The following is a 57,671-nucleotide window of genomic DNA, read 5'->3' as shown; positions in this document are numbered from 1 at the left end:
CCGGGTAGGCGATCCCGTCCGTGACCCGCTCGCCGTGCGGGGCGCCGTCGTGCAGCACCACCTCGCCCCAGCGGCGGCCGGAGGACGGCAGCGGGATGGACAGCACCTCGATGCGGGCCGGGTCCAGCCGCCGGCCCCACACCACCTCGGACTCGCCGTCCGGGGACAGCCGCACCGGCGTCGTCCCGAGGTCCAGGGCGACCGGGCCGTCCTGCTGCGCGCCCGGGCCGCCGGGCAGCTTCAGCCCGTACGCCTGCCAGGCGCGGCGGGCCAGCGGCCAGTCCTGGAGGGCGGTCGCGGTGATGCCGAGGTTCCACCAGTCGGGGGCGCCCTGTTCGCGGTCCAGCAGCGCGACGGCCCGCAGGCCGGCCGAACGGGCCTGCTCCCAGTCCCGGCGGAACTTGTGCAGCAGGGCGAGGTTGAACCAGGAGTCGGAGAGCCACGGCTCCAGGTCGGCGGCCATCACGAGCAGCGCGCCGGCGTCCTCGTAGCGGCCGTCGCCGATCAGCGTGAAGGCCCGGTCGGTCGTCTGCCGCCAGGTGGCGGACGGCCGGTGCCGTGCCCGGTGGAAGATCCTCACGTTCGTCCCTGCCGTCGTCGTCCGCTCAAGTCCCGTACCGCCGCTCCCGCGCCCCGAGTTCGTGAAAACGATGGCGCGATTTCCGGGATGCGGGCCCGGTGCCCCGGGTCGGTGTTCCACGCTACGACCGCATCCAACCACGCCCGCCCCCGGGCGCGCTCCCCACCGCCGGGGTCGGGGACGCCCCTACCCAGCCTGCCCGCCCCGCCGCCGCACCTCAACCCCGGGGCGCGGAGCCCGCACCGGGGCCGCGCTCCGCTTCCGGCCGCCCCCGCCGTACCGGGGGTGCGCCGGGTGTCCGCCCCCCGGCCGCGGGCGGCGGGCGGTCAGGCCCTGGCCTGGCCCCCGACCCTGGCCAGGGCGTCGACGACCCGGGCGTCGTACACCCGTCCGCGGCCCAGGCGCAGGACCTCCAGCGCCTCCAGGTGCCCGACCGCCTCGCCGACGCCGCGCCCCCGGGCGGCCGTCAGCAGGTCGTCGTGGGCGTTGGCCACCCGGATGATGCGGGCCGCGAGCGGCACCGAGCCGTCGCCGCCGGCCGGTCCCGGGTAGGGGTCGGCCAGCCGGGCTACCTGCTCGGCCACCTGCCGGGGCACGCCGGTGCGGCTGATCACCTCGCTGCCGAGGCGGGCGATGCGCTGCTGCTCGGCGCAGGGCAGCAGGGCGGTGGCGCCGTCGGGCACCGGCTCGACCAGCGACAGCTGGCCGACGTCGTGCATCAGCGCCGCGTACTCCAGCAGGGCGAGTTCGCGGGTGCCGAGCCCCAGGTCGCGGCCGAGGGCGCAGGCCGTGTCGGCGACCCGCCGGGCGTGCCCGTGCGGGGTGTAGCCGGCCACCTCGGTGGCGCGGGCCAGGCTGGCGATGGTCTGCCCGGTGGTGGCCCGGACGGCCGCGGCGCGACGGAACGACACCTGGGCGAGCAGCAGCGGGGCGCAGAACAGCGGCAGCGCCCACAGCCCGACCTCGCCGGCCGCCAGGCTGACCAGCATCCCGGTGGCGACGATCGCCGAGCCGATGCCGAACAGCGCGTGCAGCTCGTCCTCCAGCGCGGCCGAGAACCGCAGCCCGGTCCTCGGGCCGGCCTTCGGGCCCGGGCCGCGGGTCCAGTCGCGGCGCAGCAGGGCCGCGAGGGTGGCGTCGCAGAGGGCGGCGAGCGCGGCGACGGCGGTCAGGAACACGCCGTAGGCGGGGCCGTCGGGCGAGAAGCGGTCGACCAGGCCGCTGTTGTAGAGCGGCTGGAAGACGGCGGCGGCGAACCCGACGCCGAGCAGCCGGCGGGCGGCGCTGTCGCGCCGGACGGGGTCGGCCCAGGGCGGGCGCCGGTGCGGACGCCCGGGGTGGGGCAGGGCGAGCCCGGGCAGCCAGGCGAGCAGCAGGCCGACGCCGGTGACGGCGACCACCTGCAGCGTGCCGTGCGCGGTCGGCAGCCCGCGCAGCGGCCCGAGCAGCGCGTACGCCAGCGCGCCGGCCGCGCCGATGGGCGCCTGCTCGCGATCGCCCGGAAGGGTGATCCGGACGCACTCGCCGAGCGCGATCAGCCCGGTGAAGGCGAGCGCGACCCGGGGCTGCTCGACCCCGCGCGCCGCGACCGCCACGAGCGCGGCGGCCAGCAGCCCGGCCGCCGCCACCCGCATCGCGTGCGCCGCCCACCGGCCGCCCCGCGGCCGGGCCCGCTCCCGTGGGCGCGGCCCGCTCACGGCTGCCCGGCCGAGGGGACGCTCCCGCCCCGGGCGGGCACCCGGCCCGGGGCGGCCCGGACGGGCTCCGGCACGCCGAGCGGGATGTCCGGGACGGCCCGCAGGCACTCCCCGGTCGGGGCGGGCAGCACCGGCTGCCAGTCGTGGACGGCGAGCGCGCCGATCAGCGCGCGGACCATCACCGGGTCGAACTGGCTGCCCGAGCACCGCTCCAGCTCGGCGACGGCCTCGGCCACCGGCCGCCCGCGGCGGTAGGAGCGGGTGGAGGTCATCGAGTCGAAGGCGTCGGCGACCGAGATGATCCGGGCGAACTCGGGGATCTGCTCGCCGGCCAGCCCGCTGGGGTAGCCGCGCCCGTCCATCCGCTCGTGGTGGTGCAGGATCCCGGCGTGCGCCTCGCCGAGGAAGGCGATGCCGCGCACCAGCTCGTACCCGTACACCGGGTGGACCTCGACGGCCCGGCGCTCGGCGTCGGTGAGGGGACCGTTTCTGCGGAGCAGCTCGGTGGCCACGCCGAGCTTGCCGACGTCGTGCAGGATCGCGGCGAAGCGCAGGGTGCGCAGCCGCTCGGCCTCCATGCCGAGCTGACCGGCGATCAGGACGGCGGCCCGGCCCACCCGCTCGCTGTGCCCGCGGGTGTAGGCGTCCTTGATCTCGACGGCCTGCACGAGCGCCTGGACGGTCGCCTGGTGGGCGTCGCGCTCGCGGTGCCCCTGGGCGAACACCCACGCCGAGATCGACAGCGGCAGCAGCGCGAGCAGCGCCGCGAACGTGCCGTACGGGCCCTGCCACAGGACGGCGACCATGAGCCCGCCGGCGGCGTGGACCAGGACCGGCAGCCCGCACACCGTGCACGCCCCGCGCAGCAGGACGTCGGCCCGGCTCCCCTCGCTGAGCATCAGCATGACGCCCACCAGGACGCCGTTGACCAGGCAGAACGCGACGAGGGCGGCGAGGCCGGGCAGCAGGGCGGCCGGGAAGCGGGAGCCGAGGAGCAGTTGCGGGCCGCGCAGCAGGTGGAAGGCGACGGCGCCGGCGAAGGCGCTCAGCGCGAGCTGGGAGCCGTTCCACAGCTGCCGCTGCCGGTAGTGGCGCCCGCCCGGGCCGCCGAGCAGCGCCGCCGGCACGGCGACGAACGCGGCGGCGGCCGGCGGGAGCATCAGCACGCCGGCGAACAGCACCGGGAAGAACGCGTTCACCCCGGGCCGCACGGGCGCCCGCTCGGCCGGCACCGGGCGGCGCAGCAGCCGGCGCACCAGCCGCTGGCAGGGGGTGGGCAGGCCCTGGGCGAGCGACTCCCAGCAGCCGTGGAGGAAGCCGAGCAGCCCGACCTTGGGCCAGTCGACCGGGGAGCCGAGCCAGCGCGGCACCCCGGGCAGCGCCACGGTGGGCAGCAGCGGCAGCAGGCAGCAGAGCGCCGCCACCGGAACGGCCACGAGGTAGCGCGTCGCGCCCTCCGGCAGGGCCGCCCCTCCACTGTCGCTAGCGATCTCGACCTCCCTGCCGTCCTGGCCCGCTCTCCGCGCTCAGCGCGCCGGGCGGACCGGCGGTGAGTGTCCGTCAGGAGGATAGGCCGCGCATCGGGCGCGGGGACGCATGATCGCGCAATGCCGCAGTTGGCACACCGCCAACTCACTCGAACGAGTGAGGGGCGCATGCAAGCAGAACGGGAGCGGCCCCGGGAGCACACGCTCCCGGGGCCGCTGAACTCCGTGTCCGGACCGTCCGGACCGCCCTCGCCGGCGGGCCCGGCCGGTTACTCCGCCTGGGCGCCGGCCTCGACCGGCGCACCGGGGCGCACGCCCGGCTGCGGCGCGTCGCCCACCTCGGGGACCGGCCGCGCCGTCTCCGCGTGGATCTCGACCGTGGCCTCGACGGCCACCACGACCTGCTCGCCCGAGCGCTGCCCGGCGCGGATCGAGTCGATCCTGGCCAGCACCTTGCTGCGCAGGTCGGCCGGGGTGTCGTCGCAGCCGCAGGAACGCTTGATCAGCGCCTTGATCGCCTGCTCCAGGCCGTACTGGCGCAGGCACGGCGAGCACTCCTCGAAGTGCACGCGCAGCTTGGCGCAGTCGCCCTCGGCCATCTCGTTGTCGAGGAATTCGTAGAGGTGGTCGAGGACCTCGCCACACTCGGTGTCGTGCGGATCGCCGCAGCTCATGAGCCCGAGCCCTTCGCTTCCTGCCCTGCCCCGCTGCCGGCCGGGACGAGCCCGCGCTCACGGGCGTAGTCCTCCAGCATGCCGCGCAGCTGACGACGGCCGCGGTGCAGCCGGGACATCACCGTACCGATGGGAGTACCCATGATGTCCGCGATCTCCTTGTACGCAAAGCCTTCGACGTCCGCGAGGTACACGGCGATCCGGAATTCCTCCGGGATGGCCTGGAGGGCGTCCTTCACGTCGCTGTCGGGGAGGTGGTCCAGGGCCTGGGTCTCGGCCGAGCGCAGCCCCGTCGACATGTGCGACTCGGCGCGCGCCAGCTGCCAGTCCTCGATCTCCTCGGCGGCGGTGCGCTGGGGCTCCCGCTGCTTCTTGCGGTACGAGTTGATGAAGGTGTTGGTGAGGATGCGGTACAGCCAGGCCTTGAGGTTCGTGCCCTCGCGGAACTGGTGGAACGACGCGTACGCCTTGGCGAACGCCTCCTGGAGCAGGTCCTCCGCGTCCGCCGGGTTGCGCGTCATGCGCAGCGCGGCCGAGTACATCGGATCCAGGTAGCCCAGGGCGTCGCGCTCGAAGCGCTCCCGCCGGGCCTCCTCGGTCTCCTCGGCCGACACCCGGAAGGTGTCCTCACCGATCGCCTCGGCCAGTTCCTCACCGGTGAGCGCCTCGCCCTCGGGCCGGCCCTCATCCGGGCCACGGCCGGGTTCGGCCTCGTGCTCGGTCCCGACGACCGGACCCACCTCCTCGGCATGGCGCGCACGGCCCACGGCGGGCCGCCCCGAAATGGAGGATATCGGGCTGACGGGCTTCTCGCCCGCGACTATCCAGTCGGACCAGGCGGGAGCGAACGCCGTGGCGGCCTCTCGCTCCTCCGGCCGCTCCGGGCACGCGATCGAACCCATCTGCCCTGCCTCTCACCCGTTAATCTGCTGACGAGGGTGTCAACCACAGGGCCCCCGCCCGCATTCCCGGCCCCGCGCGGCTTTCACCCGCACGGGTGAGCGAACGGTGCGCCCGGGGAAAACCGCAGCTCACCGCCGGTCCCGCGCTCACAGCAGCCCGAGCACCCAGTCCCCGACCGCCCCGCAGATCAGCTCCAGCACCTCGTCCTGCCCCACCGGGGCCCGCTTCGGCACCTCGAAGCCGTGGCTGCCGTACGGCACCTCCACCAGCGCGTGGCCCCGCGGCAGCTCCGGGAACTCGGCCGGCCCGCCGAACGGGTCCGCCGCGCTCTGCACCACCAGCGTCGGCAGCCCCGACTCCAGCAGCTCCTGCGCCCGGCTCTTCTCCGGCTTGCCCGGCGGGTGCAGCGGGAACGCCAGCGCCACCACGCCCACCGCCCCGCTCGCCGCGCCCGTGCGGCACGCCACCCGCGCCCCGGCGCTGCGCCCGCCGACCACCAGCGGCAGGCCCTGCCCGGCCAGCCGCTCGGCCACCGGCCGCCAGCCGAGGTCCAGCGTCCGCGGCGCCGGGCCGAGCTTCTTCCCGGCCACCCGCCACGGCTGCTCCACCAGCGCCACGGTGATCCCGCGCGGCGGCAGCGCCGCGGCCAGCGCGACGAGGTCCCGCGCGCCGGTCCCGCCGCCCGCGCCGTGCCCGAGGGCCAGCAGCGCCTTCGGCGCGGCCGCCCGGTGGTAGGTGATCCGAGCGTCCCCGGCCTCGGTGGGGACGAGTTCGGTGGTCGTCAACGGTGGCTCCCTCTCGGAACGGCACGGATCCGCAACTCGGTTGGTCAGAACAGCGCGGACGGTCGGGACGAACGGCCGGCACGGACGGTCAGAACAGCGTGGTCTCGTACTCGACCTCGGTCCACGGTTCCTTGAGCTCCGGGCCGTTGTTGCGGATGCTGCCCACCGCCGGCGACACCGGGGTGGCCCGCAGCGCGCCGGGCGGCGGGGGTATCAGCAGCCGGCGCAGCCCGTCCGGGTCGCTCTGCCCCGGGTCCAGCCACTCGTCGAACGAGGACGGGTCGAGGAACAGCGGCATCCGCTCGTGGATCGGCGCGAGCAGCGGCTCCGCGTCCGTCGTCACGATCGTGAACGTCACCAGCCAGGCCGCCGGGTGCCCGGCCGGCACCGTCCGGTCGCGCCAGAACTCGTACAGCCCGGCCAGCGCCAGCGGGGCGCCGTCCGTCCGGGAGACGAAGAACGGCTTCTTGCGCGGCTTGCCGCGCTCGGCGGGCACCGTCTGCCACTCGTAGTAGCCGTCCACCGGCAGGATGCACCGCCGGGAGGCGAACGCCTGCCGGTAGGAGGGCTTCTCGTGCACGGTGTCCGACCTGGCGTTGATCATCTTCACCGCCGTCTCGGCCGAGTTCGACCACTGCGGGACCAGGCCCCAGCGCAGCACCCGCAGCTGGCGCACCGCGCCCGGCCGCTCCTTCGACATCCGCTCCAGCACCACGAACGCGCTGTTCGTCGGCGCCACGTTCCAGTTCGGCGCGAGGGTCTCCTCCGGATCCCACTGCTCGACCCCGAAGAGGTCGAGGAGGTCCTCGGGCTTGCTGCTGGAGGCGAAGCGACCGCACATGCGGGCCACTCTGCCACGGCCCCGGGTCTCACCACTTCTTCATCCCGAACAGCGAACCACCGCCTCCCGCCCTCCCGTCCCCGCATGGGAGGCTGCTCCGAACGGCCCAGCACAGCGAACGGAGGCGAGACCCCGCCATGACCCCCAGCCCGACGACCGGACACGACCTCGGCGACCTGTGGGACCGGGTGACCGGCACCCAGGCCGCCCCGCCCGGCTGGCTGGTCCTCGCCACCGGCGCGCTCGCCCTGCTCGCCGTCCTCGCCCGCCCGCTGTGGCACGTCACCCGCAACGCGGTGACCATCGCCCACGAGGGCGGCCACGGCCTCGCCGCCCTCGCCACCGGCCGCAAGCTCGCCGGGATCCGGCTGCACTCCGACACCTCCGGCCTCACCCTCTCCTACGGCCGCCCCACCGGCCCCGGCATGGTCCTCACCGCCGCCGCCGGCTACACCGCCCCCGCCCTGCTCGGCCTCGGCTGCGCCGCCCTGCTCGCCGCCGACCGCATCACGCTGCTGCTGTGGCTGGCGATCGTGCTGCTCCTCGCCCTGCTGGTGCGCATCCGCAACGCCTACGGCCTGTTCACCGTCCTCGTCGCCGGCGCCGCCTTCTTCCTCGTCTCCTGGTTCGGCAGCGCCCAGGTCCAGGCCGGTTTCGCCTACCTCGGCTGCTGGTTCCTCCTGTTCGGCGCCGTCCGCCCGGTCCTGGAGCTCCAGCACCAGCGCCGCACCGGCTGGGCCCGCGACTCCGACGCCGACCAGCTCGCCCGCCTCACCCACGTCCCGGGCCTCGCCTGGGTCACCGTCTTCCTGCTGGTCGCCCTCGCCTCGCTCGCCCTCGGCGCGAGCTGGCTGCTCCAGCCCTTGCACTGAACCCCCACAGTCCCGGCATGCGGCCGCAGCGGGGGCCGTTCCGGTACGGCCCCTAAACTGGCCCCCATGACCGAGACCCTGTGGCCCGCCCCCGTCGCGACCACCCCCGTTGACGCCACCGTCACCATCCCCGGCTCCAAGTCGGTCACCAACCGGGCCCTGGTGCTGGCGGCACTGGCCGACGAGCCCGGCTGGGTCCGCCGCCCGCTGCGCAGCCGCGACTCCCAGCTGATGGCCGACGGCCTGCGCGCCCTCGGCGTCGGCATCGAGGAGAAGGTCAACAACGACTCCGGCGGCACCGGCGGCGGCGAGGCGTGGCGCGTCATCCCCGCCCCCGCCCTGCTCGGCCCGGCGTCCATCGACGTCGGCAACGCCGGCACCGTCATGCGCTTCCTGCCGCCGCTCGCCGTCCTCGCCGACGGCCCGGTCCACTTCGACGGCGACCCGCGCAGCTACGAGCGCCCCCAGCACGGCGTGATCAACGCCCTGCGCGCCCTCGGCGCCCGCATCGACGACGAGGGCCGCGGCGCCTTCCCGCTCACCGTGCACGGCACCGGCGCCCTCGACGGCGGCCCGGTCGAGCTCGACGCCTCCTCGTCCTCCCAGTTCGTCTCCGCCCTGCTCCTGTCCGGCGCCCGCTACAACCACGGCGTCGAGGTCCGGCACGTCGGCGGCCCCGTCCCGTCGCTGCCCCACATCCGGATGACGGTCGAGATGCTGCGCCTGGCCGGCGCCCAGGTCGACGCCCCCGAGGACGGCGGCGAGAAGGACGTCTGGCGGGTCACCCCCGGCGCCCTGATCGGCCGCGACCTGGTCGTCGAGCCCGACCTGTCCAACGCCGCACCGTTCTTCGCCGCCGCGCTCGTCACCGGCGGCCGGGTCACCGTCCGCGACTGGCCCAAGCACACCACCCAGCCCGGCGACCAGCTGCGCGAGATCTACTCCCGCATGGGCGGCGCCTGCGAGTTCACCGACGAGGGCCTGCAGTTCACCGGCACCGGCCGCATCCACGGCATCGAGGCCGACCTGCACGACGTCGGCGAGCTCACCCCGGTGATCGCCGCCGTCGCCGCGCTCGCCGACTCCGAGTCCCACCTCTACGGCATCGCCCACCTGCGCCTGCACGAGACCGACCGGCTCGCCGCGCTCGCCAAGGAGATCAACGACCTCGGCGGCGACGTCACCGAGACCGAGGACGGCCTGCGCATCCGCCCCCGCCCGCTGCACGGCGGCGTCTTCCACACCTACGAGGACCACCGCCTGGCCACCGCCGCCGCCGTCATCGGCCTGGCCGTGCCCGGCGTCGAGGTCGAGAACGTGGCCACCACCGCCAAGACCCTGCCCGACTTCCCGAACATGTGGGCGGACCTGCTCGGCGAAGCGGCGGCGGACGCCTGAGCGGAGACTGAAGCCATGCGCCGCTACGGCAAGGACGCCGACGAGGACGACATCCGCAACCGCCCCGCCCGCCGGGGCTCCCGGCCACGGACCCGGATCCGGCCCAAACACGAGGACGCCGCCGAGGCGATGGTGCTGACCGTCGACCGCGGCCGGATCACCTGCCTGATCGACCCGGGGACCAAGCAGGAACGCCAGATCGTCGCCATGAAGGCCCGCGAACTGGGCCGCAAGGGCGTCGTCGTCGGCGACGTCGTCAACATCGTCGGCGACCTCTCCGGGGACGCCGACACCCTCGCCCGGATCGTCCGGGTCGAGGAACGCACCTCCGTGCTGCGGCGCACCGCGGACGACGACGACCCGTACGAGCGGATCGTCGTCGCCAACGCCGAGAAGCTCGCCATCGTCACCGCCCTGGCCGACCCGGAGCCCCGGCCCCGGCTGATCGACCGCTGCCTGGTGGCCGCCTACGACGCGGGCATGGAACCCCTGCTCGTGCTCACCAAGGCCGACCTCGCGTCCGCCGAAACGCTCCTGGAGTCCTACGCGCCGCTCGGCATCGACTACGTCGTCACCCGCCGGGACGAACTGGAGAGCGCGGGCGCCGAGGCCGTGCGCGAGCACCTGCGCGGCCGCTCCACCGTGTTCATCGGCCACTCCGGCGTCGGCAAGACCACCCTGGTCAACGCCCTCGTCCCGGACCGCCAGCGGCAGACCGGCCACGTCAACGCCGTCACCGGCCGCGGCCGGCACACCACCGTCTCGGCCCTCGCGCTGCGCCTGCCCCCGCCCCCGGGCGCCAAGGCCGGCTCCAAGAAGGCGCTGAACTCGGGCTGGGTGATCGACACCCCGGGCTTCCGCTCCTTCGGCCTCTCCCACATCGACCCGTCCCGGGTCATCCTCGCCTTCCCCGACCTGGAGCCGGGCACGGTCGACTGCCCGCGCGCCTGCAGCCACGACGAGCCGGACTGCGCCCTGGACGCCTGGGTCGCCGACGGCCACGCCGACGCCGCCCGGCTCTACTCGCTGCGCCGCCTGCTGGCCAGCAAGGAGGCCCGCGAGGACGACTGACCCCGCCCGGCCCCGCCGCGTCCCGGCGAGGCCGGTGGCCCGTTCGAGGTGTCGGACCGCGCCGCCCTGGCGATCATAGGAAAGTCGGACCACTGTGCGGTCCGACCCGTCGATCGACAGGGAGGGCACGCGATGGCATGGGCCCTGGTGATCCTGGCCGGCCTGCTGGAGACCGGCTTCGCGATCAACCTCAAGCTCAGCGAGGGCTTCACCAGGCTCTGGCCCACCATCAGCTTCTGCGTGTTCGCCCTCAGCAGCTTCGGCCTGCTGACCCTCTCGCTCAAGAGCCTGCCGGTCGGTCCGGCCTACGCGGTGTGGACCGGCATCGGCGCGGCCGGCACCGCCATCTACGGCATGGTCTTCCTGGACGAGACGACGTCGGTGCTCAAGCTGGTCTCGATCTCCCTGGTGATCGCCGGCGTCATCGGCCTGCAGCTCAGCGGCACCACCCATTGAGCCGCGGGCCGATGAGCGTTCACTCCGTGAGCCCGGCTGTCCCGATCCGGGCGGGCTCGCTAGGGTTTCGGACATGGCCGACTACCACGACGACCTCCGACTCGCCCACGTCCTCGCCGACTCGGCCGACTCGGTCACCCTGGAGCGCTTCCGCGCGCTCGACCTCGCGGTCGAGACCAAGCCCGACCTCACCCCCGTCAGCGACGCCGACAAGGCCGCCGAGGAACTGGTGCGCGGCATCCTGCAGCGCGCCCGCCCGCGCGACGCCGTCCTCGGCGAGGAGTTCGGCCTCCAGGGCTCCGGCCCGCGCCGCTGGGTGATCGACCCGATCGACGGCACCAAGAACTACATCCGCGGCGTGCCGGTCTGGGCCACCCTGATCGCCCTGCTGGAGGACGGCCCGGACGGCGTCGGGCGCCCGGTGGTCGGCATCGTCTCGGCCCCCGCGATCGGCCGCCGCTGGTGGGCCGCCAAGGACCTCGGCGCCTACGCGGGCCGCAGCCTCGCCAAGGCCTCCCGGATCCACGTCTCCGGCGTCTCGCGCATCGAGGACGCCTCCTTCTCCTACTCCTCGCTGTCCGGCTGGGAGGAGCGCGGGCGCCTCGACCCGTTCCTCGACCTCACCCGGGCCTGCTGGCGCACCCGCGCCTACGGCGACTTCTGGTCCTACATGATGGTCGCCGAGGGCGCCGTGGACATCGCCGCCGAGCCCGAGCTGTCGCTGTGGGACATGGCCGCCAACTGCATCATCGTCGAGGAGGCCGGCGGTCGCTTCACCGGCCTGGACGGCGTCCCGGGCCCGGGCGGCGCGGACGCCGTCGCCAGCAACGGCCTGCTGCACGAGGAGACGCTGCGGCGCCTGAGCGTCTGACGCGACCCGTCCCCGGACGTGATCGCGGGCCCCTCGACCAGTGGGAGCTGGTCGAGGGGCCCGCCGTCTTTCTCGGGGCAAGTCCGCGGCTACTTCTTGCGCAGCTCCCGGACGGCCGCCTCCAGCCGCTGCCCGTAGTCGGCGTCGGCCTTGCGGAAGTTGTCGACGGCCCGCTCCACGATGTCCTCGCGGTCCTCCGAGACCTTGGCGATGAAGCCGGCCAGGCCCGCGATCAGGCGCTGCTTCTCGTCCTCGGAGTAGAGGCGGTAGAGGTTGCCGGCCTGCACGAAGTCGTCGTCCTCGGCGTGCGAGGGCGCCACGTGGTTGCCGGTCGCGCCGGTGACGGAGGTGGCGGCCCACAGCGGGCGGCCGGTCTCGACCGGGCCGCCGAAGCTGTTCGGCTCGTAGTTCTTCTGGCGGCCGTGGCGGCCGTCGTACAGGTAGCCGTCGCGGCTGTTGGTGCGCGCCGCGGTGGCGTGCGGGCGGTTCACCGGCAGGTGGTCGGCGTTGATGCCGACGCGGTAGCGGTGGGCGTCCGCGTAGGCGAACAGGCGGCCCTGGAGCATCTTGTCGGGGGACGGGCCGATGCCGGGCACGAAGTGCGCCGGGGAGAAGATCGACTGCTCGACCTCGGCGAAGACGTTGTCGGGGTTGCGGTTGAGCTCCAGCTTGCCGATCTCGACCGGCGGGTAGTCCGCGTGCGGCCACACCTTGGTCAGGTCGAAGGGGTTGAAGCGGTAGTTCGCCGCGTCGGCCGCCGGCATGATCTGGACCTGCACGGTCCAGGTCGGGAACTCGCCGCGCTCGATCGCCTCGCGCAGGTCGCGCTGGTGGCTGTCCGGGTCCTCGCCGGCGAGGCGGTTGGCCTCGTCCTGGGTGAGGTTGCGGATGCCCTGGTCGGTCTTGAAGTGGTACTTGACCCAGAAGTGCTCGCCGGCCTCGTTCTGCCACTGGAAGGTGTGCGAGCCGTAGCCGTTGAGGTGGCGGTAGGTCGCCGGGATGCCGCGGTCGCCGAACAGCCAGGTCACCTGGTGGGTCGACTCGGGCGACAGGCCCCAGAAGTCCCAGACGTTGTCCGCCTCCTGCGAGCCGGTGTACGGGTCGCGCTTCTGGGTGTGGATGAAGTCGGGGAACTTGATCGCGTCCTTGATGAAGAACACGGGGGTGTTGTTGCCGACGAGGTCGTAGTTGCCCTCCTCGGTGTAGAACTTCAGCGCGAAGCCGCGCGGGTCGCGCACCGCGTCGGCGGAGCCGAGGTTGCCGGCCACGGTGGAGAAGCGCAGGAAGACCTCGGTCTGCTTGCCGATCTCGGCGAGGAAGCCGGCCCGGGTGTAGGGCGTCACGTCGGCCGTCACCGTGAAGGTGCCGTAGGCCGCGGCGCCGCGGGCGTGCACCACGCGCTCCGGGATGCGCTCGCGGTTGAAGTGCGCGAGCTTCTCGAACAGCAGCTGGTCCTGGATGAGCGCCGGGCCGCCGACACCCGCCGTCTCGGTGTTCTGGTTGTCGGCGACGGGGGCGCCCGCCTCCGTGGTGAGGGTGGGGCGCAGCTCGTCCTGGGTCGTCATGAGAGAAGCCTCCGCGTGATCCGATCGTGAGGACTCGATCCTAACTTGGACTTTATCTAAGTCAATACTGGCACCAATCTCAGAGCGTGACCTACTCTGGTGCGCATGAGCGACCTGCTGGAACGACTTCGCGGACGTGGGTGGCGCCTGACCTCGCAGCGCCGGGTCGTGGCCGAGGTCCTCGACGGCGAACACGTCCACCTCACCGCCGACGAGGTGCACGCCCGCGCCGCCCGGCACCTGCCCGAGATCAGCCGCGCGACCGTCTACAACACGCTCGGCGAACTCGTCGCCCTCGGCGAGGTCCTGGAGGTCGCCACCGACGGCCGCGCCAAGCGCTACGACCCCAACGCCCGCCACGCCCACCAGCACCTGGTCTGCTCGGGCTGCGGCGCGATCCGCGACGTCCACCCCCACGGCGACCCGCTCGCCGCCCTGCCCGCCACCGAGCGCTTCGGCTTCGTCCTCTCCGGCGCCGAGATCACCTACCGCGGGCTCTGTCCGGACTGTACGCACGCGCCGGCCCGCTAGGCCACGCCACCGCTCAGCCCGCAGCCGCTACGCGCTCAGCTCCGCGTGCAGCGCCCCGAGCAGCCGCCCCGCCCGCTCCGCCACCTCGGCCGGCCCGTAGTCGGCCGCCCGGCGGCACCAGTTCTCCGCCTGCACCGGCTCCCCCCGGCGCAGCGCCAGCAGCGCCAGGCGCAGCGCCGCCCGCCCGTGCCCGGCGTCCGCCGCCCGGGTGTACCAGAGCATCGCCTCGGCCTCGCTGTCCTGCCGGGCCAGCAGCAGCCCCAGGTTGAACGCCGCACTGCGGCTCCCGGCCTCCGCCGCCCGCCGGTACCAGCTCTCGGCGATCTCCAGCGCGCCGCGCTCGGCCGCCCGCACGCCCATGCGCACCTGCGCCCGGCGGTGCCCGGCGTCCGCCGCCACCGCGTACCAGTGCTCGGCCTCCGCGTCCGCGTCGCCCCGCCGGTCCAGCACCGACGCCAGCCGGAACGCGCCCTCGGCCGAACCGCCCGCCGCCGCCTGCCGGTAGCGCTCCAGCGCGCCCGCCAGGTTGCCGCGCTGCTCCTGGGCGACCGCGAGCTGCAGCGCCGCCTCGCCGTGGCCCTCGGCGGCGGCCCGCGCGTACCACTCCTGCGCCTGCTGGTGCTCGCCGCGCCCGGCGTGCAGCACGCCGAGGTTGAACGCGCCGTCGACGCTGCCCGCCTCGGCCGCCTTGGAGAACCACGGCTCGGCGCCGGACTCGTCGCCGCGCTGGAGCAGCACCACGGCCAGCGCGTTGCACGCCTCCCGGTGCCCGGCGTACGCGGCCCGCCGGTACCACTGCTCGGCCTGCTGCTCACGGCCGGTGCCGGCGCACAGCAGCCCGAGGTTGAAGGCGCCGTTGTGGTCGCCCGCGTCCAGCGCACCGCGGTACCAGTGCTCGGCCTCCTTGGCCTCGCCGCGGCTCGCGTGCAGCGCGCCGAGCGCGTTGGCGGCGTTGCCGTCCCCGGCCTCGGCGGCCTCCTGCCACCACTCGGCGGCGGCCGCGACGTCCCCGGAGTCGCGCAGCAGGAAGCCGAGCGCGCACGCGGCCCGCGGCTCGCCGTTCTGCGCGGACTGCCGGTACCAGCGGGCGGCCTCGTCCAGCAGCGCCTGGTCGGCTCCTGCCCGCTCCTCGAGCAGCACGCCCAGGCGCAGCGCGGCCCGGGCGTGGCTGCGGGCGGCGGCGGTGCGGTACCAGGTCTCGGCGGTGTCCTTGTCGCCGGCCGCCTCGCGCATCCGGGCCAGCCGGTAGGCGGCCTCGCGGTGGCCGGCGTCGGCGGACACCTTGAACCAGCGCTCGGCGCGGACGTCGCGCCGGTGCTCCATCAGGTCGCCGAGCGCGTAGGCACCGAGCGGGTGGCCGTGGTCGGCGGCGAAGTGCAGCCAGTACTCGGCGGCCTCCTCCTCGCCCTGGTCGCGCAGCTGGAGCCCGAGCGCGTGCGCGGCGGGGGCGCTGCCGGCGACGGCGGCCTGGCGCCACCACTGGGCGGCCTCGGCGCGGTGGCCCTGCTGGTGCAGCAGCACGCCCAGGTTGTTGGAGGCGGCGCGGACCCCGGCCGCGGCGGCGGCGCGCAGGTACGGCTCGGCGTCCTCCAGTTCGCCGCGGCGCAGCAGCAGCGTGCCGAGCCGCGAGGCGGCGTCCGGGTCGCCCTCCTCGGCGGCGCGGCGGTGCCGGGCCTCCAGCGCGGCCTGCTCGCGGGCGGCCAGCGCGGTCTCGAAGCTGGTGGTGTCCAGGCCCGCCGGGTCGAGGGCGCCGCCGCCGTGGGCGCCGCCGGAGCCGTCCGCGGACTCGCCGTACGGCCCGACGGCGGAGGTGAACTGACGGGTGGGCACGTGGACGAGGCTGTCGGGGCCGCAGCCGGCCGCGCGGCGCTCGGCGAGGCCGCCGGTGCGCTGGGCGGGCAGGGCGCCGGGACGGCTCTCGGGGCTCTCCGCCCAGGCGTCGGTGTCCGCCTCGGTGGCGGCGCCGGACCTGGCACCTGGCCCGTTCTTGCCGATCAGCCTCATCCGGACTCCCGCTCCCCCAGAGTGTCGCGGCATCCTCCCCCAGCCACCGGCCGGGGGGTCCTCCAGGGGAAGCGCCGGACCCGACGGCTGGTCAGCAGCCGTGCACCGTCCCCCATGTGTCCCATCGTCGCACCACCCGCAACCCGCGTACACCTGCCCCGGCCGAATTCGGGCGGGGCTGCCCCGAAGCCGACGAAATTGCTTCGGCGCTTTGTCGATTTCCCGACACTTCAACCCCACAAACCCGGTGCCGTCATCGTTGGCGACGGTCGATAGTACCGGAGCGGTTCCCGCCGCTTCGGGGCGAAAACGCCAGAGGCCCGGAGGACGAATCCTCCGGGCCTCTGTCACTACTGAGTAGCGGGGACAGGATTTGAACCTGCGACCTCTGGGTTATGAGCCCAGCGAGCTACCGAGCTGCTCCACCCCGCGTCGGTGACTCAACAGTAGCACGGACGCGGGGCGGAACCGAAATCGGTTGCCGCAGCTCAGCGGGCGCGGGCCCGGCGGCTCACGGCTTCGGGCTCGGCGACCCGCCCGCGGTGGCGGACGGGCCGCCGCTCGGGGCGGCCGGCGCCGGAGCGCCGGAGCGGGCCGCGTCGGCGGCCTTCAAGGCGTCGCCCAGCGCCTTCTGCGCGTTGCCGTACGCCACCCAGTCGCCGTTCTTGAACGCCGTCTGGCCGTCGTTGTACGCCTTCTCCGCGTCCGACAGCGCCTTCTGCAGCTCCGGCGAGATCGTCCCGCCCGGCTGCGGCGTCGGACCCGTCGACGTGCCCGGGTTCGCCGGGGTCCCCGGGTTCGCCGGATTGCCCGGAGTGCTCGGCGCCGTCGGCGTCGTCGCCGGCGCGGCCCCCGCGAACACCTTGCGCAGCGCCTCCTCCAGCGTGTTCTCGAACGCCACGTTGTCGTTCCCGTACACCACCAGGACCTTCTGCAGCGTCGGGTACTTGGCGCCGCGCCCGCGCACGTACACCGGCTCGACGTTGAGCAGCCCGCCGCCCACCGGCAGCGTCAGCAGGTTCCCGTACTCCAGGTCCGAGTCGCCGCCGCTCTTCAGCAGCGTGATCTGCTGCGCCACCTCGGGGCGGGAGTTGAACTGCGACTGCACCAGGTTCGGGCCGAGCGTCTTGCTGTCGCCCGGCACCTTCAGGATCCGGATCTTCCCGTAGTCCGGGCCCGGATCGGCGTCGACCGCCATGAACGCCGCCAGGTTGTCCCGGCCGTTGGGCACGAACGTCGTCGTCAGCGAGAAGCTCGCCGACGTGACCTCCGGGTCCGGCATGCGCAGCGTCAGGTAGTACGGCGGCTGCACCTGCTTGGTGTCGCTCGTCGGGTCCACCGGGACCTGCCAGATGTCACTGCCGTTGAAGAACGAGTTGGCGTCCGTCACGTGGTACTGGCCGAGCAGGTCGCGCTGCACCTTGAACATGTCCTGCGGGTAGCGCAGGTGCGGCAGCAGTGTCGCCGGGATGTCCGCCTTCGGCTCGACCGTGCCCGGGAACGCCTTCATCCACGTCTTCAGCACCGGGTCGTTGTCGTCCCACTGGTAGAGCTTCACCTCGCCGGTGTACGCGTCGACCGTGGCCTTCACCGAGTTGCGGATGTAGTTGACCTTGTTGGCCACCGACAGCAGCTCGCCGCGCTGGTTGGTCAGCGAGTCCTTCGTCGCCGTGCCCAGCGTCGTCTTGGACGCGAACGGGTAGCCGTCGGACGTCGTGTAGCCGTCCAGCACCCACACCACCCGGCCGTCCTGCACCACCGGGTACGGGTCGGCGTCGATCGACAGCCACGGGGCGACCTTCTCCACCCGCTCCTTCGGCGTCCGGTTGTAGATCACCTTCGCGCCGTCGGTGATCGCCCCCGCGTACAGCATCTGCGGCTCGGCGAAGCGCACCGCGTACGCGGCCCGGGTGAGCGGATTGTCCAGCGAGACACCGCTGTTGCCGGTGTACTGGTACTGCTTGTTCTCGCCGGTCTCGGTCGTGTAGTCGATCTCCTGGTTCGAGCCGCCGACGATCGAGTACGTCGTCGTCTTCTCGCCGTAGTAGACCCGCTGCTGGTAGTCGCCGAGCGCCCCGGTCGCCGGCAGGCCCGACTCGGTGAACACCGGCTGGCCCTTGTCGTTGACCTGGTTGCCCTTGGCGACCACCGCGCCGTAGCCGTGCGTGTACTTGAAGTGGTCGTTGATCCAGTTGCGCTGCACGCCGTTCAGGTCCAGCTCGCGCAGGCCGATCACGGTGTCCTGCTTGTCCGTGCCCGCGCCGTAGCGGTCCACGTCCAGCGTGTTGGGGAACGCGTAGTAGTTGCGCTGCTGCTCGATCGACTGGAACGTCGGCGACACGATGTTCGGGTCCAGCAGGCGGATGTCGGCGATCGTCTGCGCGTCCGGCTTCAGCGCGTCCGCCGTCGTCGACCCCTGCGGGGTGTACTGCGACGTCTGCGCGTCCGCGATGCCGTACGCCCGACGCGTCGCGTCGATGTTCTTCTGGATGTACGGCGTCTCCTTGGCCTGCTCGTTCGGCTTCACCTGGAACTGCTGCACGATCGCCGGGTACACCCCGCCGATCAGCACCGCCGACAGCACCATCAGCCCCAGGCCGATCAGCGCCGGCGCCCACGTGCGCCGCACCGGCGTCAGGAAGAACAGCACCGCGCAGATGATCGCCACGAAGAACAGGATCGTCTTCGCCGGCAGGAACGCGTTCGCGTCCACGTACCGCAGGCCCGTCCAGCCCGAAACACCCTTGTACGAGCCGGTCTTGACCGCCAGCGCGTACCGGTCCAGCCAGTACGCCACCGCCTTCAGCAGCACGAAGACGCCCAGCAGCACCGCCAGGTGCCCCTGCGCCCCCGCACTCGCCCGCCGGCCGGGCCCCTGCAGCCGCAGCCCGCCGTACAGGTAGTGCACCAGCACCGAGGTCAGCAGCGACACGATCACCGCGCTGAACGCGAAGCCCAGCACGAACTCGTAGAACGGCAGGTCGAAGGCGTAGAACGACACGTCCATGCCGAACTGCGCGTCCTTCTCGCCGAAGGACGTCGCGTTCGTCCACATCAGCCACGTGCGCCACTGCCCCGACGCCGCCGCCCCCGCCACCAGGCCGATCACCAGCGACACGCCGATCAGCGCCCAGCGCTTGAACGGCGCCAGCCCCGCCCGGTAGCGGTCCAGGCTCTGCTGCTCCACCGACATCGCCGACAGCGGCGGGCGCAGCCGGTGCGCCAGCCACACGTTGAAGCCGACGATCAGCGCCATCAGCAGCCCGAACACCGCGAACAGGCCGACCTTCGTCCACAGCTGGGTCGTGAACACCGACGCGTAGTGGACCGACCTGAACCACAGCCAGTCCGTCCAGAAACCCGCGAACATGACGAACAGCAGGAACAGCACCGCGAGCACGCCCAGGGTCAGCAGGGCCACCCGCGCCCGCCGGGAGGGCGGACCTACCCTGCGCCGGAAACCCGGCCCTGAGCGTTCCGGCATCTGGAATACCACGGTGGCACCTCAGCTGTGTCGTCTGGAGTCGGTCGGTCTTCAGAGCAACTTAACCAGGCTCCGACCGAGTTCCCACCGTTAGCAGACGGTTACGACGCCGCTCCTCCACACCACCCGCACCGCCCGGCGCGGCAAGCCCCACCCGGCGTGTGAGGATTGAGACATGTCCGACGCCACCGCCACGCCCCAGCCCGACTCCCCCGACGACGTCTCCACCCTCCCCGCGGCCACCCCCCTCACCCGCGCCGCCCTGGAGATCGACGAGTACGCCGCCACCCTCGGCTGGGACCTGCCCGCCCGCCTCTTCGCCCTCGTCGACTCCGGCGCCCTGCGCAAGGCCGACCCCCGGGTCGCCAAGCAGCTCGGCCTCACCGACGACGACGCGGCCGGCCTCACCCCCGTCGAGCAGGACGAGATCCCGGCCGGCACCCCCCTCGACAAGTTCCTCGGCACCATCGCCTGGCCCGACGCCGTCGCCGGCTGCGCCCTGGTCGTCGAGCGCCTCATGCTGCCGCCGGGCGCCGAGCAGAGCCGCCCGCGCAACGCCAGCGACGCCCAGCTCACCGAGTGGGTGGCCAACCACCCCAAGCGCGAGGAGGTGCGGATCACCGCCGCCGTGCTGCGCGACGGCAAGAAGGAGATCGCGCTGCGGCTGCGCTCCAAGGACACCGCGCGCGAGGTGCTGACCGGCCCCGACCTGGTGCCCGGCCTGACCGAGGCCCTGCTGGCGACCTTCGCGTAGCCGCCCTCCGGGGCCCTGCCGCACGGCGGGGCCCGCCGCGGCGGATCGCTACTTCGCGGCGCAGGACGGCAGCGCGGAGGTCTGGCCGGAGCGGATCTGCTCCAGCGACTTCAGCGCGCCGTCCAGCGTGTCCGTCTTGACCAGGGTCAGCCCGGACGGGACGTTCTTGCCCGCCTCGGCGCAGTTGCCGGACGGGGTGAGGAAGTACTCGGCGCCGGCGTCGCGGGCGGCGATGATCTTCATCGATATCCCGCCGATCGGCCCGACCTTGCCGTCGTCGTCGATGGTGCCGGTGCCCGCGACGAACCTGCCGCCGGTGAGGTCGCCGCCCGGGGTCAGCTTGTCGATGATGCCGAGCGAGAACATCAGGCCGGCGCTCGGCCCGCCCACGTCCTGCAGGCCGATGTCGATCTGGAACGGGTAGGTGTGCCGGATCCCGGTGCCGATGCCGACCACCGCGAGGCCGGCGCGCTCGGCCGGGGCCTTCGGGTCGAGGTCCCTGGCCGCCACGGTCGGGACGGTGACGTCGGTGCGGGCCGCCGGGTCCGCGGCGCCGTTGCCCGAGGTGTCCTTGAGCCGCGGGACGACGGTGAAGACCACCGACTCGCCCGGCTTGTGCTTGGTGACGCCCGCGGCCACCTGGTCCGTCGTCGTCACCGCGGTGCCGTCGACGGCGACGATCTGGTCGCCCGCGTGCAGCCGGCCCTCGGCGGGCGCGCCCGCGGTGACCGTCTTGACGATCAGGTCGTTGCCGACCGGGATGCCCAGCTGCTTGAGCGCCGCGGTGCGGGCGCTGTCCTCGGAGGAGGCGAACTCCTCGGCGTTCTGCTTCTTCGCGTCCGCGTCCGACTGCCCCTTGGGGTAGACGTTGTCGTGCGGCACCACCATCACGTCGTCGCGCAGCCACCCGATCACCGCGTTCACCAGGCTGGGCTCGTACTTGGCCCCGGTGACCTGCACGGTCGTCATGTTCAGGTGCCCGGTCGTCGGGTACGAGTCGCGCCCGGTGATGGTGATCACCGGCTTGCCCCCCTGCTGGCCGAGCGTGTTGTACGTCGGGCCCGGGCTCATCTCCGTGTACGGCACCTTCATCAGCACCGAGACGCAGAGCAGCGCTATGAGCAGCAGGGTGGCGGCGAGCATCGTCGCGGAGCGGCGTGGCATGGCACGACAGTACGGGACGCGGGTGAACCGGCGCCCCCCGGGCTACCGGCCGGAGGTCTCCCCCGAACCGGCGCTGCCGGCGGTCGTGCGTTCCATCGCGGCCATGAACCGCCGGTGTTCGGCGAGTGAGGCCGGGTCCCCCGTGGCCCTCGGCGCCCGCTGGGCCCAGCCCGCCCACACGGCGGCGAGCAGGACGGCGGCAACCGGAATGATCAACCAGGCGAGCGCACCCATGTCAGTACTCCCAGCTCGTCGTGTCTATGAGCAGATTAACCACTCCGGCGGACAACGCGATCACCGCCGTCCGGGTTACGGGAGCGCCGATCGGCTCACTGCCGGGGAGTATCCGGCGCGGGCGGCCGGACCCGTTCGGGTGAGGCCGCGGCGCGCCTGACGCTCCGCGTGCTGGGAACGTGCGGGTTCAGCAGCTGCCGGCGCCGACCCACTCCTCCTCGCCGTCGGCGAAGACCTGGTGCTTCCAGATCGGCACCTCGTGCTTGAGGTCGTCGATGAGCCGGCGCGCGGCGGCGAAGGCCTCGCCCCGGTGGGCGCAGGAGACCGCGACGATCACGGCCTTGTCGGTGATCTCCAGCCGGCCGATCCGGTGCACCGCGGCGAGCGCGCGGACCGGGAAGTCCGCGACGATCTTCTCGGCGATGCGGCGCATCTCCTGCTCTGCCGTGGGGTGGCAGCTGTACTCCAGCGCGGCCACCGACTTGCCGCCGTCGTGGTCACGGACCGTCCCGACGAAGACGGTCGTGCCGCCGGCCGCGTCGTCGCCCACCGCCTCGTACACCTCGTCCAGGGAGAGCGGGGTGTCGCGGACGGCGAGCAGGCGGATGGGGTCGTGGTTCTCGGACATGACCCCATGATTGCCCATCCGGGGTGGTCCCGGGCAAGGGGCTTCCGCATCACGATCCGGGAATTTCGCATCGTGAGAAGTCAGGGTGGCGGCCGACCCCGCGCTCCGGGCCCGGCTCCCTCTCGAGCCGCCCTGCCGGAAGTCCCCCTGCCGGAAGTCCCCACGCCGGACGCCCGACGCGGGACGCCCCCTCGCCGGACGCCCCCTCGGTGGGCACCCCCTCGGACTCCTCAGAAGCGGCGCCGCTTGCGCGCCCGCCGCACCAGCGCCGCCGTGCCCACCAGCGCCACCGTCGCCCCGGCCGCGCCCAGGCTGGTCGCCGCCTCCTTGCCGCCCAGCCGCCGCCCGGCCACCGCGTGCTTGCCCGCCACCTGCGCCAGCAGCTCCGCCAGCACCTGCTCGTTCGTCCAGGCCGGACGCCAGCCCGCCTCGTGCAGCCGGCTGCCGGACACCACCCACGGGTACATCGTGTAGGCCAGGTCCCCGGCCGGCGCCGGGGTCAGGCCCAGACGGTGCAGCCGGGCCGCGGTGCCGAGCGCCAGGGAGGCCGGCAGCTCCATCCGGCGGATGCCGGACAGCCGCTCCACGTCCTCCTGCTCCAGCCAGCCGTCGCAGCCGACCGTCACCTCGCCCTCGACCAGGCCGAGCGCCGCGTACTCCAGCGCCATCGCCAGGTCGTCCACGTGGCAGAACTGCCAGCACGGCCGCGAACCGGCCACCACCAGCAGCCGGGGCGCCTCGAAGTGCCGGGTCAGCACCGTGTCCACGCCCGGACCCACCACGACCGCCGGGCGCAGCACCGTCACCTGCAGCCCCGGGTGGGCGCGCGGCGCCCGCCGGGCCAGGCGCTCGATCTCCAGGAGGTCCCCGACCAGCGAGGCCTCCTCCGTCGCCCGCAGCTCGGAGTCCTCGGCCAGCGGCACCTCGTTGTCGGCCAGCGCGCCGTAGACCATCGCCGACGTGCACAGCACCACCCGGTGCACCCCGGCCGCCGCGGCGGCGGTCAGCACGGTCTGCGCGCCGCGGACGTTGTAGGCGCTGCGGGCCCGCGGATCGGACTCCATGCCGAAGTCCATCGCCAGGTGCACCACGACGTCGACCCCGGCCAGCCGCTCGGCGACCGCCGGATCCCGCACGTCCAGCACCCGCCACTGCACGCCCGGCACGTCACCGCGCCGGTCGTCCACCGCGAGGACCTTCTTCACGTGCGGGGAGGCCACCAGGCGGGCCGCAACCCGCTCGCCGAGCACCCCCGCGGCCCCCGTGACGGCCACGACGACCGGCCGTCCGCCGTAGGCTGGAGGCGGCGACGCCGTGGTGTCCGGGGCGTCCTCGCCTCCGGTCAGCCCAGAGCGAACGTCCGAGGGCGGGGAACTCACCGGCCATCCTCCACGGTTAGCTTATGTGCGTACGTACGTGTGTCACGTACGTCCATCCTGCCCGAGGCGAAGGCCCCGCGGTGCACCCGGCGCGGGCCCGCCGCGCGGGAGCCGCTCGCGAGTCCCCACTCCGCCGCCGCCCCGGGCCCGCAGGATTTCCCGCCACACCCGTATGACGGCCGACCGGATCGAGGACCCCGTGAGCGACCTTCCCTTCGGATTCGGCGTTCCGCCCGAGGAGCCCGAGGACGGCAAGGCCAAGCCCGACGACGAGCAGAAGAAGAAGGACCAGGGCTCGCAGGGCGCCGACCAGAGCGGCCCCCAGCCCTTCGGCTTCGGCGCCGGCAACCCCTTCGGCGCGCTGTTCGGGATGCCCGGCACCCCGGGCGCCCCCGGCGCGGGCGACAACCCGTTCGCCGCGATGTTCGGCGGCCTCAACCCGGGCGACCTCGGCGCCGCGTTCCAGCAGCTCGGACAGATGCTCTCCTTCGAGGGCGGCCCGGTGAACTGGGACCTCGCCACGAACATCGCCCGCCAGACCGTCGTCGCCGAACCCGCCGAGGGCAAGAGCAAGGACCGCTCGGTCAGCGCCGCCGAGCGCTCCGCCGTCGCCGAGGCCGTCCGGCTCGCCGACCTCTGGCTCGACGGCGCCACCGAGTTCCCCTCCGGCGCCGGCACCGCCGTCGCCTGGAGCCGCGCCGAGTGGATCGAGGCCACCCTCCCGGTCTGGAAGGACCTCGTCGACCCCGTCGCCGAACGCGTCGGCACCGCCATGGGCGGCGTCCTGCCCGAGGAGATGCAGGCCATGGCCGGCCCCCTCATGGGCATGATGCGCTCCATGGGCGGCGCCATGTTCGGCACCCAGATCGGCCAGGCCCTCGGCGCCCTCGCCGCCGAGGTCGTCGGCTCCACCGACATCGGCCTGCCCCTCGCCCCGGCCGGCAAGGCCGCGCTGCTGCCCCAGAACGTCGCCGAGTTCGGCGAGGGCCTCAGCGTGCCCGCCGAGGAGGTCCGCCTCTACCTCGCCCTGCGCGAGGCCGCCCACCAGCGCCTCTTCGCCCACGTGCCGTGGCTGCGCGCCCACCTGCTGGGCGCCGTCGAGGCCTACGCCCGCGGCATCAAGGTCGACACCTCCCGCATGGAGGAACTCGTCGGCCAGCTCGACCCCACCAACCCCGAGGCGCTCCAGGAAGCGCTCGCCGGCGGCCTCCTCCAGCCCGAGGACACCCCCGAGCAGAAGGCCGCCCTCGCCCGCCTGGAGACCGCGCTCGCCCTCGTCGAGGGCTGGGTCGACGCCGTCGTCCACACCGCCGCCGAGCCCCACCTGCCCCAGGCCGGAGCCCTGCGCGAGACCGTCCGCCGCCGCCGCGCCGCCGGCGGCCCCGCCGAGCAGACCTTCGCCACCCTCGTCGGCCTGGAGCTGCGCCCGCGCCGCCTGCGCGACGCCGCCCGGCTCTGGGCGCTGCTCGCCGACGCGCGCGGCGTCGAGGGCCGCGACGCCCTCTGGCAGCACCCCGACATGCTGCCCACCGCCGCCGACCTCGACGACCCGGACGCCTTCGTGCACCGCGGCGCGTCCGGCGACCTGGAGGGCGGCATCGACTTCGACGCGCTCGACAAGCTGCTCGGCGAGGCCGCGGCCGGCGGCACCACGAGCCTCACCAAGGGCGACACCCCCGAGAACGACGGGCCCGAGCAGGACGGGCCCAAGCAGAACGGGCCCAAGCAGAACGGGCCCGAGCAGGACGGCACCGACGGAAAGGGCGAGCCCACCGCATGACCGCCACCGACCCGGGGGCGTCCGCCCTGCACGCGGACGCCGTCGGCACCCTGACCCGGTGGCGGCCCGCCGACCAGGACCAGGAACAGCTGCGGCTGGACTACCTGGAACACCTGCACGCGCAGCCCGAGGGCCTGTACCGCTCCTGCCTGCCCGCCCACATCACCGCGAGCGCCGCGGTCGTCGACCCGGCGGCCGGGCGGGTGCTGCTCACCCTGCACCCCAAGGTCGGCCTGTGGCTGCAGATGGGCGGGCACTGCGAGCCGGGCGACGCCGACCTCGCGTCGGCCGCGCTGCGCGAGGCCGTCGAGGAGTCCGGCATCCCGAACCTCACCCTGCTCGCCGTCGACGGACGGCCCGCCCCGGCCAAGCTCGACCGGCACCAGGTCCGCTGCACCGGCAAGGACCGGCCGGAGAACACCCACCTGGACGTCCAGTACATCGCGCTGGCCCCGGCCGGCGCGCAGGCACTGATCAGCGAGGAGTCGCTCGACCTGCGCTGGTTCGACTACGACGGCCTGCCCGAGCTGACCGACCACTCGGTGCGCGACCTCGTCGCGCGGGCGAGGCGGCTCACGAGCTGAGGTGCGACAACCGGAAGGGGGCGCGGGCCGCATAGGCCCACGCCCCCTTCCGTCGCTCCCACGTTCGATCGCGCGGCCCCACCGCGCTTCCCCCCGCCTTCCCGTTCCCTACCTTCCCCCGTTTCCCTGCCTCCCCGTTTCCCAGCCTCCCCCGCCGAGCTCCTCAGCCGCAGGAACGCGCCGGATCGGACTCCGGGTCCGCGCTCCGGGCCCCCGGGATGTGCGGCAGCCGCGCCGCCGACACCACGCCCTCCAGGTACCCGCGCGCCCGCTCCGTCCGGGGATAGGCCTCCAGCAGCGCCCAGAACCCCGGACCGTGATCCGGCACCAGCAGGTGCGCCAGCTCGTGCAGCAGCACGTAGTCGAGCACGTACTCCGGCATCCCCTGGAGACGGTGCGAGAGCCGGATCGTCCCCTCGCTCGGCGTGCACGAGCCCCAGCGCGAATTCTGGTTCGTGACCCAGCGGACCTGGGCCGGCTTCGCCCGGCCGTCCAGGTACGCGGCCGACAGCTCGCGGGCCCGCGCCTCCAACGCGTCGTCCCCCGGGATCCGGCGGCTCTCCTGCGCGGCCAGCTTCTCCAGCATCTGCGCGACCCACCGCTGCTCCTCGGCGTGCGACATCCGCGCCGGGATCAGGACGACGGTGCGGTCGCCCTCGCGGTAGGCCGAGACGGTGCGGCTGCGGCGGGCGCTGCGGCGCACCTCGACCCGCGTGCGGTCGTGCGACTCCCCCGGCTTGGGCGGGGACGCCTGGTGCTGTGCCTGGTGTTGCGTCTGGTGTTGCGTCTGATGCTGGGGCTGCGCGGATTTCGGCTGCTGATCCGAGCGCCCGCGCGTGCTCGGCGCCGCCACTTGCGACCCGGACGCTGCACGGGCACGCCGACGCGACGCCGATGGATGGGAGTCCCGCTCGGCTGCCATGGCACACGACGTTACCCGCTACCACTGACAGAAGTCCGCTGCCATGGCCGAAATCTTTCGTGGAGTGATCGGTAACGAAAGGCCGACAAGGGGTGTCCGGAAACCGACGCCGGAGCGGATACCCAGTTATCCACAGGACCTGCGAACCGATGATGTGATCATGGGCCAGCGCCTGTGGATAACCCGGCGCACGATGTCGCCCCGATCGGGCAAGCTGCCGTCAGCCGTCCGAAAACGATCGGAAAGGACACCACCGTGCGCCTCGCCCTCAAGCCCGCCCTGTCCCGCAGCTGGCGCGACACCGAGACCCTGCAGTTCGGGACCATCAGCCGCTACGCGGGAGTGGTCGAGCACGCCGACAAGACCCTGTGCGACTTCCTGGGCCTGCTCGACGGCACCCGGGACCGTCCCGCGCTGCTGGCGGCCGGCGAGAAGGCCGGGCTCGGCCGCGACCCGGCCGAGGCACTGCTCGCCGAGCTGGAGGAGGCCGGGCTCCTCGACGACGCGGAGGCGGCCGAGGCCGCGCTCGCCCGCTTCCCGCAGCCGCACCGGGAGCTGCTGGGGCCGGACCTCGCCTCGCTCTCGCTGGTCCACTCCGGCCCGGGTGCCGCACCGGCGGTGCTCGCCCGGCGGGCGGACACCCGGATCGAGGTCCGCGGCGCGGGGCGGGTCGGGGCCGCCGTGGCGGCGGTGCTCGCGGCAGGCGGGGCGGGGGCCGTCACGGTGAAGGACGGCGGCCGCGTCCGGCCCGGCGACTGCTCCCCCGCGGGCGTGCCGCCGTCCGACGTCGGGCGGCTGCGGATGACGGCGGCGAAGGAGGCGGTCCAGCGGGCCTCGGCCCGTCGCCCGGCACCCGCGCCGCGGCGGGCCGCGGACGCGCCGCCCGATCTCGTGGTGCTCGCGCCGCGGGACGGCAGCGGGGCGTTCGCGGGCGGGGCGTACGAGGCGCGGCAGCTGCTGCGGGCCGGGGTGCCGCATCTCTACGTGGGCGTGGTGGAGGAGTTCGGGGTGGTCGGGCCCCTGGTGGTGCCGGGGGTGTCGGCCTGCGGGCACTGCCTGGTGCTGCGGAGGGAGGACGAGGACGCGGCGTGGCCACGGGTGCTGGCCCAGCTCGCGGACGGAGGACCGGGGCGTGCGCGCACCCCGGCCTGCGACACCGCGATGGCCACCGCCGTGGCGGGCCTGGCGGCACTCCACGTCCAGGTGCTGCTCGACGGCGGCCGGCCGCCGAGCGTGAACGGGTGGTGCGAGTTCTCGGCCACCGACGGCATGCCGCGCCGGATGCGCCTGAGGGGCCACCCGGACTGCGGCTGCCTGTGGCAGCCGCTGCCACCGAGGTAGGACGCCGGGAGGTGGGTGGGTGGGTGGGGAGGGGGTGGGGGGCGGGGGGGGAGGGGCCCCCTCCCCCCGGACGGAGAACATGGAGCAGGTGGACAAGACCGAGAAGTCGGCCCCGCCGACTTCTCGCACACAGCACCGAAGGCCGGTACCCCCAGGGGCACCGGCCTTCTCGGTGTGGACACCTCGGGCTGCGCCCCGTCAGGCGGCGAGCTCCGCATCCTCCGCCCGCTCGTCGGCCGCATCGGCCGCCGCCGTCTGCTCCGCCCCCGCCGGGCGGCCCCGCATGACCAGCGTGGCCACCAGCGCCGCCGCGAGCACCCCGATCGCGCTGATCGTGAAGGTGGTCGTCATCGCGCTCGTGAACGCCTCCCGAGCGGTGTGCACGAGCCCGGCGTCCCCCTTCGCGACGGCCAGCGCCCCGGCGATCGAGTGCCTCGCCCCGTCCGGCAGCCCCGTCCGGCAGCCCCGCCGGCATCCGGGCGGCGAAGCCGCTCGACAGCAGCGAGCCGAGGATCGCGATGCCGAGCGCGGTGCCGGCCTGCTGGATGGTGTCGTTGAGCGCCGAGCCGACGCCCGCCTTCTCCGCCGGGATGGTGCCCATCAGCGCCCCCACCGCGGCCGGCATGGCCAGACCGGCCCCGAGCCCGAGCAGGCCGAGCGCGACCGCCGGAACGGTGAAGCCGCCGTCGGCCGTGACGGTGGTCAGCAGCCCGAAGGCGGCGGCCATCGCGAGCATCCCGGAGAGGATCAGGAGGCGGTTGCCGATCTTCGCGGCGAGCTTGGCCCCGGCCCCGTTGCCGATCAGCGCGGCGACGGCGAGCGGCATGAACGCGAGCCCCGCCTTGACCGGCGAGTAGCCCAGCACGAACTGCAGGTACTGGGTGAGGACCAGCAGCAGCCCGCCGTTGCCGATCTGGACGAGCGTCAGCGAGAGCGAGCCGCCGCTGAAGTCGCGGTGCCCGAAGAGGACCAGCGGCACCATCGGCGCGTCGGTGACGTTCTCCCAGACCACGAACCCGACGAGCGCCACCACCGCCACGCCGAGGGTGACCAGCGACCGGCCGCCGAACGCGCCGTGCTGCGGGATCTCGATGATCCACCAGATCAGCGCCGTCATGCCGACCGCGGACAGCACTGCGCCGAGCGGGTCCGGCTTCTGCCACGGCCCCTTGGACTCCGGCATCAGCACGAGACCGGCGAGGATCGCGAGGGCGACGACCGGGACGTTGAGGAAGAAGATCGAGTGCCACGAGAAGTGGTCGATCAGCACGCCGCCGAGGACCGGGCTGCCGACGAGGCCGAGCATCGCCACCGACCCCCAGGCCGCCATCGCCTTGCCGCGCTCGTCCTCGTCGAAGACGGTGATGAGGATCGACAGCGTCGACGGCATGATCAGCGCGCCGCCGACCCCCATCGCGACGCGGGAGGCGATCACCTCACCGGGGTTCGTGCAGAAGGTCGCGGCCAGGGACGCCGCGCCGAAGAGCAGCAGGCCGATGATCATGATCTTCCGTCGGCCGAAGCGGTCGCCGAGGCTGCCGGAGGTCAGCAGCAGCCCGGCGAAGACCAGGACGTAGGAGTCGAGGATCCACTGGGTGTCCTGGGCGCTCGCGCCGAGGTCGGCCGTCATCGAGGGCACGGCCACGGTCAGCGCCATGCTGTCGATCACCAGGACCAACGAGCTCAGGCACAGCACGATCAGGATCCACCAGCGGTGCGGGTTGCGGGCTTGCATGAGATCTCCCCTCTCCATGCGCACACCGTTCCTTCGGTGCGCACTGCGTTCCGTCGCTGCGCACACTGTACGCATCACGGAACAGTGTGCGCAACTAGCGCTTGCTGTACGCTGAATGCGAACGGTGTACGCAGAAGGGGATGCCGATGGCCGCCAGCACGAACCCGATCCCGTCCGTATGGGCCCGCCGCCAGCGCGAGCCCGACCAGCCCTCGCTCAGCCGGGACGCGATCGTCCGCGAGGCGATCGTGATGCTCGACGCCGAGGGCATCGAGGCGCTGAGCATGCGCAAACTCGCCGCCCGCCTGAACGCCGGCGCGACCTCGCTCTACCGCCACGTCGCGACCAAGGACGAGCTCATGGAGCTCGCGGTCGACGAGGTCTTCGGCGAGATCGTCCTCCCGCCCGCCGACAGCCCCGACTGGCGCGCCGCGGCCACCGAGGCCGCCCAGGCCTTCCGCGCGACGGTGCTGCGCCACCCCTGGCTGTCGTCCGTCCTCGGCCAGGCGGGCCTCGCCTACCTGGGCCCCAACCTGATGTCGTTCGCCGAGCAGCTGACCGTCCTGTTCACCGCCGCCGGGTTCCCCGAGCCGGTCCGGGCGATCGACACCCTGGTCTGCTACACGATCGGCATGGGCACCACGGAGTCGGCCTGGCTCACCACGGTGGCCCGGTCCGGCCAGACGGAGGCCGAGTTCATCGCCCGCCTCATGCCCGCCGCCCAGGAGGCGGCCGACGGCTTCGAGCACCTCGCCGACGCCTACGCGACCGCCGCCGGCACCGACCCGGTGACCATCCGCGACAGCAAGTTCGGCTACGGCCTGGAGGTCGTCCTCGACGGCCTGGCCCTGCGCCTGCCCCGCTGATCCGCGGATCCGCCGACCGGTACGCCACCCGTACGCCACCGGTCCGACACCGATGCGCCGCTCACGCCTGCGCGAAATACGGGCTGGTGCGGGGCGGCGAACGGGCACAATGGCGTAGTGATGGTCGGCCGTCCGGTACCGGGTGGCCGGGGGTGTGTCGGATGGAGGCCCGGTGAGCGATCTTCCGCGCAAGGCAGTGACCCGCACGGCACGGCTCGCCGCCCTGCCCCTGGGGATAGCCGGCCGCGCCACGCTCGGCCTGGGCAGGCGGATCGGCGGCCGGTCCGCCGAGGTGGTGACGGCCGAGCTGCAACAGGCCACCGCGGACCAGCTGTTCAAGGTACTCGGCGAACTCAAGGGCGGGGCCATGAAGTTCGGGCAGGTGCTGTCCGTCTTCGAGGCCGCGCTGCCCGAGGAGGTCGCCGGCCCGTACCGGGCGGCGCTCACCAAGCTGCAGGACGCCGCTCCCCCGATGCCCGCCGCCAAGGTGCACACCGCGCTCGCCGAGCGCCTCGGGGCCAACTGGCGTGAGCTGTTCCGGGAGTTCGACGACCGGCCGGCGGCCGCCGCCTCGATCGGCCAGGTGCACCGGGCGGTCTGGCACGACGGCCGCCGGGTCGCCGTCAAGGTGCAGTACCCGGGCGCGGGTGACGCGCTGCTCGCGGACCTGTCGCAACTCGGCCGCGTCGCCTGGCTGCTGGGCCCGCTGATCCCGGGGCTGGACATCAAGCCGCTGATCGCCGAGCTGCGCGAGCGGGTCTCCGAGGAGCTCGACTACGAGCTGGAGGCGCAGGCGCAGCGTCGGCACGCCGAGGTGTTCGCGGGCGATCCGGACATCGTGGTACCGGGTGTGGTGGCGCAGGCGGATCAGGTGCTGGTGACGGAGTGGATGGACGGCACGCCGCTGGCGGAGGTGATCGCGGGCGGGAGCCAGGAGGAGCGGGACCGTGCGGGCCGGCTGCTGGCCCGGTTCCTGTTCGCCGGTCCGGCGCGGACGGGGTTGTTGCACGCGGATCCGCATCCGGGCAATTTCCGGTTGTTGAAGGACGACGGTCCGGTGTCGGGGTGGCGGCTGGGGGTGCTGGACTTCGGCACGGTGGACCGGTTGCCGGGTGGGTTGCCGGCGCCGATCGGGGCGTCGCTGCGGATGGCGTTGGCCGGTGATGCGGCGGGTGTGCTGGAGATGCTGCGGGAGGAGGGCTTCGTGAAGCCCTCGATCGAGCTGGATGCGGACGCGGTGCTGGACTACCTGGTGCCGATCATCGAGCCGGCGGCGGTGGATTCCTTCCACTTCACGCGGGCGTGGATGCGGGCGCAGGCGGCGCGGATCGCGGATCCGCGGTCGCCTGCCTACAACCTGGGCAAGCAGTTGAACCTGCCGCCGTCGTACCTGCTGATCCACCGGGTGACGTTGAGCACGATCGGGGTGCTGTGTCAGCTAGGGGCGAAGGCGCCGTTCCGGGCGGAGATGCTGGAGTGGCTGCCGGAGTTCGCCGAGCAGGGACCGGGTGGCAAGCGGGCTCGCAAGGGTCGCTGAGGGGCCGGGGAAGCCCGGGGCACCGACGAGTCGGAGCCGAGTAGCCAGCAGAACGGCCGCAGGCCGCTCCCCGGGTGCGGGGGGCGGCCTGCGGTGCGACGGGGGTCTGCCGTTCGTCCTGTGCCTGTCCGTGCGCGCCTGCACGCGCGTGGCCGCGCGTGGCCACGGGGCGCGCGCGTCGAACCGGGGCCGGACTACATCAGGGCGACGGCGAGGGCCTTGCGGGCCCGCAGCGAGGCGCGCTCGGCCCGCTGCTTGAGCTTGTGCGCCCGGGCGATGCGCAGGACGAGCCGTTGGTGCTCGGCCTCGTGCAGCCGGTCTTGCATATGGGCGCGGGCCAGGGATTCGTGGAGGAGTTGCATTTCGAGGGTCCTGTTCTGGATCTGAAGTTCGTTGGCCTGTTCGGCGCGGACGGCGGGGTCGATGGCGGCGGTCATGTGGTGGTCCTGCTCGTGGTGCGTCGTCGGGAAGGGGTTGGTGCGGGCCGCGTCGGCCTTGGCGGCGGCGATCCGCACGGAGCGGCGGAGGGAACTGTCCAGTGGGGGCTGCTCTCCCCGGCGGACGGCTCCGGCTCCGAGGTCGGGGCTCACGCCATGACCTCGGTCTTGCGCGGACGGCCACGGGGCCGCTTGCGGGCCACGACGACGCCCTGGACGAAGAGCTCGCCACCCCAGACGCCCCAGGGCTCGCGGCGCTCGAGGGCGCCGGCCAGGCAGGCCTCCTTGACCGGGCAGGTGCCGCAGAGGGACTTCGCGTACTCGACGTCGGCGGGCGTCTCGGCGAAGAAGACCTCGGGGTCGAAGGCGCGGCAGGGGATGGGGAGACCGAGTGCCTCGGCCTGCTCGATCGAGCTGAGCTGCATGGAAAGAACCTCCGGGGGGTCGGCCTGGTCGGCCTTGGTGATCTGGCTTGTCGGCGGTACGGACGGGGTGGGCGGTGTGATGACCGTGGACACTGTCTGCGTCTTCCTCGTCTTCTCAGTGGTTCCGGCCCGGCTGACTGGTGGGGCTGGGCCGGAGGCCCCGGGGGGCCTGGGTGGTCTTGCGTACCGGACAAAACAGAAGGGCCGCGGATCCCGGTGTGACGGGTTCCGCGGCCCTGGAGGTGCCGACCTGAGGTTCAGGTTCGTTCTCTCCAGGGTTCAGGCCCGCGGAAGGCCCGCATCCGGATGGCCGTGGCGCCGATGAAGGCGGCCATGGCCTGCTTGTTGATCTGCTGCTCGTTCTGCTTCTGGGCGTTTCCGGCACCGATGACCTGCGCATAGCCGCCATGCATGGCTGCGGCTACGACCGCCTTCGGTGCCTGGGTCGGTCGCTCGTCGCGCTCGGAGCGCGGCGTGCCGAACGACGCCCAATCGCGGGACAGACCGGTCTCGACGGAGGCGCCTTCGACGCTCCTGCCGCTCGCGACGCACAGATCAGTGTGTCCGAGACCACTGACAGCGACGGCGGGGACGACGGAGACACCGGTGGTGTCGAGACCCAGACCGGTTCCACCGAGCTCTGCGGGCGCCCACAGGAGGGCATCACGCAGGGAGGCAGCGACAACGGTCCGGCCAGTCATTTTGGTGATCATGATGTTTCCCACTGTCTTCGCCTCCTCTCGGCGTCTCGCGGAGCCGGGTTTCCCCTGCTCCGATGTTCGGATGTCTGTCTTGGTGAAGCTTTGGGCGCGGGAACTCGGCACAGGCGTCACCCCGTGCGTTCGCGTCCCCTTGACCGCTCCGGCAGGCTATTGCGCTCCCGGTACGCCGCGCAAACTATTTTTCACGGCGGTTTTCGCGTCGCGTTTCGCGTCGCGCCGGACGGCGCGTTCCGATGCCCCGCGGGAGTCCCCTGAGCAGTCCCCGTGACCACGCCCGGACCGGCTCACGCCGGTTCGACCGGACCGTCGTCCATGACGCCGTCCGGTTCCTCCTCGGGCTCCTCCCCCGCACACAACGAGAGCACGGCGGCCCCGTACTTGTCCAGCTTCATGGCGCCGACCCCGGAGATCTGGGCCAGTTCCTGGCGGTTCGCGGGCACGTCCTCGGCGATCGCCATGAGCGTCGCGTCGGTGAACACGACGTAGGCGGGGGCGCCCTGCTTCCTGGCCTGCCGGGCGCGCCACTCGCGCAGCCGCTCGTACAGCGCCTCGTCCATGGTGGACGGGCAGCTCTCGCAGCGGCGGAGCTTGCGTTCGACGGCGTCGGTCAGGACGCGCTCGCAGACGCGGCACTTGACCGGTCCGCGGACCTTCCGCCCGGCGGCGCGCTCGCCGAACTCCACGCCCCCGCGCCCGCCCCGCGCGCCGGTGCGGGTGCCGGGGGCGGCGGAGCCGGGGCGCAGCCCGTCGAGGAAACGGGTGGGCTTGCGGCTGGCGCGGCCGCCCGGGGAGCGGGAGAGGGCCCAGGAGAGGGAGAGGTGCTTGCGGGCGCGGGTGACGCCGACGTAGAGGAGGCGGCGCTCCTCCTCGACCTGTTCGTCGGTCTTGGCGTAGATGATCGGCAGGGTGCCCTCGGTGAGGCCGACGAGGTAGACGGCGTCCCATTCGAGGCCCTTGGCGGCGTGCAGGGAGGCGAGGGTGACGCCTTCGACGGCGGGGGCGTGCTGGGCGGCGGCGCGGGCGTCGAGTTCGGCGACGTAGGCGGCGAGGTCCGCGCCCAGTCCTTCGGCGGTGCGGGTGCGCTCGAACTCCTCGGCGAGCCGGACGAGGGCGGCGAGGGACTCCCAGCGGTCGCGGACGGCGCCGGAGCCGGCGGGCGGTTCGGGGGTGAAGCCGCGGCTGGCGAGGACGGCGCGGACCTGGCCGGCCAGGTCGGGGGCGCCGGCGGTGAGGGGGTCGGCGGCGGCGCGGGCCGCGCCGCGCAGCAGGACGCCGGCGTCGCGGACCTCGGGGCGTTCGAAGAACCGCTCGGCGCCCTTGAGCTGGTAGGGGACGCCGAGGTCGGCGAGGGCCTGTTCGTAGACCTCGGACTGGCCGTTGGTGCGGAAGAGGACGGCGACCTCGCTGGCGCGGACGCCGGTGGCGAGGAGGTCCTTGATGCGGCGGGCGGTGGTCTCGGCCTCGGTGGGCTCGTCCTCGTACTCGGTGTAGCCGGGTTCGGGGCCGGCTTCGCGCTGGGAGACGAGTTCGAGGCGGTGGCGGGCGGCCTCGCCGCGGGCCTGGGCGAGGAGTCCGTTGGCGAGGTGGACGACCTGGGGGGTGGAGCGGTAGTCGCGCACGAGCTTGACGACGGTGGCCTCGGGGTGGCGGCTGCGGAAGTTCAGCAGGTAGTCGGGGGTGGCGCCGGTGAAGGAGTAGATGGTCTGGCTGGCGTCGCCGACGACGCAGAGGCTGGCGCCGCCGCCGGGGCCGGTCCACTGGTCGAGGAGGCGCTGCTGGAGCGGGGAGACGTCCTGGTACTCGTCGACGGTGAAGTGCCGGTACTGGGCGCGGACCTGGTCGGCGATGTCGGGGCGGTCCTCCAGGATGGCGGCGGTGAGCAGGAGGACGTCCTCGAAGTCGATGACGCCGCGGCGGCTCTTGGCCTCCTCGTAGACGCGGTAGACCTGGGCGGTCTCGGCGGGGTCGCGGGGAGCGTCGCGGCCGGACTTCTGGACGGCGGCGGGGTAGTCGTCGGGGCCGATCTGGGTGACCTTGGCCCATTCGATCTCGGCGGTGAGGTCGCGCAGTTCGGTGCGCTGGACGCGCAGGCCGCAGCGGCCGGCGGATTCGGCGACGAGCTGGATCTTGCGTTCGAGCAGCTGCGGGACGGGGCCGCCGACGGCGCGGGGCCAGAAGTACTGGAGCTGGCGCAGGGCGGCGGAGTGGAAGGTGCGGGCCTGGACGCCGTCGGCGCCGAGCTGGCGCAGGCGGCCGCGCATCTCGCCGGCGGCGCGGGCGGTGAAGGTGACGGCGAGGACCTGCTGGGGCTGGTAGACGCCGCTGCGCACGCCGTAGGCGATGCGGTGGGTGATGGCGCGGGTCTTGCCCGTGCCGGCGCCGGCGAGGACGCAGACGGGCCCGTGCAGGGCGGTGGCGACGGCGCGCTGTTCGGGGTCGAGGCCGGCGAGCACGGCGTCGGGGCCGGCGTCGCGGGCCGCCGCCGCGGGGTCGGTCCAGAGGTCGCCGCTCAAGAGGTCTTCCTGCATGCGTTCCATCCTCTCAGCCCGGTGGGACAACCGGGGCCGGGTTGTCCACAGGCCCGGTGTGATCGCAGGATGATCGCTCTGCCTCTCCGCGACGCGGCGGCCTCCCGAACGCGGCGGCCGGAATGCCCGCCGCGCGTCGGACGTTGCGTCCGGAGAACCAGAGACCGTCCGCCCCCTCCCCGAAGGAGTCCCCCCGATGTCCGGCACCGTCACGATGTACAGCACGACCTGGTGTGGGTACTGCAATCGACTCAAGAGCCAGCTGAACCGTGAAGGCATCGGCTACACCGAGATCAACATCGAGGAGGACCCGGCGTCGGCGTCCTTCGTCGAGTCGGTGAACAACGGCAACCAGACGGTCCCGACGGTGCTGGTGACGCCGGCGGGCGGCGGCGAGCGGGTGGTCATGACCAACCCGAGCCTGCTGCAGGTCAAGAAGGCCCTCGCGGCCTGATCCGGGCCCGGCGGCCGGGCCCCGGCGCGCGTCTCAGGGCGCGTCGGCCGGGGCCTGGTCGACGGGCGTCGCGGGCGCGGGCAGCGTGGTGCGCGCGCCGAGGTCGCCGACGCCGTAGACGAGCCGGCAGCGGTCGGCCGAGTAGCGGGTCTCGATGACCCGCACCGGCCCGCGCCGGTCGTAGGTGACGCGGGTCTGCACCATGAGCGGCACGCCGGGGCCGCCCTGGAACCACTGGGCCTCCTCCGGTCCCGGCATCCGGGCCACGAGGTGGTCGACGGCGCCGATCTCGGTGCGGCCGAGGGCCGCGAGGACGGCCTCGTCCCCGCCCTCGACGGCGTCGGGCTCCATCAGCGGGGTGCCGGCGGCGAGCCCGGCCCGGTAGTGGCTCTCCTCGATCGAGTACGGCTCGCGGTCCAGCGTGCGCAGCTGGCGGCGCACGACGATGGCCTCGCCGGGGCGCAGTCCGAGGCGTTCGGCGATGTCGACGCGGGCGCGGACGATCATCATCTCGAAGTCGGTGCCGAGTTCGCGGCCGGCGTCGGCGGCCTCGCCGAGGTAGACGGCGGTGGGGACGGCGAGGCAGTCGCGCGGGGCGGTGGGCAGCGCGGGGCCGTAGGCGCGGTGGTCGAGGACGGGGTGTTCGCGCAGGTAGGTGCCCTTGCCCTGGAGGCGGACGAGCCGGCCTTCGTTGACGAGGACGTCGACGGCGAGGCGGACGGTGTTGCGGGCGACTCCGTACTGGCGTTCCAGTTCGCTCTCGACCGGGAGGGCGGCGTCGGCGGTGAACTCGCCCTCGGCGATGCGGCGGCGCAGGTCGGCGGCGAGGCGCTGGTATTTGGGGGATTGGGCGGTGCCCCGGGGGATTGTCACCCGAGTGAATGTAGCGAGCGCGGTGACGCGGTTTCAGCCGTTTCCGGCAATGTCGTCCGCGCGGGTCGGCGGTGCGCGCCGGGCGGCGGGCGGCCTGGGCGGGTACGGCCCGTCCGGTCACGAACATCCGGAGGGTGCGGCTTCCGAAAGGGATCGAAATCGGAAAAGGGGGCGCACGGCATGTGCCGCGCGCCCCCTTTTCTTGAGCTTTCCCGGGCGTTCCCGAGCTTCCCTGAGCTTTCCCGGGCTTTCCGGGAGCGCCCGGGAGCGGATTACCAGCGCGCCGCGGACGGCAGCGGTTCGCCGTACCAGAGCTCGACGAGGTGGCGCGCGATCGAGATCCCCGAGGGCGGCAGGATCTCCCCCGCCTCCATGCCGGCCCGCAGCTCCTCGCGGGAGAACCAGCGCGCCTCGGCGAGCTCCTCGCCGTCCACCGTGATCTCGGTGCCGCCGGGCAGCGCCTTGCCGGTGAAGCCGAGCATCAGGCTGGAAGGGAACGGCCAGGGCTGGCTGGCAACGTACCGCACCTCGCCGACCCGCACGCCGGCCTCCTCGTGGACCTCGCGGGCGACGGCCTGCTCGATCGACTCCCCCGGCTCGACGAAGCCGGCCAGGGTGGACCAGCGGCCCTCGGGCCACAGCGCCTGGCGGCCGAGCAGGCAGCGGTCCTGCTCGTCGGTGATCACCATGATCACCGCCGGGTCGGTGCGCGGGTAGTGCTCGGCCGCGCAGGAGGTGCAGCGCCGCACGTGCCCGGCGCCGGCCTTCTCGGTCGGGTGGCCGCAGCGCGAGCAGAAGCTGTGCAGGCGGTGCCAGTGCTCCAGGGCGACGGCGTGCACCAGCAGCCCCGCGTCGCGGTCGGACAGCAGCGCGCCGACCTCGCGCAGCCCGGCCGGACGGGCGTCGCCGTCCAGGCGCCCGGGCAGGCTCTCGCCGGCCAGCGCGAAGTAGGAGACGCCGTCGTCGTCGGTGCCGAGGAAGTACCGGTCGCCGGTCTGCGGCGCCTCGAAGGAGGGCAGCAGGACCAGCTCGGTGCCCCCGGCGGTGTCGACGACGAAGGCCTCGCCGCCCGCGATCGGCAGCACCCGGGTGTTCGGGTGGCTCCAGGCCGCGGCGAGCCAGGGCTCGTCGAACCGGTGCTCGGCCGCCCGGTCCACTCCGGCCCGGGCCAGTGCCAGGTACAGGGGGCGTTCGGTCTCAGGCACGGTGCTCACGTCGTTCCATCCCCACGTGGTGCATCAGGTGAATCATCCGGATGAGTGATCTGACTGCCGGGGCGGGCCCGGTGGGCCCGCACCCGTTCCTGCGCTCGCTCACGCGCCCGCCTCGCCGCGCCCGTTCACGCGCCGGGCCGGAAGTTCTCGGCCAGGTCGCCCCACAGGTAGGCGGCGGTCTCCACGCCCTTGGCCAGCAGGTCGAGTTCGACCTTCTCGTTGACCGAGTGCCAGCCGTCGGAGGGCACCGAGATGCCGAGGAACAGCACCGGCGCGCCGAGCACGTCCTGCAGGTCGGCGGCGGGGCCGGAGCCGCCCTCGCGGGTGAAGAGGACCTTCTGCTCGAAGGCCCGGCCCATCGCGCGGACGACGGACTGCAGCGCCGGGTGGTCCAGCGGCGTCAGGCAGGGCCGGGTCGCGCCGGGGAAGACCAGCTCGTAGCGGATGCCCGCGGGCACCTGCTCGGCCACCCACGCGCGCACGGCCTCCCGGACCTTCTCCACCTCCTGCCCGGCCACCAGCCGGAAGGAGAGCTTGAGGTGCGCGGACGCCGGGACGATGGTCTTGCCGCCGGGGCCGGTGTAGCCGCCCCAGATGCCGTTGACCTCGGCGGTCGGGCGGGCCCAGATCCGCTCCAGGGTGGAGTAGCCGGCCTCGCCGCGCGTGCCGGAGGACTTGGCGACCGCCAGCCACTGCTCCTCGTCGAAGGGCAGTTCGGCGAACAGCGCGCGCTCGCGCTCGGTCAGCTCGATCACGCCGTCGTAGAAGCCGGGCACGGCGACCCGCCGGTCGCCGTCGTGCAGGGCGGCGGCCAGCTCGGCCGCGACCTGCGCCGGGTTGGGGACGGCGCCGCCGAAGGAGCCGGAGTGGATGTCGGTGTCCGGCCCGTACAGGTCGATCTGGGCGTCGGCCAGGCCGCGCATGCCGGTGCAGACGGTCGGCGTGGTCCGCGACCACATGCCGGTGTCCGAGATGATCACCACGTCGGCGGCCAGCCGCTCGGCCTCGCGCCGGACCAGGGCCGGGAAGTGCGGCGAGCCGGACTCCTCCTCGCCCTCGATCAGCAGCTTGAGGTTGACGGCCGGCGCGGTGCGCCCGGTGGCGGCCAGGTGGGCCCGCACGCCGAGGGTGTGGAAGAACACCTGCCCCTTGTCGTCGGCCGCGCCGCGCGCGAACATCCGCCCGTCGACGACGGTCGGCTCGAACGGGTCGGTGTCCCAGCCGTCCTCCTTCGCGGCCGGCTGGACGTCGTGGTGCCCGTAGACCAGGACGGTCGGGGCGGACGAGTCGCCCGAGGGCCATTCGGCGAACACCGCCGGCAGGCCGTCCGTCTCCCAGACCTCCGCCACCGGGAAGCCGGTGTCGCGCAGCTTGGCGGCCAGCCACTCGGCGGAGCGCCGCACGTCCCCGGCGCGGGCCGGGTCGGCGGAGACCGACGGGATGCGCAGCCAGTCGGACAGGTCGGCCAGGAAGGCGGACCGGTGCTGGTCGATGTAGGAGCGGACGGCGCTGTCCGGGGTTCTCGTCATACCGACGACTGTAGTTCGCCCGTGCGGGTGCCCGCCCCGGCCGTCCGGCTGCCGGGCCCGAAGGGGGCTGTAACGTCCGTCACCCCGCCCGCCGTGGCGCGGCGGGCGGGGTGACGGACGGTTGCCGTGGGCGGGTGACGGGCGGGTGACGGGCGGGTGGCGCGGGCTCAGCCGCTGCGGCGCAGCAGGGTGATCCGCGAGCGGGTGAGCAGGGTGGCGAGGCCGACGGCGATGATCGGCAGGCCGATCACGAGGAGGCCGACGTTGCCCCACGGGACGATCACCAGGGAGCGGTTGGCCATCTCCTCGGGGCTGATGCCGGGGTAGGGCTCGACCGCGCCGAGGACCTTGCGCAGGGCGATGGCGGGGACGGCTCCGCAGACGATGCCGAGGAGGGTGCCCATGGCGGCGATGACGCCGCACTGGAAGCCGGAGAGCGTGCGCCGGATCCGGGGTGTGGCGCCGACGGCGGCGAGGGTGGTGAGGTCGCGCTGGGAGTCGGCGGCGGCGAGTCCGGTGGCGATGCCGGCGGCGCCGAGGGCGACGAGGGCGGCGAAGCCGGCCAGGCCGAGGCTGATGAGGTCGCCCTTGGGCTGGTAGCCGCGTTCGACCGAGAACTCGGTGTGGTCGGCGAGTTTGCCGATGGCACCGGCGGCCTTCTGCTCGGCGCCGTCGCTGGGTGCGGTGGCGGGCAGCCAGACGGAGCCCCCGTCCACGACGCCGAGGCCGAGGCGGCGGGCGGTGTCGGGGCTGATGACGGCGATGCCGGTCTGGATGGGCGAGTTGGCGAGGTAGGCGTCGATGGTGGTCTCGTGCCGGCGCTTGCGGTCCTCTTCCTCCGAGGGGACGTAGGGGGCGGACTTGGTGCCGGCGGCGGGCAGCGGCATGGGGTCGTTGGTCTGGAGGATCAGTTTGCCGTCCTTGATGTAGCGCGGGTCGAGGACGACGGCCTTGCCGTCGGCGAGGGCCTGGACGGCGGCCGGGTCGGTGATGCCGTGCAGGTTGCGCAGCATGGTGGCGTCGCCGGCGCCGATGCCGCCGTAGACGGTGGTGCCGCGTCGGCCGGCGTTGAACTGGCAGCGCTTGTCGTCGTGGCGCAGCCGCTTGATCTCGTCGGAGGAGAGGCTGCCGTGGTCGTCCTCCAGGGGGCAGCGGAGGTCCTTGGGCAGGAGGGGAGAGATCCATCCGCAGGTGCCCTGGTGTTCCCCGCAGCCGGCGGGGTAGGTGAGCTTCTTGACGTCGGCGCGCGGGCCGAGGTCGGGGACGCTGGATTCGACGGCGTCGCGCATCCGGGGCAGGAGGGAGCCGTCGGAGGCGGCGCCCCAGCCGGTGCCGAGGAGGACCGCGCCGGCGGGGGCGGAGGCCTCGTAGCCGCGGCGGTTCTGTTCGTCGGTGCTGGCGGCGTAGATGGACACGGCGACGGAGCCGGCGACGGCGGCCATGACGGCGGCGACGGCGGGGGCGGTGCGGCCGCGGTGGCGCACCGAGTCGCGCAGGGCGAGGCGGGGGCCGAGCGGCAGCCAGCGGCCGGTGCGGCCGAAGAGGCCGACGAGGTAGGGCACCAGGGCGACCATGCCGAGTTCGGCGATCATCGAGCCGCCGAGGACGGCGATGGTGCGGCTGGCGATGCCGCTGGCGGCGCCGAGCAGGGCGAGGGCGGTGCCGCCGCCGAGCATGAGGAGGCCGAGGAGGGCGAGCCAGCGGTTGGGCGGCTTGAGGGAGTCGCGGCCGGTGAGTGCGGAGACGACCTCCTGGCGGGCGGCCTGGACGGCCGGGACGATGGCCGCGAGCAGGCCGGTGACGACGCCGATGAGCAGGACCCCGGCGAGGTCGAGCGGCTGGAGGGCGAAGTGCCCGAAGCGGTGGCCGGCGTAGTCCTCGGCGCGGGTGCGCAGGAGGGCGACGAGGCCGATGCCGACGGCGAGGCCGGCCGCGGCGCCGGTGGTGCCGAGGACGACGCCGCCGCCGAGGACGACGGCGCGGATCTGGGCGCGGTCACCGCCGCCGGCGGCGATCAGGCCGAGCTGCCGCCGGGAGCGCCTGGCCCCGACGGCGAAGGCGGGGCCCGCGAGGAGCACGATCTCCAGGAGGGCCATGCCGACGACGGTGCCGAGGATGACGATGGCGGTGCGGTCGAGGAGCGCGGGTCCGGTGCCGTTGTTCTGGTCGGCATAGAAGGGGACGGCGGCGCGCGGCGGCGGGTCGAGGAGGACGGCGCGGGAGGCGGCGGTGAAGCCGTACTTGTTGAGTTCGGTGACCTTGGGCCAGTCGAGCACGGTGCCGGCGGGCATCTTGACGAGCCAGTTGCCGCCCGTGCGCGGGGTCGCGCCGGGGAGTTTGGCGAGTGGTTCGACGAGTTCCCCGGGGCGGGCGACGAGGGTGGTGGCGCTGAGGTCGCCGGGGTACTCGACGACGCCGGTGATGGTGAAGGGGGTGGCGTCGAGGCCGCGGACGGTGGTGGTGGCGCCGAGCCCCAGGCCGGAGCGGTCGAGGAAGGTGCGGGTCACGGCGATCTCGCGGGGGGCGCTCGGTGCGCGGCCCCCGACGATGTTGATCTTGCCGCGCCAGACGGGGTCGGTGAGGTCGGCCTCGGTCGTGTCGACGGAGATGAGGCCCTCGGCGCTGCTGGTGGCGGTGTAGGACCCCATGCGCTCGGGGACGAGGGTGGTGCCGGCGGGCAGGAGGGCGGCGGCGAGTGCGGCGGGGTCGGTGTCGCGGCTGCGTTGCTGTTCGGGCGTGAGGTCGGGTGCGCCCGCCTTGGTGGCGACGGGCTGCTCGAAGCTGCTGCCCTCGCTGGGGTCGGGGGCCTGCTTGATCGTCACGCCGCCTTCGAGGAAGCGCAGTTCCGCGTCGGACCGGCCCATCAGGCGGGTGGCGCGTTCGGCGGGGCTGAGCTGGGCGCTGCGGTAGACGACGTCGGCGCCGGTGACGCCGAGGACGGGCAGGGCGACCATGGCGACCACGAGGGCGCTGCGGCCCTTGGCGCGCAGGGCGTCGCGGCGGGCTATGCGCAGGGCGACCCGCCAGGAGCTGAACTTCACTCCTCCCCCTGGCGCTTGGCGTTGGTGGCGGCGCTGACGAGCAGGCTGCCGGCGTCCTGGCTGATGCTCTCGTCGACCATGCGGCCGTCGCGCAGGAAGACGACGCGGTCGGCCCAGGCGGCGTGGCGGGCCTCGTGGGTGACCATCATGGCGGCGGCGCCGGAGTCGCAGCGGGCGCGCAGGACGGCGAGGACGGCCTCGCCGGTGGTGGAGTCGAGGGCGCCGGTGGGTTCGTCGGCGAGGACGAGGCGGCGGTCGCCGATGAGGGCGCGGGCGATGGCGACGCGCTGCTGCTGGCCGCCGGACATGTCGTCGGGGAAGCGGTCGGCGAGCTCGGGGATGCCGAGCTCCTCCAGCGCGGCGAGGGCCTCGCGGCGGGCGGCGCGGGCGGAGAGGCCGTCCAGTTCGCGCGGGAGGGAGATGTTCTCGGCGGCGGTGAGGGCCGGGATCAGGTTGTAGTCCTGGAAGACGTAGCCGACGGAGCGGCGGCGGACCTCGGCGAGGCGCTTGCGGCTCAGGCCGCCGAGGGCGACGCCCTCGACGAGGACCTGGCCGCCGGTCGGGGTGTCGAGGCCGCCGGCGAGGGTGAGCAGGGTCGACTTGCCGGAGCCGGACGGGCCCATGACGGCGACGAACTCGCCGGGATTGACCCGCAGGTCGATCTGGCGCAGGGCGTGCACCTCTGCTGCGCCCTGGCCGTGCACCCGGCTGATGCCGTCCAGGTGCAGGACGGGCCGGACGCCGGTGCTGGTCGGGTCTGTGTAGGACACGGTCCCCCCTCTTGCTGGTTGTGGGCCCGGTCGCGGCCGGGCCGGTGGATCGGTGACGTCGGTGGGGCCCCGGCGGTCCGGGGCCGCGCGCCGCCGGGGCGGGGCGGGGCCCGCGGCGCTAGGACCGCGTGCGGCGCCGGCCGGGGCGGAACGTGCGGCCGGGCTCCTGGCCGGCGGCCCCGCCCGCCTCGGCGGCCTCGGCGGCCCGGGCCTGCTGGAGCTCGGCCTGCTGGGCGAGGCGGGTCTCGCAGTGGTCGAGCCAGCGGATCTCGGCCTCGGTCTGGAAGATCAGCTGTTCGAGGACGAGCAGCCAGGCGAGGTCGCTGCCCGCCGAGGCGGGCGCGGCGCCGGCGCCGGGCCGGGCCTCGCCGGCCAGGGCCCGGCCCTTGAGCCGGGTGTAGTCCTGGAGCGCCTTGATGCTGTGCCGGCGCTGGCCCTGGACGACGGCGGAGACGTCGACCCCGGGCACGGTGACGGCCATCGCGAGCTTGATCGCGAGTTCGTCGCGCGGCGGGTTGGTGCGCGGCACCGGGGTGTCGAACCAGGCGCGCAGTTCGGCCCGGCCGGCCTCGGTGACGGCGTAGAACTGGTGGCCCTCGTCGTCCTCCCCCGCGGGTTCGACCAGGCCGTCGCGCTCCAGGCGGGCGAGCGTGGTGTAGACCTGCCCGACGTTGAGCGGCCAGGTGGCGCCGGTGCGCGCCTCGAAGTCGGTGCGCAGCTGGTAGCCGTAGCGCGGGCCCTGGTCGAGCAGGGCGAGCAGACCGTGACGGATGGACATACTCAGTATGTATACCCGGTATGCCCTCCCGGCTCAAGCGACGCGACCGGCCCCGGCGAGCGGGTACCGTCGTGCGGTGTGAGCCACTTGCGCATCGCCACCTTCAACCTGCTGCACGGTCAGCCGCTCGCCGCGGACGGCGCCCCGCGGCCCTATCCGGCCGACGCCGGCGACCCGTTGGCGCAGGCGGTGGCCGCGCTGGACGCGGACGTCCTGGCCCTGCAGGAGGTGGACCGCCACCAGTCGCGCTCGGGTTGCACCGACCAGGCGGCCGTCGCCGCCAAGGCGATGGGGGCCGCCGACTGGCGCTTCGCCGCCGCGCTGCACGGGCGCCCGGCGCCGGTGGCCGGCTGGGTGCGCGAGCCGTCCGGGCCGAACGGCCTGAAGGTGTACGGGCCGGGCGAGGTCGGCGACGGCGCCGCGCCCTCGTACGGGACGGCGCTGCTGACCCGGCTGCCGGTGCGCCACTGGCGGGCCCGGCGCTTCGCCCCGGCGCCGTTCGGGCTGCCGCTGCGGGTGGCCGGGCGGCGCGGCCTGACCCCCGTGCCGGACGAGCCGCGGGCCGCCCTCGCGGCGGTGCTGGAGGGCGAGCGCGGCCCGTTCACGGTGGTGGCCGCGCACCTGTCCTTCGTGCCCGGGTGGAACATGGCGCAGCTGGCCGGCATCCGGCGCTGGATCGCGGACCTGCCGCAGCCGTACCTGGTGCTGGGCGACTTCAACCTGGTGGGCGCGGTGCCGCGCACGGTGCTCGGCGGGGCGACGGCGCTGGAGCGCACCGCGCCGCGCACGCGCGTGCGGGAGCTGCGCGAGGCGCGGCGGGCCCGGCCGGTGCTGGCCGGGCCGCGCCGGCGGCGGGTGCGCGAGCCGCGGGCCCGGCTGCAGGGCTGGTACGACCTGGCGCGCACGCCGACGTACCCGTCGCACCGGCCCGCGGTGCAGTTCGACCACGTGCTGGCGGTCGGTGTGCCGCGGACCGCGGTGGGCCCGGCGGCGGCGCCGCACACCGGGGTGTCGGACCACCGGCCGCTGGTGGTCGAGGTGGCGCTGTAGCCTCCGGCCCTCGGCCGTTGCGGCCCCGGGCCTCAGTTGAGGTGCGAGAGGGCCCCGTTCTGGTGCGGGACGTGGGCGATCTGGGCGGACTGGGGTTCGTACTGGAGGAGCAGCATGGCCGCGTCGTCGCCGAGCTGGCGCCCGACGTGGCGCACGACGTCCTCGTGCAGGCGCAGCAGGACGTCGGCCGGGCGGCCGTCGGCGCAGTGCGGGAGGCGTTCGGCGAGCGGGTAGAAGGCGCCGGAGCGGTCCCGGGCCTCGATGACGCCGTCGGTGAACAGCAGCACCCGGTCCCCGGGCAGCAGGGCCGTGCGGTGCACCGGCGGGCGGACGTCGGCCGGGTCGAGGACGCCCAGCGGCGGCACGGTCTCGGCGAGTTCGAGCGGGCGGACCTCGGCGCCGCGCAGCAGGAGCGGCGAGGGGTGCCCGCAGTTGACGATCTGGGCGGTGCCGTCCGGGGCGACGCCGATCAGCACGAGGGTGACGAACTCCTCCTCGACGCCGGGGTGGTCGTTCTCGTGCAGGGCCCGGTCGAGGCTGACGGCGAGCCAGCCGGCCACCCGGTCCAGCGCGGGCTCCTGGTGCGCGGCCTCGCGGAAGGCGCCGAGGACGGCGGCGGCCGTCTCGACCGCGCCGAGGCCCTTGCCGCGCACGTCGCCGACCACGGCCCGGACGCCGTGGCGGGTGTTGACGACCTCGTACAGGTCGCCGCCGATCCGCGCGTGGGCGGCGGCGGCCTCGTAGTGGACGGCCGCGCGGACGGTGCCGACCCGCTCGGGGACGGGCCGCAGCAGCACGCGGCGGGCGATCGAGGCGACGAGCTGCGCGTCGGCGAGCGCCCGTTCCTGGCGCAGGCGCAGGGTGGCGCTGACCCAGCCGATCGCCGCGACCAGGACGATCGCGACGACGCTGGCGGCGTGCACGGACTGGCCGAGCGCGTCGCCGCGGAAGGCCATCAGGAAGGCCACGGCCTCGGTGCACAGGCCGATGGCGAGCGGGTACCAGGTGCGGCGGCTGACCACGGCGGCCAGCGCGGGTACGGCGGTGAGGGCGGGTTCGACCGTGACCTCGGTGCCGCTGACGTAGTCGAGGAGGACGATCAGCGCCATGCCGATGTAGGGCAGCGCGAGCGCCGTCCTCGGCCAGGTGCCGGTCGTGCCCGGAGCGGGTCCCGGGGTCGGCCCGGTGAACCGCTCTCTGATCCATCCGGTCGCGCTCAACTTCGGTTTCTCCAGCAGAAGACGCCGATGCCCGGAGGCACCTGCGGCGATGACTGAGGGTTAGGAAATGCGGGCCTCGCCGGCGGCCGGAGTACGGGGGTTGACCGGTTACCGACCCCACAATAGGCGCGAAACGTGCACTACGCACAGGTTTCGCCCGTTGCCATGATGACTTGGATGCTCTCCGTGACTCATTCTTCACTGTTCCCGATCAGGAGCCGTTCCAACTCTTTTCGGTCGGGAAGTCCTGACGGTCGCACGACGCGCCCGCTGCGGACGTACAGGAACGACGCCGTGACCTGCTCCGGCGGGACTCCCGCGTACTCGGCCCACGCGACCCGGTAGACCGCGAGCTGCAGCGGGTCGGCGGTCTCCTCGCGGTGGGTCTTCCAGTCCACCACTTCGTAGCGTGACGCACCACCGGATCCTGACGTTTCGTCACCTTCCCGGTAGACCGCGTCGATCCGGCCGCGCACCACCCGGCCCGCCAGCACCAGCTGGAACGGCGCCTCCACCCGGTACGGGCGCCGGCCGGCGTACGGGGTGCGCAGGAACGCCTCCTTGAGGCGCTCCAGGTCCTGCTCGTCCTCGACGCCGTCGTCGTCCGCGCCGGGCAGCGCACCGGGCTCGACCAGCAGCAGCGGTTCGATCCGGGACTGCACCCACGCGTGGAAGCGCGTGCCCCGGCGGGCCGCGGGCTGCGGGGGGCGCGGCATCGGGCGGGCGAGGTCGTGCGCGAAGCCGTCCGGGTCGGCGGCCAGGCGCAGCAGCTGGGTGGCGGACAGGGCGGCGGGCAGCGGCACCTCCCGGACGCTGCGCCGGGTCCGCTCCAACTCGCCCAGCAGGGCGGTGAGATCGCGGTCCCAGGACTCGACCTGCCGGCGGTCCTCGGCGCCCATCGGCTCCGGTTCGGGGGCGGGCGCGCCGGCGAGGCGGGCGCGCACGACGCCGGCGACGCGGCGCCGGGCGTGCTGGGCGGCCGGGTCCAGCGGCAGCGGCCAGGGCCGCTCGGCGGGCGCGGCGAGGGCCGGGTTCTCGGCGCCCTTCTCCGGCTGCTCGGCCCAGTGCTCGATCTCGCCCGCGCCGGGCCGCTCGCAGTGCTCCCGCAGCTGTTCGAGGAACGCGGACGGGCCGCGGACGGTCTTCTGGGTGGGCCCCCACCAGTGGCCGGAGGCGAGCAGCAGGGAGCGCGGCCGGGTGAACGCGACGTAGCCGAGGCGCAGTTCCTCGACGCCGGAGTGCTCGGCCAGCTCCTTCTTGAACGCGGCCACCGACTTGGCGTTCCACCCGCCGCGCACGTCGGGCAGGGTGGCGGCGTCACCGCGCAGGGCGTGCGGGAGCACGCGCTTGGTGCTGGTCCAGCGCTCGCGCGGGCTGCCGGAGGGGAACGCGCCCTTCACCAGGCCGGGCACGGCGACGACGTCCCACTCCAGGCCCTTGGACTTGTGGGCGGTGAGGACCTTCACGGTGTCCTCGCCGCCGGGCAGGCTGCTGTCCAGGCCGCGCTCGTACTCCTGGGCGGCGCGCAGGAAGCCGAGGAAGGCGGCGAGGCCCGGGTCGCCGTCGAGGTCGGCGAAGGAGGCGGCGACGTCCAGGAAGGCGTGCAGGGTCTCGCGGCGGCGGGCGGCCAGTGCCTGCGGGGAGGCGGCGAGTTCGACCTCCAGGCCGGTGGCGGCGAGGACCCGGTGCAGGACGTCCATCAGCGGCTCGGACAGCGAGCGGCGCAGGTCGCGCAGTTCCTGGGCGAGGCGGGCGAAGCGCACCCGGGCCTCGGCGGAGAACGGGAGGTCGTCGGTCTGATCGCCCTGATCGGCGTCGAGGAAGGTCTCCAGGGCGTCGGCCAGCGAGACCACCTCGGTCGGGTCGGTCTCGGCGACGGCGGCGGCCAGCGCCTCCACGCCCTCGGGCCGGCCGGTGCGCACGAGGTCGGCGGCGCGGCGCCCGAGCAGGGCGAGGTCGCGCGGGCCGATCCGCCAGCGCGGGCCGATCAGCAGCCGTACCAGGGCCGCGTTCGCGGTCGGGTCCTGGAGCACCTCGCAGACCGCGACCAGGTCGGCCACCTCGGGTAGCTGGAGCAGCCCGCCGAGGCCGACCACCTCGACCGGCACGTCGCGGGCCACCAGCGCCGCGTGGATGTCCGGGAAGGCGGCGCCGCCGCGGCACAGCACGGCGATCCGGCCGGGCGCGGTGCCGGTGCGCACGAGGTGGGCGACGGAGTCGGCGAGCCAGTCGACCTCCTCCGCGTGGGTGGGCAGCAGCGCGGCCCGGACGAAGCCGTCGTGCTCGGCGCCGGGAGCCGGGCGCAGCGCCTCGACGCCCTCGTGCATGGCGCGCAGCGGCGCGGCGAGTTCGTTGGCGAAGGCGAGCAGGCGCCCGCCGCTGCGGCGGTTCTCGCTGAGCGCGTAGCGGGCGGCGGGCCGGCCGCCGGCCCGCGGGAAGTGCCGGGGGAACTCGTCGAGGTTGGCGACGGAGGCGCCGCGCCAGCCGTAGATCGCCTGGCAGGGGTCGCCGACGGCGGTGACGGGGTGGCCGCCGCCACGGCCCTCGGGCCCGGCGCCGAACAGCCCGGCGAGCATGAGCCGCTGGGCGACGGAGGTGTCCTGGTACTCGTCGAGCAGCACGACCCGGTACTGGCCGCGCAGGAGTTCGCCGACCTCGGGGCGGCGCTGGGCGAGCCGGGCGGCGGCCGCTATCTGGTCGCCGAAGTCCATCAGTCCGGCGGTGGCCTTGCGGCGCCGGTAGTCCTCGACCAGGCGCAGCAGTTCGAGCCGGGCGCGGGCGGTGGCGGGGACGGCCCGCAGGTCGTCGTTGGTGAGCTTGGCCGTGGCGAGGGCGTCGAGCAGGTCCTCGTCGTGGGCGCGCAGGGTGTCGGGTTCGACGAGGTGTTCGGCGAGTTCGCCGTCGAGGGCGATGAGGTCGGCGACGAGGTTGGCGAAGGTGCCGGTGAGGGCGGGGAACGGGCCGGGGCTGGTGCGCAGCACCTTGGCGGCGAGCTGGAAGCGGGTGGCGTCGGCGAGCAGCCGCACGTCGGGTTCGACGCCGATGCGCAGGCCGTGCTCCTTGAGGAGGCGCCCGGCGAAGGCGTGGTAGGTGGAGATCTCGGGTTCGCCGAGCGGCTCGGCGTCGTCAGAGTCGGCGACGCCGGCGCGCAGGAGGGCGGTGCGCACGCGTTCGGCGAGCTCGCCGGCGGCCTTGTTGGTGAAGGTGAGGCCGAGGACCTCCTCGGGGCGCACGGCGCCGGAGCCCACCAGCCACACCACCCGGGCGGCCATCACGGTGGTCTTGCCGGAGCCGGCGCCGGCGACGATCACGGCGGGTTCGAGGGGGGCGCCGATGGCCGCCATCTGCTCCCGGTTGAACGGGATCCCGAGCAGCTCCTTGAGCTGGTCGGGATGGCTGAGCACGGCGGTCACCCCGCAACGTTAACCGGAGCGGCGGACATTCTTTGCCCCGCGACCATCACTCCACCAGCTGGGCCCCGTCGCGCTGGGCCGAGCAGCTGCGCCGGAACGCGCAGCGGTCGCAGCCGCCGCCGGTGCGGGGCACGAAGCGCTCGGCGAGGACGCGTCCGGCGGCCTCGGCGAGCAGGTTCTCGATCCACGGCTCGCCCTCGGGCGGCTCCTGGCGCTGCACCTTGGGGGCGTCCTGGGCGGCCTTGGCGGCCGGCTCGCGCAGGTGGACCAGCTCGGCGCCGCCGGCGTGCGGGGCGCCGCCGGCGAAGCCGGGCAGCTCGTTCAGCGCCCCGGCCCGGACGGCGAGCTGGTAGACGGCGAGCTGCTTGTGCTCGGGCAGCGACTTGTCGGTGGGGATCTGCTTGCCGGTCTTGAAGTCGACGACGTAGGCGCGCCCGGCCGCGTCCTTCTCGACCCGGTCCATCGAGCCGCGGATGCGCACCGAGACGCCGCCGACGTCGAGGGTGACGTCGAAGCCGTGCTCGGTGGCGACGAGGTCGCGGCCGCGTTCGAGGACGTGCCAGTTGAGGAAGCGCTCCAGGGCGGCGCGGGCCTCGGTCTTCTCCTGCCGGGACTTCCACGGCGCGTCGAAGGCCAGCGCGTCCCAGACGGTGTCCAGGCGCTCCATGAGGACGGCGAGGTCGGCGGGGGTGCGCCCGGAGCCGACCTCGTCGGCGAGGGCGTGGACGACGTTGCCGAAGCCCTGGGCGGCCGAGCCGCGGACCTGGGCCTTGACCTCCTTGTCCAGGAACCACTGCAGCGAGCAGTTCTCCAGCTGCTCCAGGCCGCTGCCGGACAGCCGCACCGGCAGGTCGGGGCCGCGCAGCGGCTCGGGGGCGGCGGTCGGGTCGTCCAGGCCCCACCAGCGCTCGGGGTGGGCGGCGGGCACGAGCGGCAGCCCGTCCTCGTCCGCGGCGGCGGCGAGGACGGCGAGGCGTTCGGCGGCGGCCCGGCGCAGCTCGGGCGAGCGGGCCGGGTCGACGGTGACGGCGCGCAGCTCGGCGACGAGCGCGTGGACGGCGAGCGGGCGGCGCGGGCGGTGGGTGACGTCCTCGACGGTGACGGGCGGGGTGCGGCGCACGACGCGGCCGGTCGCGGGGTCGACGTCCTCGCGGTAGAGCTCGCGCAGGAAGCGGGAGGGCTCGTCGCCGTCCTCGGCGGGCGCCTTGACGGCGGTGACGATCAGCCGTTCCTTGGCGCGCGTCGCGGCGACGTAGAAGAGGCGGCGTTCCTCGCCGAGCAGGGCGGCCGGGGAGAGCGGTTCGGCGAGGCCGTCGCGGCCGATCCGGTCGGCCTCCAGGAGGGAGCCGCGGCGGCGCAGGTCGGGCCAGAGGCCGTCCTGGACGCCGGCGACGACGACCAGGCGCCACTCCAGGCCCTTGGAGCGGTGCGCGGTCATGAGCCGGACGGCCTCGGGGCGCACGGTGCGCACGGTGAGGGTGTCGGCGGCGATGTCCTGGGCCTCCAGCTCGGCGAGCAGGTCGAGGGCGCTGCGGTGGCCGGTCACCTGCTCCTCGGCGCGGGCGGCGGTCTCGAACAGGGCGCACAGCGCGTCGAGGTCGCGGTCGGCGTTGCGGCCGGCGGCGCCGCCGCGCAGGGCGGCCCGCTCCAGGCGCTCGCGCCAGCGACGGCTGCCCTCCCACAGCGCCCACAGGGCGTCCTCGGCGGTGCAGCCGCCGGCGAGCGCCTCGCGGACCTTGCGCAGCAGCGTGCCGAGGTCGCGGGCGCGCCGGGCGGGGGTGCCGCGAGCGTGGAGGGGGTCGAGGGCGACGAGCCGCTCGGGCTCGGCGAGGGCCTCGCGCACCAGCTCGCCGGCCGGGCGCAGCGCCGCGGCGGGGCGGCCGTCGGCGCGCAGCGCGGCGCGTTCCTCCTCGCGCAGGGCGCGGCCGAGGCGGCGCAGGTCGGAGCCGTCGAGGCCGCCGAGGGGGCCGGTGAGCAGGGCGTGGGCGGTGTCGGTGGTGAGGGGATCGGCGGCGTCCGGGTCGCCGTGCCGGTCGCGGGCGGCCTGCTCGGCGCAGACCCGCAGGGCGAGCAGCAGCTGGGCGACGGCGGGCTCCTCGCGCAGCGGCAGGTCGTCGCCGTCGATCTCCAGGGGCACGCCGGCCGCGCCGAGGGCGCGCCGCACGCCCGGTATGGAGCGGGCGCCGGCCCGGACGAGGACGGCCATCTCGCCCCACGGCACGCCGTCCTCCAGGTGGGCGCGGCGCAGCAGGTCGGCGACGGAGTCGAGCTCGGCGCCGGGGGTCGGGTAGGTGTAGACCTCGACCCGGCCGCCCTCGCGGGAGGGCAGCAGGGCGCGGTGCTGGGCGAGCTTGTCGGCGGGCAGGCGGCCCATCGGCATGCGGCGGGCGAGTTCGCGGGAGGCGGCGAGCAGGACGGCGCCGGAGCGGCGGGAGACGCGCAGCACCCGGACGTCGGCGGGGGTGCCGTCGGCGCGGGGGAAGGCCTGCGGGAAGTCGAGGATGCCGTTGATGTCGGCGCCGCGGAAGGCGTAGATCGACTGGTCGGGGTCGCCGACGGCGACGAGGTCGCGCCCCCCGCAGGCGAGCCGGCGCAGCAGGCGGACCTGGGAGGGGTCGGTGTCCTGGTACTCGTCGACGAAGACGACGTCGTAGCGGGCGCGCAGGTCCTCGGCGACCTCGGGGCGCTCGGCGAGCAGGACGGCGCGGTGGACGAGCTCGGCGTAGTCGAGGACGCCGCGCAGGTCGAGGACGTCGAGGTAGTCGGCGAGGAAGTGGGCGGCGGCGGCCCAGTCGGGGCGCTGGACGCCCTGGGCGAAGCGTTCGAGTTCGGCCTCGCCGAGGCCGAGCTCGCGGCTGCGGGCGAGGACGGCGCGGACCTCGTCGGCGAAGCCGCGGGTGGTCAGGCAAGCGCGCAGGTCCAGCGGCCAGGGGATGCGGGAGCTGCCGAGGCGGGCGTCCTCGGCGCCGCCGGCGAGCAGTTCGCGGACCATGACGTCCTGCTCGGGGCCGGACAGCAGGCGCAGCGGCTCGGCGTAGTCGGCCGGGTCCTGGTGGGCGCGCAGGAGGGCGTAGCAGAAGGAGTGGAAGGTGGTCGCCTGCGGGGCGGGGGTGGAGGTGGCGAGGCGTCCGGACATCCGGTCGCGCAGCTCCATGGCGGCCTTGCGGCTGAAGGTGAGGACCAGGATCCGCTCGGGGTCGGTGCCGCGCTCGATGCGCCGGGCGACGGCCTCGACGAGCGTGGTGGTCTTGCCGGTGCCCGGGCCGGCGAGCACCAGCAGCGGCCCGCCGGGGTGCTCGACCACGGCGCGCTGGTACTCGTCCAGCGCGGGCGGTGCGGGCTGGACGAGCGGGCTGCGCACGAGCCGGAAGGGGGTGCTCACGCGCCCGCCTCGCTACGCTCGGCAGGGGCGTTCGCCCATGCGCACTTCTTGATGGTTCGCTCGCTGCGCTCGCTCACGCGCCCGCCTCGCTACGCTCGGCAGGGGCGTTCACCCATGCGCACTTCTTGATGGTTCGCTCGCTGCGCTCGCTCACGGAGGTTCCTGGGGTCGAACAGGGGCATGACGGGGGCGGGCCGCGCGGGCCCGCCCGCATCGAGCCTACGATCCTGCCCCGTCAATCCCCTCGGCGTCCCTGGTTCAGGGGGATTGGGAACCGTCCCAGCGGGCGCGTTTGAGGTCCACGCGCGGCGGGTCGGAGAGTTCGCGCAGCGGGGTGCCCTCCTCGCCGTAGTGGGCGAGGGCACGCTGCTCGTGGCCGGGCAGGAAGCGTCCGTCGGCGCGGATCACCCGCCACCAGGGCACCGAGCCGCCGTACAGGGCCATGACCCGCCCGACCTGGCGCGGACCGCCCTGGCCGAGGTACTCGGCAACGTCCCCGTAGGTCATCACCCGGCCGGGTGGAATCCGCTCGGTCAGGTCGAGAACCAGTTCGGCGAAGGGCGGCAGGTCCGCCGGGAAGCCGTCGTCGTCAGCGTCCGTCACCTGCGGCATTCTTCCTTATGGGGGCGCGTGCGGAACCCCGCGGATTCGATCCGCCGCGCCCGATCCGGCCCCTGTCCAGCACGGGGGGCCGGGGCATGCCACCATCTTCCGGGGCGGTGAGTGGTGATACGAGGACAAGACCAGATGACCGGGACGGCAGACGTGGGCGCGCACGAGGACTCCGACGAGTCCGCCGCCCGCATGCCCGCAGGTCCCGGCGGTGAGCCCGCTCCCGGGCCCGCGCCGGAAGTCTCCCTGATCAAGGACCGTACGATCAAGACCCCCCAGCCGACCGGCCCCGCCGCGACCCCGACCGTGCCGCTGCCCGAGCCCGCCCAGGCGCCCGAGGCGGGCCCGCGTCCCACCGGCGCGGCCGTCCCCGGGGCCGTCCCGGAGCCGGTGCCCGCCCCCGAGCCCGCGCCCGCACCCGACGCCACGACCGCGGAACACGCCCTCGCGTCCTTCCACGACCCGCTGGACGACACCCCGCACCTGGACGTCGACGAGCCGCTGCTCGCCGCCCGCGCGCACCGCCCGACCGACCTCCTGCGCTTCCTCGCCGGCGTCTTCGGGATAGTCGCCGTGTTCGTCCTGGCCGGCGTGGCGACGTCGACCACCACCGGCATCGAGCAGGACATCGCGACCAACGCGCCGCGCTTCTCCGCGGTGCTGTCCACGATCACCGGCCTGCTCTCCAGCGTCGCGGTGCTGGCCGTGCCGCTGGCCTTCGCGGTCGAGCGGCTGATCAAACGCGACGGCCTGCGGGTCGCCGACGGCGTCCTCGCCTCGGTGCTCGCCTACGGCGTCTCGCTGGGCATCGACTGGTGGGTCGCCGAGGGCGCCTCCGAACACATCAGGGACGCCCTGACCAGGCTCCCCATGGACAGCAACGGGGCCCTGACCGACCCCGTCCACGGCTACCTGGCGCCGGTGATCGCCTACATGACCGCCGTCGGCATGTCGAGCCGACCACGATGGCGGGTCGCCCTGTGGGTCGTGGTGGTCTTCAGCGGGATCACCGAACTGCTCGGCGGCTACACCACCCCGCTGTCGCTGCTGCTCACCGTCCTGATCGGCTGGTCCGTCGCCTACGGCACGCTGTACGCGATCGGCTCGCCCAACATCCGCCCCACCGGCCAGCACCTGATGATCGGCCTGCGCAAGGTCGGCTTCACCCCGGAGAGCGCCCACCGCGCCCCCGACGCCCCCGGCGGCACCCGCCGCTACTACGTCGCGCAGCAGGACGGCCCGCCGCTGGACGTCCACATCATCGACCGCGAGCAACAGGCCTCCGGCTTCTTCTACCGCGCCTGGCGCCGGCTGCGGCTGCGCTCGGTGGCCGTGCGCCGCAGCCCCCAGTCGCTGCGCCAGGCGCTGGAGCAGGAGGCCCTGATCGCGTACGCGGCGGCGGCCTCCGGGGCCCGCGCGCCGCAGCTGGTCGCCACCTCCGAGCTCGGCCCGGACGCCGCGATCCTCGTCTACGAGAACGTCGAGGGCCGCACCCTGGACGAGCTCTCCGACGACGAGGTCACCGACCGGGTGATGGCCTCGCTGTGGGAGTCGGTGGCCGCCCTGCACGAGCGCCGGATCGCCCACCGGCGCCTGACCGGCGAGTCGCTGCTGGTCGTCGACGACAAGACGGCCTGCCTGGTCAACCTGTCCGGCGGCGACATCGCCGCCACCGACCTGACCCTGCGCATCGACGTCGCCCAGCTGGTCACCACCTTCGCGCTGCGGATCGGCCCGGAGCGCGCCGTCGCCGCCGCCAACGCCGTGCTCGGCGCCGAGCGGGTCGCCCAGGCCCTGCCGCTGCTCCAGCCCGTCGGGCTCTCCCGCTCCACCCGCATCGACCTCGCCAAGCTCTCCAAGGAGCGCAAGACCGCCGCCCGGGCCAAGGCCCTGGAGCAGGTCGCGGCCGGCGAGCGCACCCAGCAGCAGGCCGAGGAGGACATCGCGGCGGCCGGCGAGGACCTGCTCAGCCGCATCCGCGGCCAGATCCTCCAGATCGCCCCCGAGGCCCCGATGGAGCCCGCCAAGCTGGAGCGGCTGAAGCCCAAGAGCCTGATCATGGTGATCGCGCTCACCTTCGCCGCGTACCTGGCGCTGACCACCATCAAGCCCGCCCAGCTCAAGCTCTCCCAGATGGACTGGGCCTGGGCCGCGGCGGCCCTCGTGGCGGCCGCCTTCAGCTACGTCGCCGCGGCGATGAGCCTCACCGGCTTCGTGCCCGAGAAGCTGCCGTTCCGGCGCACCGTGGCCGCCCAGCTGGCCGGCTCCTTCGTCAAGCTGGTCGCCCCGGCGGCGATCGGCGGCATCGCGCTCAACACCCGCTACCTGCAGAAGGCCGGGATCCGCTCCGGTCAGGCGGTCGCCTCCGTCGGCGCCTCCCAGCTGGCGGGCCTGGCCGGGCACCTGCTGCTGCTGTTCAGCTTCGGCCTGATCACCGGCAGCCAGACCAACGGCGACCTCTCCGCCTCCCGCGCGGTGATCATCGGCGTGCTGACCGCCGCCGTGCTCGCCCTGGTCGTGGCCGCCGTCGCGCCGCTGCGCCGCTTCGTGCTGGGCCGGCTGCGCTCGCTGTTCTTCGGCGTGGTGCCGCGCATGCTCGACCTGATGCAGACGCCCAGCAAGCTGGTCACCGGCTTCGGCGGGATCCTGCTGCTGACGCTCTCGTTCACCGCCTGCCTGGACGCCTCCGTGCAGGCCTTCGGCGGCAGCGTCAGCTTCTCGGCCGTCGCCGTCGTCTTCCTGACCGCCAACGCGGCCGGCTCCGCGATCCCCACGCCGGGCGGCATCGGCCCGGTCGAGGTCGCCCTGATCGGCGCGCTCACCGTCGCCGACGTCTCCCCCGCCGTCGCCACCCCGGCGGTGTTCCTCTACCGGGCGCTCACCTTCTGGCTGCCGGTGCTGCCCGGCTGGATCGCCTACAACGTGCTCCAGCGCAAGCACGCGCTCTGAGCGTCACGAGAGAAGCGCGCGTACGGAGGAGGGCCCCCCCCCCCCCCGGGGGGGGGCGCCCCCCGCCCCCCCGGCCCCGGCGCGGGGAGCCGCGGGTGGGGGGGGAGAGGGGTTGACCCCCCCCCCCCCCC

Annotated in this window: 44 protein-coding genes, 1 tRNA gene and 1 pseudogene (1 of these 46 running past the window's edge); 15 read left to right on the top strand and 31 right to left on the bottom strand. The window is 74.3% G+C overall.

What is annotated here, in order from left to right; genetic code table 11:
* The 7 genes from ACFVSN_RS38580 to ACFVSN_RS38550 all read right to left on the bottom strand — a co-directional run.
* Window positions 1-580, bottom strand: the 5' portion of a protein-coding gene (locus ACFVSN_RS38580) for a tetratricopeptide repeat protein (protein WP_387597505.1). 413 nt of this gene lie to the left of the window's left edge; only the first 580 of its 993 coding nucleotides appear in the window; its start codon is at window positions 578-580; its stop codon lies off the left edge, out of view.
* A 326-nt stretch (window positions 581-906) separates the two neighbouring features.
* Complete coding sequence (locus tag ACFVSN_RS38575) at window positions 907-2,277, bottom strand: HD-GYP domain-containing protein (protein ID WP_387958016.1); 1,371 nt, start codon at window positions 2,275-2,277, stop codon at window positions 907-909.
* Window positions 2,274-3,713, bottom strand: a complete 1,440-nt coding sequence (locus ACFVSN_RS38570) for an HD-GYP domain-containing protein (protein ID WP_387958014.1) — start codon at window positions 3,711-3,713, stop codon at window positions 2,274-2,276. The genes ACFVSN_RS38575 and ACFVSN_RS38570 overlap by 4 nt, the downstream gene beginning before the upstream one ends.
* 320 nt (window positions 3,714-4,033) lie before the next feature.
* The gene (gene rsrA / locus ACFVSN_RS38565; RefSeq protein ID WP_380438493.1) at window positions 4,034-4,438 is read right to left on the bottom strand and encodes a mycothiol system anti-sigma-R factor; all 405 of its coding nucleotides are present in this window, start codon (window positions 4,436-4,438) and stop codon (window positions 4,034-4,036) included.
* The gene (locus ACFVSN_RS38560; protein WP_308130030.1) at window positions 4,435-5,178 is read right to left on the bottom strand and encodes a sigma-70 family RNA polymerase sigma factor; all 744 of its coding nucleotides are present in this window, start codon (window positions 5,176-5,178) and stop codon (window positions 4,435-4,437) included. The genes rsrA and ACFVSN_RS38560 overlap by 4 nt, the downstream gene beginning before the upstream one ends.
* A gap of 309 nt (window positions 5,179-5,487) precedes the next feature.
* Window positions 5,488-6,126: an alpha/beta family hydrolase gene (locus ACFVSN_RS38555; protein WP_380496557.1), complete on the bottom strand. Its 639-nt coding sequence runs from the start codon at window positions 6,124-6,126 to the stop codon at window positions 5,488-5,490.
* Between the two features lie 88 nt (window positions 6,127-6,214).
* Window positions 6,215-6,967, bottom strand: coding sequence for an SOS response-associated peptidase (locus ACFVSN_RS38550; protein WP_380438488.1), 753 nt, complete (start codon window positions 6,965-6,967; stop codon window positions 6,215-6,217).
* Window positions 6,968-7,104: 137 nt separating this feature from the next.
* On the opposite strand from ACFVSN_RS38550, the gene ACFVSN_RS38545 reads away from it, so the two are divergent.
* The 5 genes from ACFVSN_RS38545 (at window position 7,105) to hisN (ending at window position 11,635) form a co-directional block, all read left to right on the top strand.
* Window positions 7,105-7,839: a M50 family metallopeptidase gene (locus ACFVSN_RS38545; RefSeq protein WP_380438486.1), complete on the top strand. Its 735-nt coding sequence runs from the start codon at window positions 7,105-7,107 to the stop codon at window positions 7,837-7,839.
* Window positions 7,840-7,905: 66 nt separating this feature from the next.
* Entirely contained in the window at window positions 7,906-9,237 is a 1,332-nt protein-coding gene (gene aroA, locus ACFVSN_RS38540; protein ID WP_380438484.1) for a 3-phosphoshikimate 1-carboxyvinyltransferase, read from the top strand.
* 15 nt (window positions 9,238-9,252) lie between these two features.
* The gene (rsgA, locus tag ACFVSN_RS38535; RefSeq protein ID WP_380438482.1) at window positions 9,253-10,308 is read left to right on the top strand and encodes a ribosome small subunit-dependent GTPase A; all 1,056 of its coding nucleotides are present in this window, start codon (window positions 9,253-9,255) and stop codon (window positions 10,306-10,308) included.
* 132 nt (window positions 10,309-10,440) lie between these two features.
* The gene (locus tag ACFVSN_RS38530; protein WP_380438480.1) at window positions 10,441-10,764 is read left to right on the top strand and encodes a DMT family transporter; all 324 of its coding nucleotides are present in this window, start codon (window positions 10,441-10,443) and stop codon (window positions 10,762-10,764) included.
* Window positions 10,765-10,837: 73 nt separating this feature from the next.
* Window positions 10,838-11,635, top strand: a complete 798-nt coding sequence (gene hisN / locus ACFVSN_RS38525; protein WP_380438478.1) for a histidinol-phosphatase — start codon at window positions 10,838-10,840, stop codon at window positions 11,633-11,635.
* Window positions 11,636-11,724: 89 nt separating this feature from the next.
* Here hisN and ACFVSN_RS38520 read toward each other — a convergent pair whose 3' ends face one another.
* Window positions 11,725-13,200: a catalase gene (locus ACFVSN_RS38520; RefSeq protein WP_387597494.1), complete on the bottom strand. Its 1,476-nt coding sequence runs from the start codon at window positions 13,198-13,200 to the stop codon at window positions 11,725-11,727.
* Between the two features lie 105 nt (window positions 13,201-13,305).
* Here ACFVSN_RS38520 and ACFVSN_RS38515 point away from each other — a divergent pair, with 105 nt between their 5' ends.
* Window positions 13,306-13,731 (top strand): Fur family transcriptional regulator, encoded by a 426-nt coding sequence (locus ACFVSN_RS38515; RefSeq protein WP_380438474.1) that lies wholly within the window; start codon window positions 13,306-13,308, stop codon window positions 13,729-13,731.
* Window positions 13,732-13,758: 27 nt separating this feature from the next.
* Here ACFVSN_RS38515 and ACFVSN_RS38510 read toward each other — a convergent pair whose 3' ends face one another.
* The 3 genes from ACFVSN_RS38510 to ACFVSN_RS38500 form a co-directional block, all read right to left on the bottom strand.
* Window positions 13,759-15,735, bottom strand: coding sequence for a tetratricopeptide repeat protein (locus tag ACFVSN_RS38510; RefSeq protein ID WP_380505094.1), 1,977 nt, complete (start codon window positions 15,733-15,735; stop codon window positions 13,759-13,761).
* A gap of 358 nt (window positions 15,736-16,093) precedes the next feature.
* A tRNA-Met gene (locus ACFVSN_RS38505) sits at window positions 16,094-16,167 on the bottom strand.
* 79 nt (window positions 16,168-16,246) lie between these two features.
* Window positions 16,247-19,219: a UPF0182 family protein gene (locus ACFVSN_RS38500; RefSeq protein WP_387958010.1), complete on the bottom strand. Its 2,973-nt coding sequence runs from the start codon at window positions 19,217-19,219 to the stop codon at window positions 16,247-16,249.
* A 175-nt stretch (window positions 19,220-19,394) separates the two neighbouring features.
* Here ACFVSN_RS38500 and ACFVSN_RS38495 point away from each other — a divergent pair, with 175 nt between their 5' ends.
* Window positions 19,395-19,973 carry a PPA1309 family protein gene (locus ACFVSN_RS38495; protein WP_380438468.1) on the top strand — a complete coding sequence of 193 codons (579 nt, stop codon included), beginning with the start codon at window positions 19,395-19,397 and terminating at the stop codon, window positions 19,971-19,973.
* 48 nt (window positions 19,974-20,021) lie between these two features.
* On the opposite strand, the gene ACFVSN_RS38490 is transcribed toward ACFVSN_RS38495, so the two are convergent.
* From ACFVSN_RS38490 to ACFVSN_RS38475, 4 genes are all read right to left on the bottom strand, one after another.
* Window positions 20,022-21,137 (bottom strand): PDZ domain-containing protein, encoded by a 1,116-nt coding sequence (locus ACFVSN_RS38490; protein ID WP_380438466.1) that lies wholly within the window; start codon window positions 21,135-21,137, stop codon window positions 20,022-20,024.
* Window positions 21,138-21,179: 42 nt separating this feature from the next.
* A complete protein-coding gene (locus ACFVSN_RS38485; protein WP_380438464.1) occupies window positions 21,180-21,371 on the bottom strand; it encodes a hypothetical protein in 192 nt (63 codons plus the stop codon).
* A 187-nt stretch (window positions 21,372-21,558) separates the two neighbouring features.
* On the bottom strand, window positions 21,559-21,999 hold the full coding sequence (locus tag ACFVSN_RS38480) for a molybdenum cofactor biosynthesis protein MoaE (RefSeq protein ID WP_359966241.1): 441 nt from the start codon (window positions 21,997-21,999) through the stop codon (window positions 21,559-21,561).
* A 230-nt stretch (window positions 22,000-22,229) separates the two neighbouring features.
* Window positions 22,230-23,378 (bottom strand): NAD-dependent epimerase/dehydratase family protein, encoded by a 1,149-nt coding sequence (locus tag ACFVSN_RS38475; RefSeq protein WP_380438460.1) that lies wholly within the window; start codon window positions 23,376-23,378, stop codon window positions 22,230-22,232.
* A 199-nt stretch (window positions 23,379-23,577) separates the two neighbouring features.
* Between ACFVSN_RS38475 and ACFVSN_RS38470 the strand changes: the two genes are divergently transcribed.
* Together ACFVSN_RS38470 and ACFVSN_RS38465 are read left to right on the top strand one after the other, a co-directional pair.
* A complete protein-coding gene (locus tag ACFVSN_RS38470) occupies window positions 23,578-25,158 on the top strand; it encodes a zinc-dependent metalloprotease (protein WP_387958008.1) in 1,581 nt (526 codons plus the stop codon).
* Window positions 25,155-25,742 carry an NUDIX hydrolase gene (locus ACFVSN_RS38465; protein WP_387958005.1) on the top strand — a complete coding sequence of 196 codons (588 nt, stop codon included), beginning with the start codon at window positions 25,155-25,157 and terminating at the stop codon, window positions 25,740-25,742. The genes ACFVSN_RS38470 and ACFVSN_RS38465 overlap by 4 nt, the downstream gene beginning before the upstream one ends.
* A 163-nt stretch (window positions 25,743-25,905) precedes the next feature.
* Here the strand turns inward: ACFVSN_RS38465 and ACFVSN_RS38460 are convergent, their stop codons facing one another.
* Window positions 25,906-26,595, bottom strand: a complete 690-nt coding sequence (locus ACFVSN_RS38460; protein ID WP_387958003.1) for a M48 family metallopeptidase — start codon at window positions 26,593-26,595, stop codon at window positions 25,906-25,908.
* Window positions 26,596-26,919: 324 nt separating this feature from the next.
* Here ACFVSN_RS38460 and ACFVSN_RS38455 point away from each other — a divergent pair, with 324 nt between their 5' ends.
* Window positions 26,920-28,005 (top strand): ThiF family adenylyltransferase, encoded by a 1,086-nt coding sequence (locus tag ACFVSN_RS38455; protein WP_380505085.1) that lies wholly within the window; start codon window positions 26,920-26,922, stop codon window positions 28,003-28,005.
* Between the two features lie 198 nt (window positions 28,006-28,203).
* Here ACFVSN_RS38455 and ACFVSN_RS38450 read toward each other — a convergent pair.
* Window positions 28,204-29,740 (bottom strand): annotated as a pseudogene (locus ACFVSN_RS38450) (MFS transporter).
* A 146-nt stretch (window positions 29,741-29,886) separates the two neighbouring features.
* Here ACFVSN_RS38450 and ACFVSN_RS38445 point away from each other — a divergent pair.
* Both ACFVSN_RS38445 and ACFVSN_RS38440 read left to right on the top strand, forming a co-directional pair.
* Window positions 29,887-30,606, top strand: coding sequence for a TetR/AcrR family transcriptional regulator C-terminal domain-containing protein (locus tag ACFVSN_RS38445; RefSeq protein ID WP_387958001.1), 720 nt, complete (start codon window positions 29,887-29,889; stop codon window positions 30,604-30,606).
* Window positions 30,607-30,778: 172 nt separating this feature from the next.
* Window positions 30,779-32,143, top strand: coding sequence for an ABC1 kinase family protein (locus ACFVSN_RS38440; RefSeq protein WP_380449065.1), 1,365 nt, complete (start codon window positions 30,779-30,781; stop codon window positions 32,141-32,143).
* Between the two features lie 194 nt (window positions 32,144-32,337).
* On the opposite strand, the gene ACFVSN_RS38435 is transcribed toward ACFVSN_RS38440, so the two are convergent.
* The 4 genes from ACFVSN_RS38435 to ACFVSN_RS38420 all read right to left on the bottom strand — a co-directional run bounded on the left by ACFVSN_RS38435 (window position 32,338) and on the right by ACFVSN_RS38420 (window position 36,180).
* Window positions 32,338-32,580 (bottom strand): hypothetical protein, encoded by a 243-nt coding sequence (locus ACFVSN_RS38435; protein ID WP_380503177.1) that lies wholly within the window; start codon window positions 32,578-32,580, stop codon window positions 32,338-32,340.
* 149 nt (window positions 32,581-32,729) lie between these two features.
* The gene (locus ACFVSN_RS38430; protein ID WP_380438270.1) at window positions 32,730-33,098 is read right to left on the bottom strand and encodes a WhiB family transcriptional regulator; all 369 of its coding nucleotides are present in this window, start codon (window positions 33,096-33,098) and stop codon (window positions 32,730-32,732) included.
* A 164-nt stretch (window positions 33,099-33,262) separates the two neighbouring features.
* Window positions 33,263-33,718, bottom strand: coding sequence for a hypothetical protein (locus ACFVSN_RS38425; protein WP_380498916.1), 456 nt, complete (start codon window positions 33,716-33,718; stop codon window positions 33,263-33,265).
* A 293-nt stretch (window positions 33,719-34,011) separates the two neighbouring features.
* The gene (locus ACFVSN_RS38420; protein WP_380438282.1) at window positions 34,012-36,180 is read right to left on the bottom strand and encodes an ATP-dependent DNA helicase UvrD2; all 2,169 of its coding nucleotides are present in this window, start codon (window positions 36,178-36,180) and stop codon (window positions 34,012-34,014) included.
* Window positions 36,181-36,451: 271 nt separating this feature from the next.
* Here ACFVSN_RS38420 and ACFVSN_RS38415 point away from each other — a divergent pair, with 271 nt between their 5' ends.
* On the top strand, window positions 36,452-36,709 hold the full coding sequence (locus ACFVSN_RS38415) for a mycoredoxin (RefSeq protein WP_387957999.1): 258 nt from the start codon (window positions 36,452-36,454) through the stop codon (window positions 36,707-36,709).
* A gap of 33 nt (window positions 36,710-36,742) precedes the next feature.
* On the opposite strand, the gene ACFVSN_RS38410 is transcribed toward ACFVSN_RS38415, so the two are convergent.
* The 6 genes from ACFVSN_RS38410 to ACFVSN_RS38385 form a co-directional block, all read right to left on the bottom strand.
* A complete protein-coding gene (locus tag ACFVSN_RS38410; RefSeq protein WP_380438266.1) occupies window positions 36,743-37,582 on the bottom strand; it encodes a GntR family transcriptional regulator in 840 nt (279 codons plus the stop codon).
* Between the two features lie 272 nt (window positions 37,583-37,854).
* Window positions 37,855-38,796: an NAD(+) diphosphatase gene (gene nudC / locus ACFVSN_RS38405; RefSeq protein ID WP_380438264.1), complete on the bottom strand. Its 942-nt coding sequence runs from the start codon at window positions 38,794-38,796 to the stop codon at window positions 37,855-37,857.
* Window positions 38,797-38,921: 125 nt separating this feature from the next.
* The gene (locus ACFVSN_RS38400; RefSeq protein ID WP_380438262.1) at window positions 38,922-40,325 is read right to left on the bottom strand and encodes a dipeptidase; all 1,404 of its coding nucleotides are present in this window, start codon (window positions 40,323-40,325) and stop codon (window positions 38,922-38,924) included.
* Between the two features lie 167 nt (window positions 40,326-40,492).
* Complete coding sequence (locus tag ACFVSN_RS38395; RefSeq protein WP_387957997.1) at window positions 40,493-43,366, bottom strand: FtsX-like permease family protein; 2,874 nt, start codon at window positions 43,364-43,366, stop codon at window positions 40,493-40,495.
* A complete protein-coding gene (locus ACFVSN_RS38390; protein WP_387957995.1) occupies window positions 43,363-44,136 on the bottom strand; it encodes an ABC transporter ATP-binding protein in 774 nt (257 codons plus the stop codon). The genes ACFVSN_RS38395 and ACFVSN_RS38390 overlap by 4 nt, the downstream gene beginning before the upstream one ends.
* A 118-nt stretch (window positions 44,137-44,254) precedes the next feature.
* Entirely contained in the window at window positions 44,255-44,914 is a 660-nt protein-coding gene (locus tag ACFVSN_RS38385; protein ID WP_387957993.1) for a PadR family transcriptional regulator, read from the bottom strand.
* Window positions 44,915-44,992: 78 nt separating this feature from the next.
* On the opposite strand from ACFVSN_RS38385, the gene ACFVSN_RS38380 reads away from it, so the two are divergent.
* Complete coding sequence (locus ACFVSN_RS38380; protein ID WP_380438253.1) at window positions 44,993-45,964, top strand: endonuclease/exonuclease/phosphatase family protein; 972 nt, start codon at window positions 44,993-44,995, stop codon at window positions 45,962-45,964.
* A gap of 32 nt (window positions 45,965-45,996) precedes the next feature.
* Here the strand turns inward: ACFVSN_RS38380 and ACFVSN_RS38375 are convergent, their stop codons facing one another.
* The 4 genes from ACFVSN_RS38375 to ACFVSN_RS38360 all read right to left on the bottom strand — a co-directional run bounded on the left by ACFVSN_RS38375 (window position 45,997) and on the right by ACFVSN_RS38360 (window position 54,591).
* Window positions 45,997-47,184: a PP2C family protein-serine/threonine phosphatase gene (locus ACFVSN_RS38375; RefSeq protein WP_380438251.1), complete on the bottom strand. Its 1,188-nt coding sequence runs from the start codon at window positions 47,182-47,184 to the stop codon at window positions 45,997-45,999.
* A 191-nt stretch (window positions 47,185-47,375) separates the two neighbouring features.
* A complete protein-coding gene (locus ACFVSN_RS38370; protein ID WP_387957990.1) occupies window positions 47,376-50,597 on the bottom strand; it encodes a UvrD-helicase domain-containing protein in 3,222 nt (1,073 codons plus the stop codon).
* Between the two features lie 46 nt (window positions 50,598-50,643).
* Window positions 50,644-53,979 carry an ATP-dependent helicase gene (locus ACFVSN_RS38365; protein ID WP_387957988.1) on the bottom strand — a complete coding sequence of 1,112 codons (3,336 nt, stop codon included), beginning with the start codon at window positions 53,977-53,979 and terminating at the stop codon, window positions 50,644-50,646.
* 258 nt (window positions 53,980-54,237) lie between these two features.
* Window positions 54,238-54,591 (bottom strand): MGMT family protein, encoded by a 354-nt coding sequence (locus ACFVSN_RS38360; protein ID WP_380498924.1) that lies wholly within the window; start codon window positions 54,589-54,591, stop codon window positions 54,238-54,240.
* A gap of 135 nt (window positions 54,592-54,726) precedes the next feature.
* On the opposite strand from ACFVSN_RS38360, the gene ACFVSN_RS38355 reads away from it, so the two are divergent.
* Window positions 54,727-57,540, top strand: a complete 2,814-nt coding sequence (locus ACFVSN_RS38355; RefSeq protein ID WP_380498926.1) for a flippase-like domain-containing protein — start codon at window positions 54,727-54,729, stop codon at window positions 57,538-57,540.
* Window positions 57,541-57,671: the final 131 nt, after the last annotated feature.

The organism is Kitasatospora sp. NPDC057904 (genome assembly GCF_042887925.1).
In the GTDB taxonomy this organism is placed as follows: Bacteria; Actinomycetota; Actinomycetes; order Streptomycetales; family Streptomycetaceae; genus Kitasatospora.
This window is presented reverse-complemented; position numbering and strand designations above follow the sequence as displayed.

What these genes read in the sequence shown, in the direction of transcription:
- ACFVSN_RS38520 (WP_387597494.1), bottom strand. Translation starts at nt 13,200, where the DNA reads ATGACGACCCAGGACGAGCTGCGCCCCACCCTCACCACGGAGGCGGGC.
- ACFVSN_RS38480 (WP_359966241.1), bottom strand. Translation starts at nt 21,999, where the DNA reads ATGTCCGAGAACCACGACCCCATCCGCCTGCTCGCCGTCCGCGACACC.
- ACFVSN_RS38435 (WP_380503177.1), bottom strand. Translation starts at nt 32,580, where the DNA reads ATGACCGCCGCCATCGACCCCGCCGTCCGCGCCGAACAGGCCAACGAA.
- ACFVSN_RS38465 (WP_387958005.1), top strand. Translation starts at nt 25,155, where the DNA reads ATGACCGCCACCGACCCGGGGGCGTCCGCCCTGCACGCGGACGCCGTC.
- rsgA (WP_380438482.1), top strand. Translation starts at nt 9,253, where the DNA reads ATGCGCCGCTACGGCAAGGACGCCGACGAGGACGACATCCGCAACCGC.
- rsrA (WP_380438493.1), bottom strand. Translation starts at nt 4,438, where the DNA reads ATGAGCTGCGGCGATCCGCACGACACCGAGTGTGGCGAGGTCCTCGAC.
- ACFVSN_RS38445 (WP_387958001.1), top strand. Translation starts at nt 29,887, where the DNA reads ATGGCCGCCAGCACGAACCCGATCCCGTCCGTATGGGCCCGCCGCCAG.
- ACFVSN_RS38500 (WP_387958010.1), bottom strand. Translation starts at nt 19,219, where the DNA reads ATGCCGGAACGCTCAGGGCCGGGTTTCCGGCGCAGGGTAGGTCCGCCC.
- aroA (WP_380438484.1), top strand. Translation starts at nt 7,906, where the DNA reads ATGACCGAGACCCTGTGGCCCGCCCCCGTCGCGACCACCCCCGTTGAC.
- ACFVSN_RS38360 (WP_380498924.1), bottom strand. Translation starts at nt 54,591, where the DNA reads ATGCCGCAGGTGACGGACGCTGACGACGACGGCTTCCCGGCGGACCTG.
- ACFVSN_RS38355 (WP_380498926.1), top strand. Translation starts at nt 54,727, where the DNA reads ATGACCGGGACGGCAGACGTGGGCGCGCACGAGGACTCCGACGAGTCC.
- ACFVSN_RS38415 (WP_387957999.1), top strand. Translation starts at nt 36,452, where the DNA reads ATGTCCGGCACCGTCACGATGTACAGCACGACCTGGTGTGGGTACTGC.
- ACFVSN_RS38385 (WP_387957993.1), bottom strand. Translation starts at nt 44,914, where the DNA reads ATGTCCATCCGTCACGGTCTGCTCGCCCTGCTCGACCAGGGCCCGCGC.
- ACFVSN_RS38400 (WP_380438262.1), bottom strand. Translation starts at nt 40,325, where the DNA reads ATGACGAGAACCCCGGACAGCGCCGTCCGCTCCTACATCGACCAGCAC.
- hisN (WP_380438478.1), top strand. Translation starts at nt 10,838, where the DNA reads ATGGCCGACTACCACGACGACCTCCGACTCGCCCACGTCCTCGCCGAC.
- ACFVSN_RS38515 (WP_380438474.1), top strand. Translation starts at nt 13,306, where the DNA reads ATGAGCGACCTGCTGGAACGACTTCGCGGACGTGGGTGGCGCCTGACC.
- ACFVSN_RS38510 (WP_380505094.1), bottom strand. Translation starts at nt 15,735, where the DNA reads ATGAGGCTGATCGGCAAGAACGGGCCAGGTGCCAGGTCCGGCGCCGCC.
- ACFVSN_RS38490 (WP_380438466.1), bottom strand. Translation starts at nt 21,137, where the DNA reads ATGCCACGCCGCTCCGCGACGATGCTCGCCGCCACCCTGCTGCTCATA.
- ACFVSN_RS38530 (WP_380438480.1), top strand. Translation starts at nt 10,441, where the DNA reads ATGGCATGGGCCCTGGTGATCCTGGCCGGCCTGCTGGAGACCGGCTTC.
- ACFVSN_RS38425 (WP_380498916.1), bottom strand. Translation starts at nt 33,718, where the DNA reads ATGATCACCAAAATGACTGGCCGGACCGTTGTCGCTGCCTCCCTGCGT.
- ACFVSN_RS38485 (WP_380438464.1), bottom strand. Translation starts at nt 21,371, where the DNA reads ATGGGTGCGCTCGCCTGGTTGATCATTCCGGTTGCCGCCGTCCTGCTC.
- ACFVSN_RS38545 (WP_380438486.1), top strand. Translation starts at nt 7,105, where the DNA reads ATGACCCCCAGCCCGACGACCGGACACGACCTCGGCGACCTGTGGGAC.
- ACFVSN_RS38495 (WP_380438468.1), top strand. Translation starts at nt 19,395, where the DNA reads ATGTCCGACGCCACCGCCACGCCCCAGCCCGACTCCCCCGACGACGTC.
- ACFVSN_RS38550 (WP_380438488.1), bottom strand. Translation starts at nt 6,967, where the DNA reads ATGTGCGGTCGCTTCGCCTCCAGCAGCAAGCCCGAGGACCTCCTCGAC.